Raw genomic sequence first — 57,329 nt, 5'->3', positions numbered from 1 at the left:
CTTCGACAGGCTCAGCATGACGTTTGCTTCGACAGGCTCAGCATGACGTTTGCTTCGACAGGCTCAGCATGACGTTTGCTTCGACAGGCTCAGCATGACGATCTCAGAGAGCCGTGGGAGAGGCTGGTCACTACTCGTGCACAGGCCGGCATGAACTTCGGGGCACAACACGAGGGTGCCATGGTTGCTCACGGCACCAAGTGGGAGTAGGCTTTAGCCGGTATGCGTTGGCGTGGGATGCCTGGGCCCTTGTATTCTAGCTCGAGTACCATCGCACCTCCCGCCTGGACGTAGCCGATGGTGATCGAGTGCCGGCCCGCGCGAAGTGTGATGCTCCCGGTCGCAGTGCGAGCTGGGTGCAGACCGTCGTTGTTGACCAACAGGCGATCGCCGAACCATAGCACGCCACCGTCGTCCGATGTTAGGTAGAAGGTGTACACGCCGTCTTCGGGCACTGTCAGGTACCCATCGAACGAGAGAAAGAAGTCATGGTCGCGCTTGGCAAAGCTGAGGTCTACGTCCGGTACGATGCCGTGCGCGAGCGGGGTCTCGCTGCTCACTGAGGGAACACTGGTCCACTGCCCTTCATAGTAGGAGACCTGAAGGCCCGGTGCGTCCCGCGCCCCGGCGTCCGGATCCCGAAGCGTCTCCTTGCGGAAGGTCCTAACAGCCGTAGGCGACACCCGTCCTGACGGTGTGTCTGTCACTGCCGCAACGGTCGTGGTTTCCGTAATGACGATCGGCTCGCGGTATCTCGAGGCGTCGGGGAGAACGGAATCACTCTGGAGCGAGTAGCGGATCGTCCCACCGTGAACGCTAGGTTCTATCTCGACTGCGATCGAGTCCGTGAACACCTCGTCGTCCGTGAGGAAACGCGGCGGCTCTAGGTAGTACTTAACTCCCATCCGGTCCAGGCGATGGTAGTGGGCTCCCATTCGAGTGGTGAAGTCTTGCCAGTCCTTCAACTCCTTCGGCGACCAGAACACCTCCGCCAATGCACTCAGGCGAGGGTACACGCGCTCGTCCACTGCCTCTTGGGGAGCGTGCTCTGTCCAAATGTTGCCCTCGCCGCCCAATACATGCTTCGCCTCCTCGGGGGTTAGATCCGGCGGGATAGGTTCGAAGGAGTAAGCCTGTTGGAGGCTGGTCCTGTCATGTCCGTAGTCCAGGTAGCAGTGGGTGGTGGGCGAAACGATCACGTCGTGGCCTGCCTTCGCGGCGGCCACCGCGCCTTCCATGCCTCGCCACGATTGTACGGTGGCGTTGGGTGCGAGGCCGCCTTCCAGGATCTCGTCCCAGCCTATCAACTTACGGTTCAGCCCAGCCAGCATTCGCTCGGCGCGGCGGATGAAGTAGCTTTGCAGCTCGTGCTCGTCCTTCAGCCCCTCATTGCGCATACGCTCCTGGCACTTAGGGCACTTCTGCCACCGAGTTTTCGGCACCTCGTCCCCTCCGATGTGCACGTAGGGAGCAGGGAAGATCTGCACCACCTCTCTCAGCACGTTCTCCAAGAATTCAAACACCTGGTCGTTGCCCGCGCAATAGACATCTGCGAACACACCCCACTGTGTCGGTACCACGAATGGACCGCCCGTGCACGACAGTTCCGGGTAACACGCCAACGCAGCCATCGAGTGGCCGGGCATCTCGATCTCCGGCACTACCATGACATGTCGCTGCGCGGCATACTCGACAATCTCCCGCACCTCGCGCTGGGTGTAGAAGCCCTCGTGTCGGTTCGCACCGTCTCCCCGCCATGCGCCTATTCGAGTGAGCTCGGGATACCGCTCGATCTCGATGCGCCAGCCCTGGTCTTCGGTCAGGTGCCAATGGAATACGTTCAGCTTGTGTAGCGCGAGTAGGTCTATGTATCGCTTGACGTAGTCCTTCGTCATGAAGTGGCGACAGCAGTCGAGGAGGCTGCCACGCCATTGGAAACGCGGCTTGTCCCAGATTCGGCTGCACGGCAGCGTGCGACCGTCGGATGCGAGCAGCATCTGTCGAATGGTCTGCGTGCCCCAAAACAGCCCCGTGGCGGACGGTGCGCGAAGGAGAACGCGGTCGGGCTCAATGATCATCTCGTAGCCCTCGTCGCCGAGAGAGGGATCGGCACCATGCGTGGTGAGCAAAATGTTGCGCGCAGGCGGTTCGGTGTCCGAAGTCGCCCGGAGGGACACCTTCGCGCCTGCGGAGGCTAGGTACTCCTGAAGCCGCTTGGCAACGTTCAGCAGATCACCGTCTCCGGGACTGAAGAACAGCGTTACCCCATCGGCCAGCGGGAAGGTTCCTCCAGAGGACTCCAGGCGCACGGGTTTCGGCACGATCATGAGGGGGTCTACCTCCGGGAGTGCCTCAGCAGAGCATGAGGCGAGGATGGCGACGACGATTGGTAGCATACGGATACGGTTCGTTTCTGAGCCGCTGTTACCTGCTTCCTGTCTCGGTCCGCTGCTGGCTTCGGGGCAAGTGCGAAGGTCGCCTGCGGGCAACCGCAGGCGACCTCAACCTCAGCTCACACTCGGAGTGCAGCCGTCAGGCTACTTCCAGAGTAGAGCGTTCACCATCTCGACGAGCAGGCACCCGACGGGCTCCTCATCGCTGTCAATCAGGTAGTCGCGGAACCACAGCACGTTGTAGTTACCGTCGGTATCCTTGGCGAGGAACCTCGGGAAGTCCACGGCGCAGTGGGCGACGACCGTCTCGAACTGGACGAGTGCTTCGAGGTCATCCTGAATGTCCAGTGCCTCGTACAGGGCATCTCGGCACTCCTCGCTGATCTTCGGCTTTTGGGTTGCCCCGACCGCGACCGTCGAGAAGTACTCGATCAAGCACTTGATTTGCTCACGATCCGAGACCTTGATCTCGAACTCGATGACGGCGTACTGCGGTGGACCAGGCCGACCCTGGTCGTCCAGCACCACGTACACCACCGTGAGCTCGTATCGAGTCTGCGGAGGCGAGAACAGAAGCGCTCGGTTGCCCAGACACGGTCCGTCCGGCGGAAGCTGGAACGCCACGTTGCAGATCGGGTCGTCGATCTTCTGGTTGTTCGCGAACTTCAGACCGGTGTCGAAGTTCGTGTTCAGACCAGAGCCGGGTCCCGTAACGAAGGCGGTGCACTTCCACGACGGCGTGACCTTCTTGATACGCACGGCCTGGATGATCAACCGGTCGTTGATGTCCACACCGTTAGCAATCAAGATGTCCCGGAGCGTGATATCGTCAATGTTGAGTACCTGCGGCCGGAACACACGGACGGGCAGACCCGTGAACGGGTCATCCACATAAGGACCGCAGGTGATGTTCAGGATTCCAGCCTCGGCCGTCTGCACGCTGTGCGTGGCGGTGCCGGTGCTGCCGTTGTAGTTGTCGGTTCCGCTGTAGACAGCGGTCAACGCCTTGACGCCTGCCGAGTCGAACGTGTGCACGTACTCGGCAACGCCTGCGACCACCGGAACCGGGGCGCCGACGTCGGTGCCGTCCACGTTGAACTGCACCGTGCCGCCGTCCGGTGTCGGAGTGACCGTCGCCTTAAGCGTTACTGGCTGTCCGACCAGCGATGGATTCGGTGTCGAGGTCAGAACGGTCGTAGTGTCGGCTTTGTTGACCTGAAGCGTGGTCTCACCAGCGCTGGCCTCGTACCCTGCGGTACCACTGTACTCGGCCCGAATGACACGCGGGCCTGGGGTCGCATAGGTCTGTTGCAGCGTCGCCTTGCCGGCCACCACGCTCACCGGGGCGCCGACGTTGCTGCCATCCACCTTGAACTGCACGGTACCACCGTCAGGCGTCGGGCTGATGGTCGCCGTGAAGGTCACCTGCTGGCCCACCTGCGCCGGGTTCGGTGCCGCAACAACCGTCGTGGTGGTCGGTGTTTTCTGAACCGTGTGGTCGGTCGAGCCGGCGCTAGTATCGAAGTTGGATGTGCCGCTGTACTCGGCACTGACGACTTGCACGCCAACGGCCGGGAATGCGTAGGTCGTCTGCGCCTGGCCGCCAACCACACTGACCGGCCCACCGATGTTGACGCCGTTCACCTTGAACTGCACCGTTCCGCCGTCCGGCGTCGGGCTCACCGTAGCGGTGATCTGCACGTTCTGGCCGACTTGGGACGGGTTCGGTGAGGTAGAGACCACGGTGCCTGTCGCGGTCTTGTTGACCAAGAGGCTGGTAGTCCCGGTGCTCGCGGCGTAGTTCGTCGTTCCGCTGTACTCGGCAGTGATCGTGCGGTTGCCGGCATTGTTGAACTGCTGCGTCAACTGCGCCTGGCCGCCAACCACACTGACCGGGGCACCAATGTTGACGCCGTTGTCCTTGAACTGAACGGTGCCGCCGTCCGGCGTCGGCGTGATGGTTGCCGTGAGCGTCGAGGTGCTCCCGCGATCGATCGGGTTCGGGTTCGCGACCACTGACGTGCTGGTAGGCGTCTTGTTGACCACCAGCGTAGTCTGACCCGTACTCGGGTTGTAATTGGCGGTCCCGCTGTACTCGGCGGTGATGGTTCGATTGCCCGCAGTGTTGAACGTCCCGACCGTCTGCGCCTGTCCGCTCACGACTGCTACGGGCGCCCCGATGTTGACACCGTTTTCCTTGAACTGAACGGTGCCGCCGTCGGGTGTCGGCGTGATGGTTGCGGTCAGCGTGGAGTTGCTTCCGCGATCCACCGGGTTCGGGTTGGCGCTGACCGCGGTACTGGTGTTAGCCTTGTTGACGACCAGCGTGGTACTGCCGGTGCTCGGGTTGAAGTTCGAGGTCCCGCTGAACACGGCTTCGATGTTTCGGCTTCCGGCGGTGGTGTACGTCTTGTTGGTAGATGCCTGGCCGCCTACCACCGGGACGGGTGCCCCGAGGTCGGCTCCGTCTTCCTTGAACTGCACGGTCCCGCCATCAGGTGTCGGTGACACGGTCGCCGTGAAGGTGACATTCTGTCCGACTACGGAGGGGTTAGGCACGGCGACGACGCTAGTCGTCGTGTCCGTCGGCCCGCCGCCTCCTGTGACCTGGATGTAGTTGTCGGTGATGTCTACCGACGCGCCTACATAGTCCAGGATGCGTGTGGAGAGGCCGGTTCCAGTGTCGCGACCGTCGAATCCCCAGTTGAGAATCTCGCCTGGCGTCGCACCCGGCGCTATGGTGAACGTAAAGAGCGTCTTATTGAAGTTATATGAAGCCGTTCGCGTGCCCTGTACCCCGATCAGTGCATAGCAGACTTTGTTCGCGACGAACGGGTAATCGGTGTTGCTCGGGTCTACGGCGTTGTCATACGCCTCGCCGTAGTCCGGCTGCCAGAAGATCCTGACCGGATACCATGACGGCGGCGTGAAGACGGAGTTCACGTCTGTCGCCCATCGGTTGGCATCTGCGTCGCTCATCACCGTCTTGCCATCCAAGATGAGCGTGATTTGCATGACGCCCCACTTCTCGGTCTGCCCGGTCTGATCGTCCGCCATGAAGTAGTACTTGATGGCGATCTGATCTCCGGGGTCGCAGAGCAGGGCTCCGGCATTGGATGTGCCTTTGGTTAGGTTCTCGAACCACAATCGCGCGACATATCCCGCATGACCAGACGACGCGAGAAGCGTCGCTCCGACCGTGGCCAGCGCCACTAAGGTCGTGCGGAGACCGCGCGTGCTAAGCGCAAAATTCACGATGGTCCTCCCTTCTATCGCAACGGCGCGGCCCCATGGTGCCGCATCTAGCACTCGATAGAAACACTAAGATAAATTCCCAAGCGAATGTGACAGGGCTCGGGCAACGCCAACATTATACAATAGATGTGGCCGTCAAACAGTCCGAAATCCAGGAGTTATCGGTTCTCTACCGTATTGTCGCCAGACCCCAGTATCCGTTCGGCGGACTTTCGCACGTTCCTGCTCCCGTCCAGGCGCAAACGGCCACGCAAATCGGGCCTACGATTGCGACTGTGAGCCGGCCACCCAAATCCTGGTTCATTCACAGGCAGACGGCTTGCCCAGGAGGTCCCGTCATGCCCGGTCGCGCGGTGACCCGAGCCAGGGGTTTGGAGTAGGATTCGTAAAGGGGGTACAGGATGGTGGACCGGCAGGACTTGCCGAATCGTGAAAGCTTGGCATTTGTCGAGGAACGTTACAACGATTACCTTCGCGACCCGTCCTCGGTGAGCGAGGCCTGGCGTGCCTACTTTGCGCATCTGACCAATGGTGCCGGCGCCCCGCCTAGGGGGCCATCGTTCAAGCCTCGCAGCATCTTCAACCCCGCTGGCGCTGCTGTCGGGGTCGAAGTGCCCTGTCCGGATGACGCCGCCGCATTCCAACTCCGCGTGGACAAACTCGTCCGCAACTTCCGGGTCCGTGGCCACATCCTAGCGCAGATCAATCCTCTAGGGACACGCTCGGAGCGAGTACCCGAAATCGAACCGGAGTATTACGGCCTCACCGAGGCGGACATGGACCGTCCTTGCTCCGTCGAGACGATCCGCACGTCGGAGATGCTCACGCTCCGGCAGGTGTTGGACCGACTGCACGACACCTATTGCCGTTCCATCGGTGTGCAGTTTATGCACATAGACAACCTCCAGGTTCGCGAGTGGCTCCAATCGCGAATGGAGTCCACGGGCAACCGGCTCGAGCTATCGAGAGAGGAGCAGATTCGCATCCTCACCCGGCTCTCCGACGCCGTGATCTTCGAGGAGTTCATCCAGAAGAAGTACCTCGGCGCAAAGAGTTTCTCGCTGGAAGGCACGGAGACGCTGATCCCGCTGCTGGACTTGGCCATAGAAAAGGCCGCGGAGCAAGGCATCGTCGAGATCATGATGGGCATGGCCCACCGCGGTCGTCTGAACGTCTTGGCGAACATCTTGGGCAAGGCGCCTCAAGATATCTTCCGCGAGTTCGAGGACGTGGATGCTCAGCTCTACGTGGGCCGCGGCGACGTGAAGTACCACAAGGGATACTCGGGCCGTTGGCGTGCTGCGAACGGGCGTGATGTTCTCCTTTCCCTTTGCTTCAACCCAAGTCATCTGGAGTTCGTGAACCCGGTCGCCGTGGGCCGTATGAGGGCGAAGATGGACCGCACGAACGACCATGCCCGCGAAAAGGGCATGGTGCTGCTGGTTCACGGCGATGCGGCGTTCGCCGGTGAGGGCATCGTACAAGAGACACTCAACCTGAGCGAGCTCGCTGGGTATACGGTGGGCGGCGTCCTTCACATCATAGTGAACAATCAGATCGGTTTCACGACTGGCCCCGAGCAAGGCCGCTCTTCGTACTATGCGACGGATGTCGCCAAGATGCTGCAAAGCCCCATCTTTCACGTGAACGGCGAAGATCCAGAGGCCGTCGCTCAAGTGGTGCGACTTGCGATGGACTTCCGCAGGGAGTTCCGCAGGGATGTGGTGATCGACATGTACGGCTACCGGAGGCTGGGACACAACGAAGGTGACGAGCCTTCCTTCACACAACCCCTGCTATACGACGCCATCGCCAAACGCAAGTCGGTACGCGAGGGCTACCTGGAGCACCTGCTCGCCCTCGGCGAGGTGACACGCGAAGAAGCCGACCGCATAGTCGCCAAGAGCCGAGAACGATTGGAATCGCATCTATCGGTGGCTCGCAGCGACGACTACCTCTTCCGCGATGAGCCGTTCACCGGGATTTGGAAGGGCTATGTCGGCGGTCGCGATTCCGACGTTCCGGACGCCGACACGGCAGTTCCGGCTGAACGGCTATCACAGGTCCTGAAGTCGCTAACACGGTTGCCCGCCGGGTTTACACCCCACCCGAAGATCGCGCGTCGATTGGAACTTCAGAGGCAGATGGCGGAGGGAAAGAAGCCGCTCGACTGGGCTACTGCCGAGGCGTTGGCCTTCGCCACCCTCGCGCTCGAAGGAACCCGAATCCGGATGTCCGGACAGGATTCCGAGCGTGGCACGTTCAGCCAGAGGCATGCCGTACTCCACGACGTGAAGACGGGCGAAACCTACATGCCTCTCGCACACCTCTCCAAAGACCAGGCACCGGTCGAAATCCACAATAGCCCGCTCTCCGAGGCCGGTGTTCTCGGCTTCGAGTACGGGTATAGCCTCAGCTATCCCGAGGCTCTGGTTATCTGGGAGGCACAGTTCGGAGACTTCGTCAACGCGGCACAGGTGATGGTGGACCAGTTCGTCGCTTCGGCGGAGAACAAGTGGAGGAGATTGAGCGGACTCACGCTGCTGCTGCCGCACGGACAGGAAGGACAAGGGCCCGAGCATTCGAGCGCACGGCTGGAGAGGTTCCTTCAGCTCGCGGCCGAAGACAACATACAGGTAGTTCAGCCAAGCACTCCCGCGCAGTATTTCCACCTACTACGACGCCAGGTTCTGCGGCCCATTCGAAAGCCGCTAGTAGTGATGACCCCCAAGAGCCTGCTTCGGCATCCCAAGGTAGCGTCTTCGCTGGAGGATTGTGCGTCCGGCACTTTCCGCCGGGTGCTCCCGGAGCCGGTCACGGGCGGCAGCGCCAAGCCGCCCCGAGTTCTTCTGTGTAGCGGTAAGGTGTACTACGAACTTGCCGAGCTGCGAGAGACGCACGCTCGCGACGACGTGGTGATCATCCGGCTGGAGCAGTTCTATCCACTGCCGGACGAACAGCTCTATGAGGTGCTCAGTGCTTTCGAGGACGGTACGTCTGTCTTCTGGGTTCAAGAGGAGCCGGAGAACCAGGGTGCTTGGCGATTCCTGAGGGCCGCTCTGGGAGACAGATTGTGCGGCAGGTTGCCCTTCGGCTGCGTCAGCAGACCCGCCTCGGCAAGCCCTGCGACCGGTTCGGGGAGCAGCCACAAGCTGGAACAGAGTATGGTGCTGGTGGAGGCGCTGGGCGATGAGTAGTATGGGGACCCCCGAGGCCTGTCATGCTGAGCCTGTCGAAGCATGACGTCGGGGCCTCGAGTCGTGGTACTCCATGAAGGGAACACGCGGCTTGCGCAGTCATGCTTCGACAGGCTCAGCATGACGATTGTGGCATGGCGGTTGTGGCTGGCGGTTGGGGCGTGGCGGTTGTGGCATGATTGTTGGAGGCGGGCGTGCTCTGCCCGGCTGGTGCCACAATCGAGTCCTGGCAACAACCCAAAGGAGTCGATATGTCGGTTGAACTAGTGGTTCCGGAGGTCGGCGAGTCGATCACCGAGGTGACAATCGCCAAGTGGTTGCGAGCCGAAGGCGAGATGGTGCAGAAGGACGAGGCAGTAGTCGAGCTCGAAACGGACAAGGCCACGCTGGAGTTGCCCGCGCCGGTGTCGGGTCGCGTGGCAAAGCACGCGAAGGCCCCCGGCGAGACCGCCGCCGTGGGAGAGACCATCGGTGTAATAGAAGAAGCGGCCGTTGAGGTGGGCGACGGCAAGCCGAAGAAAGGCGGCAAGCAGCCGAAGGCACCCGAGCCCATCGCATCCGTGGTCGAGGAGAAGAAGCCGGAGCCATCCAAGCCAACCCCCGTGGCTCCCACGCAAGAGCTTGCCGGCCGGCTCGAGGAAGTCGTGCCGATGACGCCTATCCGTCGCAGGATTGCTGAGCGGCTCGTCGAGTCCCAGCACACGGCCGCACTTCTCACTACCTTCAACGAGGTGGACATGTCGGCGGTGATGGCCCTTCGCGCGCGCTATCGGGAGACCTTCGAAAAGAAGCATGGCGTGCGCCTCGGCATCATGTCCTTCTTCGTGAAGGGCGCCATCGAGGCGCTGAAGCTGTTCCCGCAGCTCAACGCGGAGATCCGCGGGACCGACATCGTGTACAAGAACTACTACGACATCGGCATTGCGGTGAGCAGTGGCAAGGGGCTGGTCGTGCCGGTCATCCGCGGCGCGGAGAGGCTCAGCTTTGCGGAGACGGAGAAGGTGATCGAGGACTTCGCGCTGCGCGCGCGCGAGAACCGCATCGAGCTGGAGGAGCTGGAGGGCGGCACCTTCACCATCAGCAACGGCGGCGTGTTCGGCTCGCTCATGTCCACGCCGATTGTCAACCCTCCGCAAGTGGGTGTGCTTGGAATGCACGCGATCCAGGACCGACCGGTCGCACGCGATGGCCAAGTGGTGATCCGCCCGATGATGTACGTCGCACTGACGTACGACCACCGAATCGTGGACGGCCGCGAAGCGGTGACCTTTCTGCGCCGTATCAAAGAGTGCGTAGAGGACCCGACCCGCATCCTAGTCGAGGTCTGACCGCGCTGTCTTTGTCTCGGCAATGAACCAATCTGGCGTGACGGCAGAGTTACGTCTGCGAGTCGAGGTTCTGCAGGAGCAAGTTGAGGTCGCGGAGGTCCACCGCGCCGTCGCCGTTCAGGTCATAGCGCAGGTCGCCTTTGCCGATCTGCTTCACCAGCGCGTCAACGTCGAGCTGGTCCAGCTTACCGTCGCCGTTCAGGTCCAGACGCTGTCGCAGTTCCTTGTCGCCGACCACTGGCTTCCCCACGTCCACGGTGGGCGACAGTTCGGCAGCGAACACGCCCGCCACCCCGCCAGCTCCGAGGTTCCGCGCGCCACTGAGGAACGCGCACACCTTCCCGGTCGCGTCCGTCACCGGGGATGCACACTTGCCGCCCGCGCGCACACCCGCCGGAGTCGCGGACACGCATCGGGTGGTCTTGTCGGCACGGGAGTAGCAAAAGACGTTCGCAGCCCGAGCCCCGCCGGTCCCTGGCAGCGCTGATGAGGACGACAGGAAGAACACACGGTTGCCGTCCCCCGATATCGCCACGCTGTTAGGTTCTACGCCCTCGGGCATAGTGGTGAACCGCTCGGTCTTCTTGGAACGAAGGTCCCGAACGAACACATCCGGCGCCTTGTTGGAGTCTCCGCTGACCAGTGCGTCGTCTGCGCTGACAAAGGCGACAACGGAGCCGTCGTCCGAGATGGCAGCGGCGTTGCAGTCCTTTCTCGCGGGCTTTCCGTCTGCACCGAGGGACACCATCTCGATGCTCCTGCGCTCTCGGTCATAGCGGTAGGCTTGGCGAAGACCGTTGCCCGGCGCCCCATGCAGGTCCTTCGCGTCGCTGAGGAACAGAACGTATCTGCCGTCGGGAGTGATCCCGGCTACTACACTGGACGCCCCGCCGGGAGCGCCGCTTTCTGCCAACGAGATGGCCGAGACGCTGCTCGAGGACCGATCTAGCAGCCACACCTGCGTTCGCCCAGGAGGGTCCTGTGACGTGGAAGGAGCAGTCATGGCAACGAACCTCGCATCTGCGCTCACTGCGATCTCTCCGGAGCACGGACCCATGGGCCCAGGCTCATTGAGCGCGATGGGTGTCGTGGTCTTGGCGGCGCGATCGTACAGAAACACCTCGCCGGATGCCGTTACGATCGCGATGTGGCGACCGTCTGGGTCCAGCGCCAGCCCCTTCACGTCGGGTCCCAGGCTCGGTGAAGTAGCCGCCACCAGGCGGCCGTCGGCACGAGTGTAAACGTATACGCCGGCAGCCCCCTTCGCTTCTGCACCCAGGTTGACCGCTTTCGACGCGAATGCGACAATGCTGCCATCCCGGCTGATCGCCACAGCCGTAACCGGCGCACTCAACGGCTTACCGTCCGAGGTTCGCGACACGAGCGTAACACTGTTCGCGTCTGCCCAGCCGACAGCGGCTCCGACGAAAACAGCCACGGCAGAAGCCACTCGATACAGTCCGATGAACCGCTTCATAGCCCATCTCCTCTCTCTCAAAGGCGAATCCGCAACACCTACAGAGGATACTAGAGAACGAGCGGCGGGCGCACGTGGGTTGCCGGGTCTGAGACAGCGAGTGCTTCGGCAAGGGACCGCGAGACCTATGCCCTCGCTATCGCCCGCGAAGGATCGGCACAGCAACGTTGATCATCGGCAGCGACACCGTCGCCACGTTGCTGCCCGCGCCGCAGTTGCTGATTCGATAGGTGAAAGAGTCTCCTCGCAGCGTGTTAGATCGGTAAGTGAACGAGCCATCGGGATGGAGCTCGAACTCTGCAGCGTACCGGGGTGCAGACACGAGCTCCACGCTCTGACCGTAACCCTTCATGACGGTGTCGTTCTTCAGCACCCCATTGTCGGCCGAGACGATGAGAGTAGACCCGAGCGAGATGAAGTACCTGTCGTCGCGGGCGACCGGTTCCTCGTAGGGTACGAAGTTCAGAAGGAGGTCGTCCCCCAGCCCTAGGGTGACCGGGATCACCAAGTTACCCGTCGGCCCAGAGGGCACGCAACCCGCGAATCTCACGTCGTGACTGACGCGGTCTTCCAGGCGCACCGCGAAGGCATGGCCAGCCGCCAGCCCTAGACGCTGGATGGTTGCGACTGTGGGGCTCTGGGCCTGCAACCTGAGCGAGCTAGGCCCGAGATACGTCACGTCCAGGTGCGGGCCGGCGACCACTTCCACGCTCCACACCGACGAGTTCCACTCGGGTGTGTTCTGGAGCATGCCCCCGAGTACCAGGCCGTTGAACGCAACCCTCTCGATGCCCGGCACCAACGGGAGCCCTTCCGAGTCGAAGGCATCGCGCCACGATGCACCGGAGTAGAACTCGGCCGCTCGCCTCGCCCCTTCGTCCGTCCCGTCGGTGATGGCATAGAAGGCTCTCCACCGAAGCTCGGGCGGCACCGCTTCGCCCTGAAGCAGGTTCACTCTGAGCACGTTTCGGCTCGTCTCCTGTGTCATGAGGGTGCCGTTGTGCGAATAGTTGCTGGCAAACTCCCCGAGTGTGATGGTCGGCGCAGCTCCCGTGAAGTCCTGCATCTCGCCGTGGAGCGGGATGATGCAGATACCGGTCCCGGGCATCGTGGATGAGGGCGGGTAGAAGTTGTGGATGTACCGAACGTCCGCCAATGGTATCGGGTCGGGGCGTGCAATCACGCCATCGTACAGGGTGAGAACTGCGCCCGACAAGTCACGCACTTGCGAAACCATGCCCTTGTTCAGCACGAAGGGCATGTATGCGTCCGCGCTCGAAGGGCCAGTGCCGTTGCGCGATATGGTCCTCTCGTCCCGCAGCACGCGTCGGAAGAACGATACCTTGGCAGTGCTCGTGAAGGGTCCCCCAGTGACGACGCCATTCGTAACAAGCGCATTGAAACGTGGGTCGAGCGGGCGTGTGTCATAGTTGCCGATGTCCGAGAGGTCCCACGGACTCTGCACGATCTCCAGCACGTCCGGCGTTTCGGACCGAGTGGTCGCGAGAACCGATCCCCCCGAGACGAGACGGAAGTCGAACCCGGGCAGATCGGCTTGTGTCGTACCCCCTCGGTAGTTGATGAGGGGCCGGTAGAATCGGTCCATGATGCGGGTCGGGTGTACGCCGACGTAATCGAACACAGCCGGCCCGCTGCCGACCCTGCGCGAGCCTAATATGCCGGAGCTGTAGTAATCCGTATTGACCAGTAGATGCTTGCGGTTCCAGAACCACCGCGCAAGCCCCGTCTCCGTATGGGAGGGCATGTCCGGCACACCTTGCAGCAGCGCCAGTGATATGGTCGAGAGGTAGATGCCCGCAGCGGTGAGCTTGTTCAGATTGACATACTCCGAGATGATCTCATAGCTTCGCGAGCGAGTCTCGAGAGGCTCGATAGGTAGAGCTCCGTCCTCTTCGTCCCCGTCCCAAGTATCCATGTAGTGACGGTGCTCGATGTAGTTCTCTAGGATCGCACGGGCAGTCTTTGCGTCGTCAGGGAAGCGATTGAGCGTTGCACCCTTGATCATGCCGAGCAGTCCCTTAGCTGCCCACTCGATGTACTGACAGGAATGTCCCCTCGCCACGCCCCAGACGCTATCTATGTTCGAGAGGCCGCATAGCGCGTACGTTCCCAACACGGCCTGCTGCCACGCCTGGTAGCGTTCTCTCTGCGTACTGCTGAACGCCTCGCCACCTGCGGCCAGCATAGAGTCGTAGAAGGAGAGCGCGTAGAGGTTGTGCCAGTACTCCTGCATCCCCCAGTTGAACACCGTCTGGTCGTCGGGCTTCTTCTCGTACCGGTGTTTGAAGTCCGGTGTCATCGTTGCGTCAATCCCGCCGGTGTCGAACAGGTCGAGATGCAGTTTCAGAGCATTCGTGTAGTGGCGCGGGTACCAATAGTCGCCGCGGATGCGGTGTAGCCAATAGGCAATGGCTGGTGCCCAGATATACTTCTCGGAGTGCCCGTTCAGGTTGTAGCCGCTCCAATAGATGAATGGGGCTTGGTTGTAGATCTTGCTGCGCGTAACGATGTCCAGGGGAAGATACAGGTAGCAGACTGCCACCGCCTCCATGATGGACGTTGAGAAGAGCGGGTGCTCGTAGGTGTTGCTCCCGTCGAAGGTGACGTACCAGGTAATGCCTACCTGCGGCGGAGTTGCCATCAGGTTTTCGCAGATTCGCTGCGCGCGAACGATTTCCGTCGGGGTCGCACGGCCGTACAGGTGCTTGACGGCTATGGCCATCGCATAATGCGCGCTCGGCATCGTTAGTGGCCGGTATGTACCGGAGTACAGTGCGATGTCCCATATCTGCGGTCGCACGCCTGGGCCGGGAGTTGCTGTCGTGTCGATCGTGAGGCGCCAATACCGTCCGGTGATCCCCTGGGAGCGCCAGAAGCGAACCACCGCATAGTGGTTAGTATCCGCCTGTCCGACGAACCGCTCGTGTGTCACTGGAGCCCACGTGGAGCCGTCTTCCGAGCATTCGAGTGTGACGTCCCAGAGCCCATCAGCAGTGAAACCGAGGTAGGCGAGGCCCAGAAGTATCGCTTTGCTCTGCTGGATATCGAGGGTGTATTCCCAGTGCGACTCCCCTTCGCCCCCCTGCCAAGCCGTGTTCGACGGGCGGCTCGCATACTGGAAGTCGTCTACCGAGTCATGGGCATAAGACACACTGCTGCCCGGGAAAGTCGTGGACGCCCACCCCGCAGCCTGGCGAGAGGCGATGGTGGGGATCGTCTCGTAGCACCAGCCATTCAACTCGTCCCACCGGGTCTCGAAGTAGCGGAACGTGCTGTCGATCTCGTCCAGGAACCGAACTTCCGCGGGCGATTGGCCCGAGCTTGCCAAAGCTAGCAACAGCGACGAAAGGCCGACAAACGAATTGCGCAGCAAACAGCTCATCGAGTCATCATCCTACGTACAACGCAAGCGAGCCGCAAAGCCCGTCATGGCGGCCATAGCCGCAATCACGTCGCGAGGTGCGCGAGCCGCAGTCTCCGATCGCTCCCTCGAGGGACTACCGGTCGACACGCTGCCAAAGCGGGCAAGTGCCGTGCCTAATCAAGTCCATTCTACGCGGAATCCCGCCGTTGTGCAACGCATTTGTGCTGAGATTCTTCACTTATCTTCCCGATTCGGCCAGTCCGTCCAGCAGAGCCCATCGAAGACCTCGGGATGAGACCTGAACCTCGAGTGCTCCAAGCGCAGCCATGGCTCGCTCTAGGATGAGTGCTCCAGCGTGGATGGCGACTTCTCGACCAGCTTCGAGCCCCGGTATCGTGGCTCGCTCGTCGGCGCTCATGTCGCACAGCATCTTTCGAAGCCGTTGCACGTGCTCCAGGGCGAGGACCCAGCCATGGACCGCGTCAGGGTCGAACCCGACACCCCGCGAAATGGAGGCCAGGTTGACCCCGGTCGAACCTACAGTCGCGATCGGGGATGCCTGGCCAGGAGGCTCGGAAGCGAAGAGCACATCCGCAGCCTCGCCAGCAGCATGTACCAGGCGCCCGGGGCAGGGGCCGGAGCCCAGAAGGCCGGCCGCGAGCATTGAGGCGCCAATCGGGTAGCTGTACTCCGCCGAGACACTGCAGATCTCGGTGCTGGCACCACCGATGTCGACCACTGCGCCCATCGGTCCGGCAAGCAGAGGGTCGCGAGACACGGAGAGGTAGCTCAGGCGACCCTCCTCGCGTGGTTGAAGAACCCGCACCTCCAGGCCGATGCGTGCCAGGCGATCGAGCATCTCGTGGGAGTTCGAAGCGATGCGCAGCGCCATCGTCCCCACCGCCGACACAATCTCCGGCTCCAACACAAGTGCCTCCTGTAGGAGCGTCGTGCATGCCTGTGTCGTGCGCTCCATCGCCGCCTCGGAAAGAGCGTCCGTCTCGGCCAAGCCTTCTCCCAGGTGTGTCACCACGCACCGCTCGACCACGCGGTGCCACTGGCCCCCGCGGAACTCCGCTACCAGGAGCAGCACCGAGCTAGACCCGATGTCGAAGACTGCACGTCGTGTACCTTCCTGCGGCATGGCTCTAGTGTAACGCCTTCTCGCAGGGACGATATGCCAGGGAGGGGAATCGAACGGGTATGAACAGGTTGAAGGGAAAGGTTGCGGTGGTCACCGGAGCCGGATCGGGCATCGGTCGCGCCATCGCGGAGCGGTTCGTCGCAGAAGGCGCGCAGGTATTCATCGCCGAGATCGACCCGGAAACGGGCAAGCAGGCTGCGGCGGAACTGGGTAGCCGAGTGCGTTTCGTGCGCACCGACGTGACCCAGCGTGCGAGCGTGTACGAGATGGCCGAAGCGGTGCGCGCTGAGTTCGGGGTTCTGCACGTTCTGGTGAACAACGCAGGCACGAACTTCTTCTGCGACCCGTTGAATGCAGACGATGCCACGTGGCAGGCGTGCATAGACCTAGACATGAAGGGTGCGTGGATCTGCGTCCAAGCTCTCGTGCCTCTCATGACGGAGGGGGGCAGTATCCTCAACATCGCCTCGACCCAGCCGCTGCGTACCCTCCCCGGCACATTCCCATACGGGGCCGCGAAGGGAGGGTTGCTGGGAATGACTGCGGGCTGGGCGTGCGACTTCGGCCCTCTCGGGATTCGCGTCAACGCGGTCCTGCCCGGCTTCATCGTAACCCCGCTTACCTATCGTACCGAGACGAACCCCGAGGCGGTGTTCGAACGTCAGATCCGGGCACAGACGGTCAAGCGACTGGGGACTCCCGAGGACGTTGCCTGGCTTGCGGTCTATTTGGCCTCCGATGAGAGCGAGTTTATGTCAGGAGCGCAGATCATCCTGGACGGAGGGCGAAACGTGATGAACGCCGGGGTCCTACCACCAGACGCTTAAGCTGCACATCGGTGGAATAGCCTGCAACGCGCTCCGACAATCCTATAGTACGGAGGACCGCAGAAGGTACTCTAGCGCCAGAAGGGGGGCGATACTTAGCTATGCAAATCGTCGATTCGGCTGTCGAGCATTATATGCGCTCGCTGGCTCCCAGCCGCCATCCAGTGCTTCGAGAGATGGAAGCATATGCTGCAGAGAAGAACTTCCCGATCATCGGCCCGCTGTGCGGTCGCCTTCTCTATCAGTACGCGATGATGGTGGGGGCAAAGCAGGTGTTCGAGATGGGGTCGGGCTACGGCTACTCCGCCTTCTGGTTCGCGATGGCGGTGGGTCCCGATGGCCGGGTGGTGCATACGGATAATAGCGAAGAGAACAGCCGAAAAGCAAAGGAGTTCCTCGGGGCCGCGGGCCTTGCCGACCGTGTGGTGTTCGAGGTGGGAGATGCACTGGAGACGGTCCGCAGGTACGACGGTCCCTTCGACGTGATACTGATTGATGTGGACAAGCAGGGATATCCAGAGGCGTTGCGGCTGGCCAAAGAGAGGGTTCGTGTCGGGGGGCTGATCATTACGGACAACGTGCTGTGGTCCGGAGCGGTGGCCCATCCACCATCCGACAAGGCAACGGAGGCAATCCTCGAGTACAACCGGGCGGCCTACGACGACCCCGAGCTGTTGACCACCATCCTGTCGGTGCGAGATGGTCTTGCCGTTTCGCTTAGGCTTGGCAACGGCGCGGAATCGCGGCTCTAGTCGCCGATCCGTCTGGAGACTTCGTTCGTCATTGGTGTTGGCTTGACTTGCAGCCGACGGCAAGGTAGCATCTGTCGGGCGGACAAAAGACGCCCGCTACCGCGCATGGACGGCACTCGGTAGCACCGGAGGGAGACGTAGTGAAAGCGTATCGCATCCTCTCAGTAGCGCTGCTCTGCACGCTTGCAGCTGGGGTCCTCGCGCAGGCTCCGTTCACCATCATTCGACCGGCCGAAGGGGCCAGAGTCCGTGAGGTCGTGAAGGTTCACCTGCCCAAGAACAGCGTCCCGCCAGGCGGTTATCTGTCCATCTGGGTGGACGATGGCAAGGAGAAGCGCTTCTTGGAGGCTACGCTGCCCGATGTCAAGGGGGACGTGTACGAGTATCTGCTCGACACCAAGAAGCTGCGTCTGCCGGACGGGCCGTGCACCATCGAGGTCGTGTTGTACGGTCCTTCGGGTGTCATGGACAGCAGCAAAGTCAACGTCACCATCGCCAATCAACAGGAGATCACGGTGCCCAAGGCAGGGGCGGTGCTGAAGTACCGGTATCGCCCGAATACGTCGTGGGTGTACGACGTCAAGGCGACGCTCTCGATGCTCTCCATTTCGCTAGAGGAGGAGCAGCGGGGCGCCACGGCAGCAGAGCAGATTGTTCTCGAAGACCGATTCCCGCTCGAATACAGCATCTACAACGTCTATCCCAACGGTAATGGACTGTTGAGGGCTCGTCCCTTGCTCGACGAGTCGGGGACCATTGTTTTCCAGCGACCTGGTGGCGGCTTCGACGTGGTGACGGACGACCAACTCAACTCCGTGTTCCTGGAGCTCAACCCGTTCGGTCGCCGCGTGTACATGTCGAGCCCGGGCTACGCCGATCCTTTGGGCACCTCGGGCAGTAGTGCTGGACATCTCGTGCTTCTGCCCCTGCCGATCCTTCCGGCCGAGCCTCAGGAACAAGGTGGCACTTGGTCTGCACGAACCGAGATCCCGGGTGACTACCACGGTAACCGAAACACCGTCGCGACCGTGGCGGAGATACCGACAAAGGCAACGCTCGTTGGGTTCGAGTGGGAGCAGAATCGGCCCTGCGCTCACATCCGCTACGAGTTCGCAGTCGGAAAGCTGACGGACCAGAAGGCTGTAACAATCAAAGGCACTGCCGTTCCGGATGCTCAGGTGTCCGTGGTGCAGGACGTGTGGTTCGCGATGGACATCGGCACGGTAGTCAAGAGCGACCTGGTGATGACGGTTCAGGGCACGACCAGTGCGGGCATGACCGGCGGCGAGGCTCCGGCGGGACCACGCGGAACACGTGGCGGAACGCGGGGAACGCGAGGCCCGACCGTAGGCATCGGTCCTCGTGGCGAGGACGAGGACTACGGTCCGCCTGGGCCGGGACCCGGGATGATCGGTCCCGCCGCGATGGGGCCCGGCGGAGCAGGTGGTGCGGAGATGACCGGCGGCGGACTGGCTGGGATGGGCGACGGCAGACTGCGCGTGCGGATGCGCGTGCAGATGGTGCTCAGGAACTAGTCCAGTGACGGACGCTGAACCGGGCGCGGGTTCGGGGCAAGCGCCGTCCGAAGAAGCTCTGCCGGATCCCGAGGAGAAGCGCGGTACCATTGTCGAGCACCTCGACGAGTTGCGAACGCGCATCATCAACTCATTGATCGCTGTCGCTCTGGGCTGGGTCATAGGCTACGCGGTGGAGCCGTTCGTGTATGAGGCGCTGGCGGCACCCCTGTTGGAGTATGCCAAGCACGGTAAGGGCGTCGAAATCGTCTTCAGCAACTTCGCAGCGCCCTTCTTCCTGCGTTTCCAACTCGGCCTGGTGATGGGTCTGGTGCTGGTTGCCCCGTTTCTGGCACTGCAAGTCTGGGGTTTCGTTGCGCCGGGTCTCACGCGCGGCGAGCGGCGGATCGTTCGGACAATAGCCCCGATATCGGTAGTGTTGTTCTTCTTGGGCGTTGCGCTGGCGTGGTACGTGCTGCCGGCGGCGTTCAAGTTCTTCCTTCGCTTCCTGGAGGACTTCGCTGACGCGAAGCTGTATCAAGACCCGAAGGCCTACGTGTTCTTCGTCGTGAAGATGTTCATTGCGTTCGGTGCCGGGTTCCAGCTGCCGGTCCTCTTGGTTGGGCTGGCGCGGCTCGGCGTCATCACGGAGGAGATCGTGTGGCGCTACTGGAGGCATGCCCTGGTGGGCATCGCCTTCGCCTCGATGATTCTCACACCGAGCGGCGACGCGTTCTCGATGATGGTGTTGTTTATCCCGTTAAGCCTGCTCTACTTCGGAAGCGGTGGTGTGATCCGCCTGCTATCCGTAAGGGATCGCAGGCGCGCCGCCCGCGCGGCCCTAACGGCTCAGCAGTGACCGTAACCGAGTTCCTAGAGATGTTGCGGTCCGAACCGTCGGTCGCTTCCTGCATTCAGCACTGTGTGCAGATCCCGGCCCGGAAGGCGAGGACTCTGCCAATTCCGGACAGCCTGGCGGAGCCTGTACGCAAAGCCATCGAGAGACAAGGAATTGAGCAGCTTTATTCCCACCAGCGTCGCGCGTGGGACTTAGCCTCGGAGGGTAGGGACGTTGTCGTAGTGACGGGTACGGCGAGCGGCAAGACCCTCTGCTACAACTTGCCGGTGCTGGACCGGCTGGTACGAGAGCAGGGTGCGCGCGCCCTGTACCTATTCCCGACCAAGGCGCTCGCGCAGGACCAGTTGGGGAAACTGCACGCCATGTTGCACAGTACGGGAGTGCGAGCCGCGACCTATGACGGTGACACACCGAAGGAGCAGCGCAGCACCATTCGCTCCAACGCAGGCATCATCCTCACGAATCCGGACATGCTGCACATCGGCATCTTGCCGAACTACCAAGTCTGGCTCAAGTTCCTTCGGGGACTCCGGTTCGTGGTGCTCGATGAAATGCACGTGTACCGCGGCATATTCGGCTCGCACGTCGCTAACATTCTACGTCGGCTGTTTCGGCTGTGCGTTAGTCTAGGTGTCCCTTCACCTCAAGTAGTGGCATGCTCTGCAACCATCGGCAATCCAGGTGAGCTAGCCGAGGCGCTTCTTGGACGGGAGTGCGAGGTGATCGCCGAAGACGGGTCGCCTACAGGCCCCAAGAGCTTCGTTATCTGGAATCCGCAGGTGATCGGCTCTTCGGGCGAGCGCAGGTCACCGAACTTGGATGCTGCGAGGCTCATCGCCTACCTCGTAGAGCACGGGATCCGCAGCATCGGATTCGCTAGAGCCCGCGTGACCACGGAGCTGCTGCTGCGCTACGCCCGCAGCCACCTCGCCGAGGATGCACCCAAGCTGGTAGGCATGTTGGAGTCGTATCGGGGGGGCTACACTGCCGAGGAGCGGCGCGACATCGAGCGTAGGCTGTTCGGCGGCGAGCTGCTCGGGGTTGTCGCCACCAACGCGCTCGAGCTAGGGATTGACGTGGGAGGGCTGGATGCGGCTGTCATCAACGGGTATCCGGGCAGCGTGTCGAGCGTTTGGCAACAGGCCGGTCGCGCGGGCAGGGGGACGGAGCCGTCCGCTGTCTTCTTCGTGGCACACAATGACCCCCTAGAACAGCACCTGGTCCGTGAGCCATCGGCACTTCTGGATGCAAGGCATGAGCAAGCCAACATCAACCCTGGCAATCGCTATGTGCTGGAGCATCAACTTCGTTGTGCGGTCTTCGAGCGCCCGATGGACGAGTCGGAGGTCGCGATGTTCGGCCCGAACGCAAAGGCGGTGCTGAACGGACTGGTGGAGAATGGATCGCTGGAGTACCGTGCTGGGAGGTATTTCTGCCCTGACCTGCACACGCCCGCTGCCGACGTGGACATCCGTAGTGCCTCGGGCGCAGTCTACGAGATCGTCGATGCCGACACGTATCGCAGGCTCGGCACCGTGGAGGAGAATCGGGCGTTCCAGGTTGCACACGAAGGCGCGACCTACTTGCATCGGGGAGAGCAGTACCTCATCGAGTCGCTCGATATCGAGACCCGGACGGCCATGGCGAAGCGCACCGAACTCTCCTATTACACGGAAGCGCGCACCGAGACCGTGATAGACTTCTTGGTGAAGGTCGCTGAACGCAAGATGCCACAGGGTGTGGCCGCCTTCGGAAGCGTTCGGGTGACGCAAGTCGTGACAGGCTACTCCATGCGCGCGTTGCTGACCGAGCACTTCCTCGGTTTCGAACCTTTGGATCTCCCCGAGCGGTCATACGAAACGCTGGCAGTCTGGCTGACGCTCCGACCGCCGGGGGATGATGAGAAGGAGCGGATCCAGTTCGGCATGGGATTGCACGCGCTGGAACACACCTTGGCCACCGCTCTTCCGGTGTTGGTGGGATGCGACCCGGGGGATACCGGCTCCACCTGGACCATGGGGCACCACAGCAGCGGACTGCCTACGGTGATTCTGTTCGACGATGTCCCCGGAGGCGTGGGCATCTGCGAGACGGGGTTCCGACGGCTCCCGCAGTGGCTGGACCTGGCGCTTCGGGTGGTCGAAGGCTGTCCGTGCTGGGATGGGTGTCCTGCATGCCTACTGACGCCATGGTGCGGAAACCGGAACGCGGATTTGGACAAGCGGGCAGGCATCGCGCTTCTCGAATCGCTTCAGCTTTCGCGCTCGGGCGCAAGCTATAATCCGAGTCGGTGAGAAGGCGTCGTTCGAGGCTCAAGCGGGGCTGGTGGGTGTCGTCCGTTCTGTTCGTGGCGGCTGTACTTGTCGGCTGGCTGGTGTGGTGGGTGCCGGCGCAGCGCCTACAGACGCCGCTCGATGTGCGCTTCGTAGATGCTCCCGCCGGTGACGGCCGGTGAACGTCGGACTGGTCGGCTTCCCGTTGGTTGGCAAAACCACGCTTTTTCGGGCTGTTTCCGCGGGCCACGACTCCGGAGATTTGGCTGCGGTCGCGGTGCCCGATGAACGCTTCGTTCGACTCTGCGACGTCACCGGCAGTAAGAAGCATTCGCCCGCACATGTGTACTTCCACGACAACGTCGGCCGTTTCAGCCCCGGTGAATCGCGAAGCACCGAGCGACACTTTTTCGACGCGGCGCGCAAAGTGGACTGTCTGGTTCACGTCGTGCGTGGATTCCGCAACGACCAGGTCCCGTACCACGCCGAACCAGACCCCTTGCGCGACCATCGTGGGCTGGAGGACGAGCTGGTGCTGGAAGACCTGCAGTTGGTGGAGAACCGGCTGGAGAGGCTTCAGAAGCAGCACGAGACGCACATCTCGGGCTCGCCGGAGTCCAACGAACAGCGTCTTCTGCAGCGGCTGAAGGGTGAGTTGGAGCAAGGTCGGACGCTGCGCAGTCTGGAGTTAGAAGCCGAGGAGCGAAAGCTGATCTCGGGCTTTCAGTTCCTCACGGTCAAACCACTGATCGTCGCGCTGAACGTGGGCGAGGATCAGGCTGCCGCCCGCCCGGAAGACTGCGATGCAGCGCTCACGATAGACGCTGCGCGGCGTGGTGTGCCGGTGGTGTCGCTGTGCGCGACACTGGAAGCCGAGATCGCCGTGCTAGATGAGCAGGACCGACAAGAGTTCCTTAGCGATTTGGGGTTGGGCAGACCTGCCGCGGATCGCCTGATCCGAGCCGCCTACGAAGCGTTGCACGTAATCACCTTCTACACCACCGGTCCCAAGGAGACCAAAGCATGGGCGCTTCCCATGGGCTCGACTGCGCATGATGCTGCCGCGACCATCCATTCGGACATCGCACGGGGCTTTATCCGCGCCGAGGTGGCGCCGGTGGACGTGGTGATCGAGTGTGGCGGATGGGATGCGGCGCACCATGCGGGCAAGACAACGCTGCAGGGTAAGGAGTACGTCGTGCAGGACGGTGACATCATTCACGTGAGGTTCAAGGTATGAGGTTCTCGGTGCTACGAATTGCGTGGGCGGGTGCTTTGGTGGTCCTTCTCGCGCTGTCTGGCTGCATCCCCAAAGAGGCCGGATACGACGAGATGGGACGTCGCATCAAGAAGAGGCCTTCGGCACCGCAAGCTGCGGGGCCTTCGATGGAACGTGCTGCTGAGTCCGCTGCGGAGGGGTCCGCAACCAACGGTGCTCCGCAGGCGAACGGCGAGACAGCCACCCCCATCGAAGCGGTGACCCGTCCGCCCGATCCCGCCGTGGTCAAGCAGTCCTCCCAGTGTGCACAGCACATGTTGGAGCTATACAGCCACATTCCTGAGGCTCAGGCAGTGCTCCAGGCCGCAAAGCCCAAGACCGTAGATGACGTCGTCAAGATTGTGAATGTGGAGCTGGAGAAGCGATTGGGCAAAGAGGCCCTCGCCTGTCCGATCACCGGTCAGCGATATCAGGTCATGGACCAGAAGGCTATGGAGAAGGAGAAGTACGCCGGCATCATCGCAGATGCGAAGCCCCATCCCGACGGCACTCGATTCGTGGTCTCGCTGAAGCTCGGCCAGAACGGACGTCCCGAAGCCGCTATCTCAACCTTTGACGAGGCTAAGCGGGTGTATTCCGAGGCGAGGTATCGGATGCCTGAGCCAGGGACTCCGGCGCGCAAGTGTCTGGACACAATCAACGACCTGGCTCGCGCAATCGGCATGTACGCGCAGAGACATGACCAAAAGGTGCCCGAGGTTGCCGACTCGCTGGCAGCAAAGAAGGACCTGCTCGAGTTCAGGCCGCTTCAGGGCGACGAGTTCTGGGTGTGCCCAATCACGAAGAAGCCGTATTCTATCAACTTCGCAGCGCTGAACGGAGGAGTGCAGGCGCTGCAGAAGCGTCCGCCCAACACGGTCGCACTCATCTACGATTCGGTCCCGCACCCGGACGGCAGTCGGTGCGTGCTCTCCAACGGCAGCCTCGCACGTGTGCGTGCCGAGGAGTTCGCGAGACAGCAGCGTTAGGCATGGGCGGGTTGGATGTCAAGGCCCCCGGGCGCATCTGCCTGTTCGGCGAGCACCAGGACTACCTCGGGCTACCAGTGGTGGCTGCGGCAATCACTCGCTACATCTTCGTGTCGGGCGAGCCGGGATTGGCCCAGGAGCTGGAGATTGAGTTGCCCGACCTGGGCACCACGCGGACGCTGTCGCTAAGTCGAGAGAACACATACGAGAGCGGGCGCGACTACTTGGCCTCGTGCGTGAACGTGCTGCTGAGGCAGGGGGTTCGATGGCAGAGCGGCTACCGGGTGCGCATCAGTGGTGACATCCCTCAGCAGGCCGGCGTGTCGAGCAGCTCGGCGCTCGTGGTGGCATGGATGAAGTTCCTGCTTCGTGCTGCCGGGGATGCGCGGGGATGGAAGCCGGGAGAACTGGCGCGCTTGGGGCACGCGGCGGAGGTGACCGAGTTCTGCGAACCGGGTGGCATGATGGACCATTTCGCCGCGTCCTATGGTGGGGTGATCTGGGTGGATACGCGCCCGCCTTTCGCCTGCAGGCCCCTGAAGGCGGACATCGAAGGCATCATCCTGTGCCATTCGGGGCAGCCGAAGGCGACCATCGAGACACTGGCGACGGCCCGCAAGCACTTTACCGATGCCCTCCAGAAGGCGCGTGCGTTGGCACCGCACCTGGACATCGCATCCACTCCTATCGAGGAGATGCGGCGGCTGACGGACGATCTGAGCATACAAGAGCGCGACCTACTCGAGTGCCAGTGGATCAGCCGCGACCTCACCCCGCGTGGGTTGCAGGCACTCGAAGAGGGAGCTTCACCGGCCATTCTCGGAAGGCTGCTGACCGCTCACCATGAGCAGCTTCGCAGGCTCGGTGTCTCCACGGACCGGATAGATGCCATCCTGGATGCCGCTCTTGCTACGGGCGCGGTGGGCGGCAAGGTGAATGGTTCGGGCGGCGGCGGGTGCTTGTTCGTGCTGGCACCGGGCAGGGAAGAGCCCGTGATGAGGGCCATGCGATCCGCCGGTGGCACGCCGTGGTACGTCGAGGTGGCTCGCATGGACGACGTGCAGCCCGAGTAGGCGGGTGGTGGTTCCGGCGTACCGCCGGTTCTGGTTTCATCGCCGGGGCGGCGAAACCACGGAGGGGGCCTGGCGGCAGGGTGGAGTGGCGAGGTCGCGAAGGGTGGTTGCGCGGGTTCAGGAGGGGAGATGGGCACACTCACGGACAAGCTGACGCGGTCACTGGATGCCGCACTTCACAAGAGCGAGTGGCACAGCCTGGCCGCTGCCCTGCGCGGGCTCAGTGACGCGGATGCCGAGTGGATTCCCGCGCGCTACAAAGGCTTCCCATGGTCCAAAGGCAGCATCCGCGAGATCGTCGTCCACGTCGCCGCCGACATGCTCGTGCAGCACTCCATTGCATTCGGAGACGGTAGCCTGGACTGGGGCCAGGCACTCGCGCTGCCCGAGGTTCGGGAAGGCACGCTGGATGCGGCACGCCGACTGCTGCAGCGTGGTGCCAACGAGTCGCTCCGCACACTCGCAAATCTGAAAGACGACGATCTGGGACGGAGGGTGACTACCTGGGGAGGCAAGAAGATGTCGGCGGAGGGCTTCTTCGACATGCTAATCGAGCACGCGCTTTATCACGCCGGGCAGATTCGATACATCCGTTGCCTCATCGAGGGAGAGCGCGGTTGACGCTAGGAGTCGTGCTCGCCGCCGGACGCTCGTCGCGAATGGGTACTGCCAAGGCGGCCCTCCCCTTCGAGGGCTCCACGGTGGTCCAGGCGGTGGTCTCCAAGTTATACGAAGGCGGCTGTGATGTGGTACGCGTGGTGCTGGGGCACCATGCGGATGTGGTCGCCCCTCTACTGCTTCACTCGCGGGCCGAGATCGTGCTCAACCACGAGCCCGACCGAGGCATGATATCCAGTGTGCGAACGGGTGTCCGCTCGGAGGAGACTGTGGTCGCGAGGTGGCTGGTACATCCTGTGGACATCCCCTTCTTCAGACCCGACACGGTGCGAGAATTGCTCGCGGCCTCGAGGAAGGCACCCGACGACGTGCTGGTCGCGTGTTGCGGTGGAAGGCGAGGACACCCGATACTGATCCCGCGAGGTCCGGCGCTCCGAGTGCTGGAGGCAGCGGAGCGGCTGAGCGACTTGCTGCGGCACGAAGATGTCACGGTCGGGGAGGTTGAGACTGGCGACCCCGGCGTGCTTCGCGACATTGACACGCCGGAGGACGTCGGGCAGCCTCCCGGGACCGTTTCGGGCGACGCTGCGGAGCGGTAGGTACAATCCAACCTTCGAGGGTAGGTGCATCGGATGACCAAAGTCGAGATGAAGCTGGTTGCCGTGGGCGAGCAGGCCCGCAAGCCGTGGCTCTGGAGCCTCAGCCAGCAGTTCGATGTCAAGGTGAATATTCTCAGGGCGCACATTGACCGCGACTCGGGTTGGGTCGAGATCGAGCTAGAAGGCGCTTTGGAGGACGTGCAGCGGGCCACCGCCTGGCTTCACACCACCGGGCTCCACGTGGACCCGGTTCAGCGTTCCGTCTCTGAATGACCCAAGCGCCGCCTTTGCTCCCGCCTTATCCCCCGGAGGACTTCGACGAGTTCTGGGAGGGGGTGCTAGCAGCGCGGACACACAGGCCACCGGCCTACATCCGTGAGCACGACCCCGAGGATGACATTCCGGGGCACCGCATCGAGCGCATTGATTTCAAGGGTGACGCCGGCGGGCTGCTGCACGGTTGGATCGCGATCCCCGATGGTGTGCGACTTCCCGCTCCCGCCTTCCTCTGGTTGCCAGCCTATGGCAACGAGTCGCACGCACCGGACAGATACTCGTGCTACCCAGGCTTCGTGAGCATGTCATTCAACCTGCATGGGTTGCCGGCATTTCACGAGGAGCCGTACGTGCCGGAGAAGGGATACCTGGCTCGAGGTTTGGAGGGACCTGATACCTGGGTGTACCGGACAGTGGTCCTGGATGCGTTGCGCGGCCTAGACATTCTGGCGGTGCAGCCCGAGGTGATCCCGGAGAAGCTTTGCTGCGCCGGCTTGAGTCAGGGCGGGGGCTTGGCGATTATGCTTGCCGCTCTCTCTGACCGGGTGCGAGCGGCGTGTGCCGATCTGCCCTTTCTCGCAGCTATGCCGTGGACCATTCGGAAGGCGGCCTATCGCTACCCCTACAAGGAGATGAAGGACTTCGCCGATGCGCGTGCCCTGGGGATGGAGACCGTTTTGTCCACACTCTCCTACTACGACACGGTGAACATGGCCACACGGGCGAGATGCCCGGTGCAAGTGAGCTATGGCTCGAAAGACCCCGCCTGCCCGCCGAATACGGTACAGGCCATTCATGCAGCCCTGCCGGAGCCCAAGCGGCTCATCGAGTATGAGGGCCTGGGGCACGACTGGCACCCGGAGATGCCGGCAAACAACGTTGCCTGGCTGCGTGCCTGCATCTAGGCCGCCCGCCTCCCTCGGAACCTATTTAGCCATGCTTGACAAAGTACCGGCTTTCTGTTACAATCCATCCCTCTTCGGTGTAGGCTGATCGGACCCCGCCCAGGTTGAGGCGGGGCAGACTCCCGCGCCCTAGCCGAGATGCTTTGGACTGGTTTGTACACCCTCACCGGATAGGAAACTAATCTCAACGAGATTTGGGGGTTTTCAACGGTGAACCGATTTACTAAGACTGCGATTGCCGCCTCGATGTCGTGCGTTGCCGCAGTATCGTTCGGGCAGAACTTGCTCGTGGATCCTTGCTTCGAGACTAGCTCCAATCCGCTTGCTTCCATCGGGTTCCTCGCTGGTGGCTTGCCTGGAACGGTGGGCCAGTGGGGCGTGGAGGCTGCCGACATCGTCTACGGGCTTCAGGGTGACGGCGTATCGCCTTTCGAGGGCAACGCGATGCTGCGTGCGTGGGACGATGGGCTCACTTGGAGCCAGAACTGGCAGTTCGTGGATGTTACGGCCTACTCGACTCTGATTGATGCGGGCCTCGCCGTGGCGACAGGCAGTGCCATCTTCAACGCGCATCTGCCCGTTCCGCCCGGTCCGGCCGAAGTCGCGGTCAACGTGCACTACTCCACAGATCCGAGCGGGGCATGGGGCACCTACAACCTCGCCTTTGGAAGCGGCGCATTCGTGCTGGACAACAATGCGGCGACTTGGGAAATGGTCAGCGCCAGTGGCGTTCTGCCGGTGGGGACCCGCTACGTGCTATTCGAGCTGATGTTCAGGGACGACCCGCTTCGGATGGCGGGAGCAGTTCTGTACGGCTATGCCGACTGCGCGAGCCTCGAGATCGTGCCCGAGCCTGCGACGATGGCTGCGCTGGTGCCCGGTCTGCTTCTCTTCCTGCGCCGAAGGACCAAGAAGTAGCCTCTCTTGCGGCGCCTGCCGCATGCGATGCGAAACGGGGCCTTGCCGTCGGCAAGGCCCCGTTTGGCCAATTGTTGGGTGTAGCGCGACGTTCGAGTGGTTGAGCCGGAATGTGCATCGGCGGGATAGCAAATTCACATGATGGTGACAGTATTATTACTGGTTTAGCCTCGGATCAGTTGCTGGGTATGTAACGTCTTCTGGATTCTGCCCCCTCAGATTAGGCGGAGATCCTCTCCACATCTGGTATCTTTGCAGGTGCCTGGAGCCTCAGAAGGCTGTAGGATGAGAGCGGCTCCAGAAGAGGAGCGTGCAGAAATGAAGCATGTATTTGTTACATTGATTACCGGATGGGGGGGGTAGGACTGATTTTCCTGCCTGCCCTCGCTAGCGCGCAGGAGATCGAACCCACCGAACCCGACCCCCACGAGGTCCCAGCCACACCGTTTTCGCGCCAAGTGCACTGGGACTTCACCGAATCGGGTCCAACGCTAGAGCCCTCATTCGCGACTAGGCAAGGCACAGCCGCGCCTGGCCGGGCCCCCATGTTCGGGAAGATCGAGTTCGTAGACGACTACCAAACCGTTGGCTGTCCGGTTGTCTCCGTCAACGGGAATGCCGCACTCCGGCTTCTGGGCGATAAGCTCAGGTTCCTGCCGGTCGTGGACTTCCGCGGCACCGCGGAGCTGGACTACCTGAACTACCCGAACTTCTTCCTACAGGGAGAGGACAAGTCTGAATGGCTCAATGGCTGGGACCCCGGCGATGTGATCGGCAACCCAACCCTCGACGTCACCCGCTTCCAGGTCGCGAGAGACGGTCACCTGGCCTGCGGCGCCGGGTCCAGGAGTGACTACCCGAGCCCCGGGCACATGAACGCGGGCTACAACCCTCTCCACCCCCACGTGCGCTCCCGCCGCATCCTGGAGATCGTGGAGGACCTTGGACAAAGCCTTCGGCCGTTCATGGCGGGAAGCAGCTATCTTCCGACCGCCTCGGTGCAGAACATCGGACTCACGATGAGCGAGCGCACGCGAACCTGTCTTTTGATGCACCCCAACATGGGGAACATCTGGGACGGGACTTATCCGATCACCTCCGCCAAGTAGTGGCAGCAATCCGACTGGTCCTACGACGAGAAGACGTGGGCGTTGTACATGGACCTCGATGGTAGCGTCCCGTTCGATCCCGAGAACCAGCAGCTTCCGCACCGCTTCGCCCGACGCCACTGGTGGATCACCCAAGTGGAGCCCGCACGCATGGAAGCCTACCGCAACCTCCGCTACCACGAGCTCGGCAAGCTGTCCGACGACATGCTGTGCACGCTGGGCGGAGGCACCGTCAACGCGGGACTTGCGCTCCTCTACCAGGCGCCCTCGTTTCCGGGGCTGAGCGTCACTCCCTGGATCCAGGGAGCCGGCGACCCCGCGTTCGTGCATGATTACCTACACGACGGCATCGCACTGCCCCAACGGCTGCATCCGGCACTCGGCATCACCGGGAGCCGCACCACGTACGTCCCCGCAATCTACGCGATGCAGAATACTAGGTACCAGTCCCCAATTGACGGGGGCACCCTCGGCCCACAAGACCCTACCTACGACCAGCTTCCTACCGGCCTCTCCTCGGACACCCGATGGACCCGGAACCGCTGGTTCGACTACTCGACTCCGTACCGGGACGTTGTGCTGGATCACTACTTCCCGACGTGGCCGCAGTCAGGCATGCCGGAGTTCAAGGTGGGCGGATGGGTGTACCACGACTTCATCGAGCCGTGGCATCAGTCCGACCGGCAGTACGGCTGGGGGCACAAGGATTCAGGCGAGGGCCCCCACATCGCGACCGTCTCTGAGCCCGCCGACGTGGATGTGTGTTGGAACGAGGGCAAGTCCCCGGTGTTCACCCAGTGGCCACAGGCCCTGAAAGCCCCGGCATGGAGCGTTCCGTACGGCTCGTTCTTCGACTACTTCAAGCGGAGACTGGGCGTGGTTTCCGGTCCCGTCGCGGTAGATATCCTGCTCTTTGGAGGGTGGGACACGACGTCGTTCTACGGCCACGAAAGCGTGCTGTATGACGCGCTGAGGGGTCGTACGTAGCATTTCCAGGACCCGCGGGGAGCCGCGTGCTCCCGCGGGTCGAGTTTGCCACTCACCGTGTCAAGGAGAACGAAGATGAGCGTATCCCATGCTATGGTATTCGTGCTGTGCACTGCGTTGGCCCCGCTGAGTACGCTGTCCACTTGTCACGCGCTTGAATGCACACATGTTCAGCTGTTGTCGGGAGGGGTGTTTCCGGGTCGCGGTGTGCTGAGTGACAACGGCAACTACCTCGTGCAGATTGATCCTAGGGGCGGTGTCGTCCTGTCACTGAACGGACAACGGTTGCCGTTGGAGATAGGCGACGTTAGGTTGTACCTTCCCCATGGTGTGAACGACCGCGGTGACTGGCTGGTTCAGGGGATTTGGAAGGACGACGAGTCCTGCCATACCAGGCGGTACGTGAAGAACGGCGAGCTAATTGACGATGGATGGTCGGCCGATTACTGCTGGGGGAGTGGAGGAGGCTATCTTAGCAAGAGCGGTAAGGCGGTGTGGACGAACGGCGAAGCAGGCAGACAGTATGTGGTAGTGGACGGTGTGAACTACTCCAATCAGTGGTCGGACGGGTACTGGGACTACAGCGTGGACGTGCTGTCGGACGGTACTCCGGTGTGGTATGGCAGAGAGCGAGGGCATTCGCAGATCGATCTCTGGATCGGCGGCAATCCCGTTAGCCGCCAGTATGACCTAGGGGAATACGACTGGCGTAATGCGATGGACAGCCAGTACCGTTGGGTGGACGTGAACGACAGAGGAGAGGTCGCATGGGTTGGCGCGAAGGCCCCGAACGATTACAGCAACCATGTCTTCAAAGGTGACGTAGACCTTACCGTGTCCGCGATGGGCTCGCAAGGGACCGGGAGCTTCACCGGAGTGTTCATCAACGAGCCTGGTAGAGTCCTGTGGTCTGGTGGCATCCCTGCCGTCATCGTAGGACTCTGGCTCGACGACTACTACCTGCCGCTGAACAGCGTACTCCAGCCAATGGACACCCCAATTCCCTACGGTCTGAACGACCGCGCCGACGTGCTGTGGCAGCGGGTGCACCAGATAGGCGGCTACATCTACCACTACGTCTACATCAACGACTTCAACCTGACGGCAGACCTCTACGGGGCGACACTGGCTTCATTAACTCTCGCCCCCTCGCGCTCAACAATGCGGGGCAGGTGCTGTGGACGGTGGCTGCCCCCGGTACCGGTTGGTCCATCTACCTCTCCACCCCCGTCCCGGAGCCAGGCGGCTGGGGGCTAGTCGTTGCCGTCGTAGGGACATGGGCGCTCCTTCGGCCGCGCCGCCGGGCTCACCGGAGTGCCGACCCGGGCTCCGGAGCCGTGCACTAAGTTCTCGAACGCCCGGTGCCGCTTCGGCTCCGGCAGTGGCGACATGCGAAACGGGGCCTTGCCGATGGCAAGGCCCCGCGCGTTCGGATACTGCTCTGAGCCTTAGGACTCGCCGCCCGCCTGGCTGAACTGGGGTTCGAAAGGAATGAGCCCGAGCCGTGTCGCCATTCGGAACGCCTGGACCCGGTTGTTGACCTGGAGCTTATCGTAGATGTTGGCCAGGTGAAAATCAACCGTTCGCTTGCTCACGAAAAGCGTGTCCGCAACTTCCTTGCTGGACATGCCTTGCGCGATCAGGCTCAGCACCTCGATCTCCCGCTTCGTCAGCCTTACCGGCCGCTGCGTCTGTTCGCTTCTGTTCGTTGTGGGCATTGCCATAGACCACCCCTCGCTGTGACGTTCGAGTAACGCCGCCCCGCTTTCTCTTTCCACACCCCGGCACTGTTTTGAGACGAGATTTGCACTTGCCTGGCGCATTTACTTTCCCTCCGACTGCCGGTCCGTATCGTTACCAGTGCCGTTGGTCAGACGACACCGACGGGGGACAGGTTCCCGGTAGCCTAGGGACGCCCCATGCACGGTGGTGTGCCAAGCAAGATTGTCGGCTCGACAGCGCTTGTGCCATAGCGGTAGTCCGGGCCCGAATCGGCCAGCAAAAGAATTGCAGCCTGAAGTTCTACCCATGCGAAACACACCGATCCTCTCCTCTGAGTCGGCGGCCCGCGCTGAAGAAAAACAGTAAGATCAGCCGAGACGGGCGATTCGGGGCCGAAGTCCGCCTGCACAGTCCCTCTCGGCCGGGGTGCGGTCGCTACTCGTCGTGCAGCGTCTGGGCTTTGGCGCCTTCGGAAGCTCCGCACACTAGGAACTTTGCTTGTAAGTTAAAACGAGATGAGTAGCCGGTTTGTGTCGTTTCGACGAATGGTTCCGTAGCGTTCTGGTCCACGAGTGCCACGCAGCAGCCCCCAAAGCCGGCTCCGGTCATTCTGACGCCCACACAACCGGGGGCCACTTTAGCGGCTGCCACCATGGCGTCCAGTTCCGGGCAGCTCACCTCGTAGTCATCGCGCAGGGATGCGTGTGAGGCCGCCATGAGCATGCCAACGCGCGCCCGGTCGGAGCACTCCAAAGCCTCGACGAAACGGCCCACCCGCTCGTTTTCGGTGATCACGTGTCTTGCCCGGCGGTATACGACGTCGCCCATGGAGACCTTGTGCCGTTCCAGGAGGCCTTCATCGGCGTCTCGGAGGGCTGGGACCCCCAGGGCGGCTGCAGCCTCCCTGCACTGCTGCCAGCGCTCGTTGTAGGCCGATTCCGTCAGCCCCCGGGCTTTGCCTGTATCGCAAACCACGATGGCGAGGTCGGGCGGAATGCGAACCGGACGGACCTCCAGGCTACGCGTGTCGACTAGGAGGCAGTGACCGTGCTTGCCACAGGCGGACGCGAGTTGGTCCATGATGCCGCAGTTCAGGCCGACGTACTCGTTCTCGGACTGTTGGGCCAGTTGGGCGAGCCGAATGGGGCTCAGGCCGAGGCTGTCCACGGTGTTCCAGAGTGTCGCGAAGGCGACCTCGAAGGCGGCAGAAGAGCTGACCCCAGCTTCGAGGGGTAGGTCGCTGCTGACAAGGACATCGAGAGCCGTCAGTCTGCGGCCTACGGCTCCTTCGAGTGCCCAGGCGATGCCGGCTGCGTAGCGGGCAAACCCGGTGGGATAGCCGGGTGTGAGGCGTGCCATGGAGAACGTGGCTTCTTCATCGAGGGTTTCGGAGTAGAGACGGCAGGTGACCCCCGATGTGGGAGCGGCCACCAGGTAAACGTAACGGTTTATCGCGGCAGGCAGCACGAAACCGTCGTTGTAGTCCGTGTGCTCGCCGATGAGGTTCACCCTGCCGGGCGCCGCAGCGTAATGCGAGGGTTCGTGACCGAATCGGTCTCGAAATGCTTGTCGAAGATGCTGGAGGTCCATTGTCGGTGGTCTCACCATTCGACGCAGGTGCAGGTAGTCCTTGCGCAGACCTTGGGTTCAAAAGCCCGCATTCGTATCGTGAGCTTGCCAACGTAGGAGTGGAACAACCCCAACGACGACGAGGAGAGCAAAACACGCCGCCCGGCTCGGAATCGTCGATCTCTCTCCTAGCGGAGGCTCACGCGCTGATGATGCGAAAGCTCAACAAGAGAGATAAGGGCTTTACCCTTATCGAGATCATGATCGTGGTCCTGATTATCGGCGTTCTGCTGGCGATCGCGGTTCCCAACTTCATGAGAGCCCGCGAGACTTCCAGGGCAAACGCGTGCCAGGCGAACCTGAAGCAGATCGACGCTGCCAAGGAGCAGTGGGCGATGGACAACAACGCCAACAACGGCGATGCCGTGGTGGACGCCGAAGTAGACGGCTACATCAAAGGCGGCGCCCCGACGTGTCCTTCCGGTGGAGCGTACACCTACGGTGCGGTCGGTACCGATCCTACTTGCTCAATTGGCGGCCTGCACGCGTTGTAGCGCGGCTAGTCAACGGATTCGGATGGCAGTGGTAACCCACTGCCATCCGCCAGTTCAAGGCAATCTACGAAGTCTGGAGATCTTACGGCATGAACGGAAGGCGTAGGCAGTCGATATGGTTCCAAGTGACGATGGCCGTTCTGATCGCCTGTATCGTACTGGCGATTGCGGTCCCAGAATATCTCCGCCCCCGCGAAGGTAGGTGTTGTCCCTCGTGCCAGGCGAACCTGAAGCAGATCAATGCTGCCAAAGAGCAGTGGGCGATTGACAACAACGCTCGAGTGGGCGACCCCGTCGTCGAGTCCGAGGTGGACGGTTACATCAAGAGCGACGTTCCGACGTGTCCTTCCGGCGGAACCTACACCTACGGTCCTGTAGGTACGGAGCCTACCTGTTCGATCGGCGGCAGCCTGCACACGTTGTAGCGCGGCTAGTCAACGGATTTGGATGGCAGTGGGTTACCACTGCCATCCGCTCAGTCGGCCTGGTGTCAGCCAGATGGAAGGAGATGAGGGATGAAGAGAATGCACACGGGTTTAACCCTTATCGAGCTGATGATCGTGGTTCTCATCATCAGCATTCTCCTTGCTGTGGCTGTTCCCAACTACGTACGTGCCAGAACCAAGAGCCAGACGACCGTGTGCCTGAGAAACCTGGCAAAGCTCGACATGGCGAAAGAGCACTGGGCCATGGCAAACAAGGCATCGGAAGGGACGCCCGTGACCATGGGCGACCTGGTTTCCGACTTTCTGAAAGCCGAGCCTGTGTGTCCAGCCGGCGGCGACTATGATCCGCGGCCGGTGGGCGCAGAGCCGACTTGCTCTATCGGAGGCGAGCATAGCTTGCCATAGGTGAAGCGATGATCCGAACAAGACGCGGGTTCACTCTAACCGAAGTGCTGTTCGCCGGGTTTCTGGTGACCATCGCCGCGCTTGCGATGGCCGCTGCGCTGCCTTTGGGCCACTTCGCCCGACAGAAGGCGGATCTGACTAATAAGGCCGCCGGTCTGGCGAACCGACAGCTCGAGGAAGTACGTTCGGTGGGATACCCGAACCTCGACCCTTCGACGCTGCAAGGGCTCGGAATCATAGATAGCATCACCCGAGGAGATCATGGCTATCCCTTCACCAACGCGTCGAGCAACCGTGGGGATGCCGTGAGCACTCTACTGCCGAATGGGCAGGCATGGCTTGACCTCTACGATATCGGCCTCGATCTGAAGTCCGTCGTCATCACGGTGCAGTGGACCGAGAAAGGTCGTACCCGCACCGTGCGCATGGCCACGATGATCGGAAACCTGTAGTAATCGGGCAAGTTCGTTTTCTCGGTCCAGACAATCTGAAGGAAGGTAGCTATGGTCCGAATGCGGATTGCGCGGCGTCACGCCGGCGTTGGCGCGTTGGAGGCGCTGCTGTCGCTCTCCATCTTGTCGCTGGTGCTGGTGGCAGGCGTGGGAGTCATGTCTACGACGGTCCGGTCGTGGACCGGCGGAACGCGCCGAGTGGATGCGGAGAACGAGACCGCTTATGCGGTTCGCTACATCGCGAGTCGAATGCAGGAGGCCTGCATGGTCAGCGTGGCCTCGGACGGCATGAGTGTGACGTATTGGATGCCTCAGAAAGACGAAGCCGGCAACTATCTTATGCCGGTCACACCTGAAACTGAGTCGCGATCCTTCTCCGTGTCCGAAGGCACGTTGTACGAAACGGACTCCAGCGGCACGCGAGAGCTGCTGCCCTATGTATCGAGTACCGATCCGGGAATCCCCGGCTCGAACAAGTCCTACGTACCCTTCCAGGCCGGAGCCGGGTCGGTGCCCCGTGTAGTGGTCGTGCACCTGGCGACAGAGCGCTGCGGGGTGAACTGCGACGTTCCCGTGCGGTCTCGATACCGCCAGATCATCTATCTTCGGAATGTGCCGACACCGAACTAGCGAGGCAAGCCCATGAGGAATCGCAAGCAGAACAATCGCGGAGTGGCTTTGGTCACCACGCTCATCTTCCTATCGACGGTGGTTGTGGCTGTCACCAGCTACATGGGTACGACGACTTCGGCGCTTCGGATGGCTCGGCACCGCGAGATGGACCTGCGCCTGCTGAACCTGTGCGAGGCGGGCTTCCAGGCCGAGCTCGTGGCGCTATGGATCCCCTTCAAAGTGTCGCAGCGGTTCGACGCGATGGATGCCGCGTACCCCGGCGCCTCACCGGAGAACCCGCTGGGTGTCATCAGCGGCACCTATGATGGAGTGGGCGCCTACACCGTAGGCATCGTCGGCTATGATGCGCCGGACACGTACAACCGCTTCGTCACGCTCCGTGCGGTCGGTTTTCGCGACCTCAACAACAACGGGCAGTTGGACTCTGGCGAGCCGTACCGAACCGTTGAGACCGTGCAGAGGTTCTCTCTCGACCGTTCGGGCGTTTTCGACTATGCCTACTTCGCCAACAACTACGGCTGGATGACCGGCTTCGGGCAGAACGACCTGATAGTGAACGGCGATATGCGGGCAAACGGTGACTTCACCATATCCGATGGCATTCCGACGGTCAATGGCTCCATCTATGCCTGCGCTAACAATCGCTTAGTCCCACCGGCTCAAGGGCTCGTCAACATCGCGCCGAATCAGTGGTCTAACTCGACCTATGCAAGCAACGGCGACACGAGAAAGCGCCAGGCCTACGACCCTTCGATCCACGGTGCGAAGGGCTCAGAGGAGTATGAGCAGTGGCGCGACCTCATCTACGATGCCGAAGCGTCTATAGTCAACGGGCGATTCAGCGGGTCTGTCCTGGCGGACTCCCGCGGTGTTCGCGACTTCCAGGACGTCGTTCTGGACACGAACCCCACCAAGGAGATGACGCTGCCGGACCTGAACGACCTCAACTACTACATCAGCCTGTCGCAGAACTGGGTGGACCAGAAAGCCACGTTCGGAGACGGCACACCCAATCCGAACTATGGCGACGAGGCATACATCGAAGTTTGGAACTCGTCTCTGAACCGCTACGTTCGCGTTACCACCAATGGCGTGTACAACGGATCGATTGGGCTGATCGGAACCTCCAGCAAGCCCATCAAGATCCATGGCCCCGTCACGATCACGCACGATGCCGTCATCAAAGGGTACGTCCAAGGCCAAGGAACTCTGTATACCGGTCGCAACGTGCATGTCGTAGGCAGCATCATTTACAAGAACCCCCCGTCGTTCGTGGGTAGCTCGCCAGCAAGCATAGACGCCGCGAACGAGAAGAAGGACGTTCTGGCGTTGGCGGCTCGCGGCTCCATCATCATGGGTAATACGAAGAAGTTCGGAACCATCCCGCTTCGTTACATGACGCCGCCCTTCACGAAGGGCCGCTATGACGACTTGGGCAACTGGGTGCCGCCCTTCGATGCGAAGGCTATCGATTCGTACGGCATTCAAAAATACGCACCGCTCTTGGGTCACGCCTACGTGGACTCCGTCTCGTCTAACATCAACCAGTTGGACTGCATCCTCTACACCAACTTCGTCGGCGGCGGCAACATCGGCGGAGGCGGTACAGGCGTCACGTTTAACGGCTCCATCATCTGCAAGGACGAAGCCATGGTGCTGTGGAGCCTTCCGATGAAGATGAACTACGACAACCGCATTCGCGAGCGAGCGTTGACGAACAGTCCGCTGATTGACATCGCGTTGCCCCGCTCACCCTCACTGACTCGTGCCGTGTGGCAGAGCAAGGGTCTGAAGAACTACTGATCGCGAAGAACATAGTAGAGGAGCCGAGTGATGAGACGAATCCTACTGACGATGGTTCTGGTGTTGGCGATGGCCTCTGCCTTCGCGTATCGTATTAACCCGGAAGCCAAACCTGGACCCGAGCCAGGCGTTCGCGAGTTCACGGCTGCGGAGCTCGAGGCGCAGCAGTCGCAGATCGTGGTACTACCCGATCCGACTTATGTCGAGGACACCGGTGAGAAGATAGAGGCGCCGGAGGTCCCCGCTGCCTCAGGCAAGTCCACTACGTTGGATGGTGGGGGCGAGAGCAAGCCCGTAGACGGTGCCCAAGTGCTGCGCTCGGTCAACTCGGAGCTCAAGAAAGGCAACAGCGGTCTGTGGCGTGCCGCTCTAGGGTTCCTGGTGTGCTCATGCGTAGGTTTCGGGGGCATCGCCTACGTTCGGAACTGGGCTGAGAAAAACGCGCCGAACCCCGCCAAGATGAAAGGATCGAGCCCGCGAAGCGCACAGAAGCCGAAGAGGTTCTGAACACCTCAGACTCGGGAATACCCAGTGTGACGCACTTTGCGTGCTAGTAGTCGAGAGTGATAGGGCGGGGAGCCAAAACGGATTCCCCGCCCTAGTCTGATACCGCCCTTGTCGCAAGGAACGGCCGATCGATCCTACGGGCTTCGCGCAGGCGCTTAGCCCTTCAGGCCGTAGAGGCCACTACCCTTAGCACCCATGCGAGTGATACGCGAGTTTGGCTTCTCCGCGGCTGCGGTGATAGCCTGTCGCGCTGCCGACGCCGCGTACTTGCCCGCGTCGGGTCTCATACTCAGCAGGGTGTTCACGATCTCGTTCATGCGCATGGGCTTGCCAGCCTTGGCCAGCACTTCCTCCGCCATGGCCACATAGGACCCCGTGCGCCGAGATCTGCTTGGTCGTGTGCCTTTCCTCGTTGCCGCAGCCGCGACAGTCTTGGCCTTGACAGGTGCCGTAGCCTTCTTAGGCGCTGCAGGCTTTGCAGCGGCCTTCGCGACCGTCCTCTTTCGAGGTGCGGCCTTGGTGGCAGTGGTCCTTGTCTTGCGGCCGGTAGCCGGGCTACGCAGACTAGCGATCATCTTCTCCAGCATCTGAATCGCAGCGCGGTACTCCGCAATCTGCGCTTCAGCTATCTGGATGTGTCTGGACGCTACATCTAGCATGATCATAGTGTAGCACTCCTGCTACGTGCAATGCAAGTGCAATCGCTAGGAGCACGAGAGCCGAATGGCTGAGAACTACTGGTGCCGGATCGCATTAGACGATCAAGTCAGTGCCTGCTTCCGCGCTGAGAACTGTGAACCCAAACGAGCGGAGCTATTCAAAGCAATCTATGATATTGACACGTTCGATTTTGTGGTGCGACGAGAGCAGCGGGACACCGTCGTGTCTTTGCCTTCACAGCCTGAGACAGTGTGGACGACTACCAGTACCCCTGTATCCAGCAGGGAGTCGTAACTCGCACATCGAGTGGACGTAGAACTCGCTGAGTGCGACGAATGTGCTCGCAGCTCGCGTAAGCTGGGCTGATAGCTGCTTCCGAGTAGGATGTGCTGAACACGGGAAGCCGCTGCATTCGAACCTACGTCTCTCCTGCGGGGCCACGATAGACGATTACCTCGCGCCGTGTAGCCTGCAAGAGAGAGTCGAGCGCAGCACCCTGTTCGCTATCTACTTCCTGACTGCCTAGAACCACGAAGATGATCTGAGCATCCACCTCCGTTGCCATGCTCTCGAGGCCTTGCAGTCGTTCGCGTACCCGTTTTGGGATGCATCGGGCCTCCACCCCGAGATGCTTGCACTGCTCTGCGACACTTGTAAGCGTCTTTCTCGCGACTGCTTCCTCGTCGGGCATGGGGGCGGTTAGGGCTAAAGCCCTAGGCACCTCGATCAGATACACTGCCACGATGCCCGTGTTGCGCGATCGCGCAATCGCCGCTGCCAGTGTGAGACCATCCTGATCTGCGTGATCTCCAGAGAGGGAGACCAGAACGGGCTCTACGAGTTCCTTGCGCTTTGGTTCGACTTCGGAAAGCAGGTTGAGCGATGCGCGCGCCTCCTCGATGGAGCTTGAGACCGGTAGCTGACTGCGCACTCCGGGTACCTTCGACAGTGCTTGACGTACGTGGTCGGGGGCGTTGGCCAGGATGAAGCGCGCCTCGCCGCTCTCGATGTACCGAAGCATGTGAAGGAATGTCTCCGTCCCTTCGGGCGTAATACGCTCGATCTGACTGAGATCGATGATCACCCCTGCAGGGTGTCGCTTCAGAACCAATGCTACTGCGGTGCGAATGGTCTTCCAGTGATCTTGGGTTAGGTCTCCGGAGAGGAAGATGACGTCCTCGGTCCAGTCCACGATCATTGCAGGTGGTACCTCACGTTCGTAATGACAACGCGCTTGCGCTGTGACAGTGCGAGTTTGATCGGTACCGCTGCGTTGTTGTGTAGTGCTCGGTGCCACCACTTCGCAGGTACCGCTTCCGGCACGATAACCGTGACCCAGGTTTCGGGGTTTTCATTCAGTGTCTCGTCCACGTACTCGATAATAGGGTCCACGAGAGAGCGGTACTGAGATTCGAGGACCACGAGTGGAATGCCGAAGTTGTATCGTTCCCAGTCCCTCTTCAGCTCTTGGGTCTTCGCCGGATTGATTGACACGTGAAGCGCACGGCAGTCGAGACCGATGGAGCGTGCGTAGTTGAGGGCGGTTATCGTCCCTATGTGTACTCTCGGAACGAGCACGATGGCCGTGGTCAATCTCTGCGACGGGACGGCGAAGTCTTGGAGTTGGAGTTGCTGCGTATGCCTCTCGTAGTGGCGGTGGATTCGAATGAACACCCACATCATGCCCGCGCCGATAACAGGAATCATCCACGCGCCTTCGGTGAACTTGCTCACGATGAACACAATTCCCACTACCGTTGTCGCGACGGCTCCTAGCAGGTTCATCGTCATCTTGGGCAGGTTGCCGCCGAGCTTCCGCCAGTGTGCGACCATGCCGAATTGCGAAAGGGAGAACGTGATGAACACGCCTCCGGCATACAGGGGGAGCAAGCGGATGGTCTCACCGCCGAAAGCATAGATCAGGCCGATCGAGACCGCTGTCAGCAGCACGATTCCCCAGTGGAAGACCAGCCTGTCGCCCACGTTCATCAGTTGGCGGGGCAGAAAGTCGTCTCTGGCAATGAAACTGCACAGCCGTGGAAAGTCGGCGAAAGCGGTGTTCGCAGCAAGAATCAAAATCACCACAGTTGCGGCCTGGATGACATAGTAGAACCACGTTTTACCTACGAGGCCCCGAGCAATCATCGAGAGGACTGTTTCGTATCCCGGTGTGCCCTCGTGGAGCGGGATCACATGTAGCTTGTTCGCGAGGAAGCTGGTTCCAACGAAGAGGGTGATGGAGATCACCGCGAGCATCCGCAGGGTCCTTGCGGCGTTGATCGGCTCCGGGGGACGGAACGCGGGAACACCGTTCGCGATGGCCTCTACGCCCGTAAGGGCGGTACATCCCGCTGAGTACGCCTTCAAGAGCATGAAGAACCCAATAGGAACTATGGTAGTAGCGGCCACGTGCTGCGTTTCGACCGTGTTCATCGGCTGGATGCTGCCAGTCACGACTCTCCATATGCCGAGACCTACCAGCGAGAGCATGCTTAGGACGAAAAGGTAGGTCGGAATGGCAAAGAATACGCCGCTCTCCCGAAGGCCTCGGAGGTTCACGATGGCAATCCCTAGAATCATAGCGCTGGCAAGGTGAGAACGCAGGGGCTGGAGCTCCGGGAATGCCGAGATCATGGCGGCGACCGCAGCAGCTTCCGATACGGAAACGGTCAACACGTAGCCGATTAGCAGCGCGGCACCGGCGACTCTGCCCGCACCCGACCCGAGGTTTTCCGACGCCACGATGTAGGACCCGCCTCCATTGGGATAGGCGAGCACCGTCTGCGTGTACGAAGCAGCCACCACCGCTAGCAGAACCGCGATACCGAAGGAGATGGGAACCACCAGCGGAAGATGATTGATCGAGGCAGCAAGCAGGACCAGCATGATCGCCTCGGTCGCGTACGCGACAGACGAGAGCGCGTCGGCGGCGAACGTCGGCAGAGCGAATATGACACTTAGGCGCTCATGCCTAGCTCGCTTCGACGGAATCGGCGGGCCCTGAACAAGGCGAACCAGGCCGCGAATGAGATTAGGCATATGCTGATCGCATCGGGTGTTACCGCCCTACCTAGGATGAAGCAAACACCCCGAGGCCTGCAGTGTAGGTGGCCTTCACGCTTAGGTCCGGTTTCAGCAGCACGAAGTCTGCCCTTCGGCCGGGGGCCAAGACACCCATCTCTTCCTCCAATCCCAACGATGCGGCAGGAGCAGTGCAACACAGATTCACCGCCCGCTCCAGCCCCACCTCTCGCGCGGCATTGCGAAGTGCGTCGTCCAGCGCTATGGTGGAGCCTGCGAGCGTACCATCAGACAGCCTGGCCGCGCCACTCGCCACTGTGGCAGGTAGGCCCCATAGGTCGAACCGATATCCGTCTTGCATTCCAACGCCCGTCGTTCCATCCGATACGGCAATCACCCCACGGGAGCCTTTCGCCTCGCACAGGAGACGGCATGCTACAGGGTGGACATGGATATCGTCCCAGATCAGTTCTGCCGCTAGCTCCGATCGAGTGAGTGCCGCTCCGGCTACTCCAGGCTCCCGGTGGTGAAGCCCGCGCATCGCATTGAAGCAGTGCGTGGCGCGGCTCGCCCCAGCATCGATGGCGGCGCTGACTTGATCGTAGGTCGCCGCGCTGTGCCCCACGGAGACGCGTATGCCAGCATCAACGAGCCTGCGACACGTGTCCAAAGCTCCTGGGAGTTCGGGTGCCAAGGTCACGATCCTCAGTTCACCCATCAACTCCCCGAGCGCGGCTTCCATCTCGACGAAGTTCGGTGCACAGAGGTGATCGGCGTTCTGAGCGCCTTTGTACTGGGGGTTCAGGAACGGCCCCTCCAGGTGGCAACCGAGGACCAAAGCTCCTTCGCTGGGCCTCTTGCGAACGGTAGCGGCCGCCCGTACTGCGGCTGTGATAGACGGCCATGGCGCGGTCAGTGGTGTCACCAGAAAAGCCGTTACACCCCGAGAGGGCAGGAGCGCGGCGTGACGGCGAATGGTCTCTTCATTCCCGTCCATCTGATCGAGACCGAACCCGCCGTGTACGTGCGTGTCCACCAGGCCCGGCGCAACGAGAAGGTCGCGGGCGTCCACGTCCAGTGGTCCAGGCACCTCTCCGGGTTTGGGGGCGCGCACGGAAGCGATTCGGCCTTCTCGTATCTCGAGTACCGTTGCCGATGCGTCCATCACACTTCCCAGCAAGCGGCTCGCGAACACGCGGTATGGGTCTATGCTCTCAGGCAAAACGCACCTCCAGCCGCCCTTGTGAGTTTGCCGGAAAGCTCCAGTAGCGTCAAATCGGCTGCAACGTCTGGTAGCGGCCTGCCCACGATGCGTGCTATCTCGTCCAGCTTCTTCGGCACCGTCTCCAGCAGCGTAAGAAGCCGCTCCTGCTCTGCCGAGACAGCGGGCACTGCATCTTCTTCTGAGGGGATCACCTCTCGACCAAGGTCTTCGACGACGTGCATGGGCGACGTGACAAGGGTTGCCCCTAGTCGCAGCAGATCATGATTGCCTGCGAAGGACGGAGCGTGGTAGGGGCCGGGTACCACGAGGACCTGACGCGAGTCCTCGTTGGCGAAGTTGGCCGTCGCGAGGGCATGGCTATCGCGGGGGCACTCGATGACCACGACCGCTTCGCAGAGCGCAGCGATGAAGCGATTGCGCCTGGGGTAGGTGCCTGCCATTGGACGTGTGCCGAAGGGGAACTGCGACAGGATCGCGCCCCTCTCCACCACGGCTCGGTACATGCGCGCATGGTCCTCCGGATAGCACATATCTAGGCCGCATGGCAGAACGACCATGCAGCGGCCCCCGGCGTCCAGAGCGGCACGTATGGACATAGCCTCGATGCCATAGCTCCCACCTGTGACAATGACTACTCCCATGCGTCCCAGCTCCCGCGCGAAGAACTCGGCCGCGGAAAGGCCATAGGGCGTCGCACTTCGGGTGCCGATGATGGCAACCGTGAGTGCCTCCGGCTCGGGTAGGACGCCGCGTACATAGAATGCTGTGGGCACACCCTTCGCGTGTCGCAGCAACTCCGGATAATCTGCCTGCACCTCGCGACACACACTCACATCGGGGTCGGCCAGCAGATCCCGCTCTCGGTCATCCAGAGAGTCCCACGAGCGCAACCGTCGCTTTTCGCCCTCCGAGCACCCTGCTTGCTCCCAAGCTCGCTCGCCTGCCGCAAAGACAGCGCTCGGCGAGCCATGAGTGTCTAGTAAGGACCGTGCGCGCAGCAGCGCGATGTCCGCCCGGATCCAGCGATGCCACTCCAGGTCGGCTTCGGTTGGAGCCCGTCGCAGATCGAAGAGGTTAGCCGCCGCCACCCTCGTGTGAGCGCCCGCCACGGCCCCCTCCGCCACCTAGGTCGTCCGTGCCGCGGGATTTGGGGATGCCGGGCTGGAGAGAGTTGTCAATCGTCACGTCCCACGTTCTCGATAGCACGTTGCCCATCCAGTCCCGTGCTCTGATCTCGAAGGTGTGTCTGCCATCTGCCAGTGGACGAACCAACTCTTCGGATTTCATTTGATAAAGCACGATACCCTTGAGGGGGTCGAAGAGTGGGGTGTCACCACTGGGCTTCAGCGCCTCTCCGTCGAGCAGCAACTCCACACTGCCTTCCACGATGCCGGAACCCAGATCTTCCAAGCCGACCTGGACATAAAGCGGAGGCCGACCCGAGATCATGTCTCCAGGGGCCGGTATGAGATGAAGCACTGCCGGCGGAGTCAGGTCTACAGCGTCCTTTGCGCTGAAGGCGAATAGCTGCCCGTACTCTGTTAGTACCAAGAGGGTATCGCTCGCAACCGTGGGCTCCGAGGAGATGCTGGACCAGGTGGGCGTGCGGGTAGTGCCACCGCTAGACACGCGCAGCCCAGGCGGCGGCTTCAACAGATAGGTCCACAGCGTCTCTCCGGAGCCGCTATCGAGGCCGTATACTAGACCCCGACGAAGCGGCAGTACGAGTGTATCACCCGCAATGGTGGGGGATGCCTCGAGCGGATAGGGCATGGTCACCGGCTTCTGCCATGTCTGTCTGCCGCTCATGTCGAATGCGAAGACCTTGCCTTCCTCGGTCGCGGAGTACACGTGCCGCCCGTCGGATGCCGGCGACAACGCTGCAGGGCTACCAAGCTGTTTGGCCCACCTCGACCGACCATTGGCAGGGTTCAGCGCGACGAGCGAATTGCCGGAGTTCACGAACATGTATTCGCCCGAGACTGCGAGGTGGGCTCCACGTGATAGGCCGGTGAGTCGCTGGCGATATCGCACCTTTCCGGTCGGAGGCGTGATCCCGTGGATTACGCCGTCTTCCGAGAGTGCGATCACGTTACCCTCGGCCACGCACACTGGCCCTTGGACTGCACCTCCTGCTTTGTAGGGCTCGGTCCACACTGGGCTGCCCGACTTGCCGTCTAATGCGAACACTCGCCCGTCACTCGTGCCGATGTATACGACGCCGTTCGCGTAGGTGGGTGGTGTCGTGATGGACACGCGCGCGTTGAACTGCCACACCAGCCGCCCAGTCTCCACGGAGAGGACGTAAAGAGAAGCGTCCGACGCCGCACAGAACACCAATCCATCACCGACGGCGGGCGAGAGCCGGAAGCTGGCGGGGATCTTCTGCCCGGCAGGGTATCCCCACACGACTGCCCCGTCCGCGAGTCGCAGCGCAGTCACCTGACCCCCGAGCCCGACGTAGACGATACCTCCGGCTACGGCAGGCGAGGAGAGCGACTTGGCCCCCGATTCGCCGAGCCATTGCCACTTGAGCGCCGCCGGCACGGTTAAGGCGTCTGCCGCCCCCGAGTGCTCCGGCCCGCCTCGGTGCATGGGCGACTCGGCAGCCGCAAAGACAGTGAAGAGAATGGGGAGTGCAGCGATTGCGAGCGTCTTTGTTCTCATGTTCAGCCGACCTCTCTTTGAACTCCTGTGCCGCGTCGGGCCAGTAAGTATAGATGCTCGTCCGACCGCGTGTCAAAACACGAGCGGGCTCTTTCCAAATACGGTTGCCCGCCACCTCGTCGTTCATTTTCGGTGTCACTAGAGCGGGCGACCTGCGCGGAATCGACTCGACGTTCCGTTGGACGGGACAAGTCCTGAGACCTTCGCGAATTACCTGTTGCCGCGCGGTCGGTTTCGGTGTATACTAGAGTTGACGTCTATCGGCGTCGGACCGTATTTGTGACGGATTCGTGTTTGGATTGACCGGTCCGCCACTCGAAGAGGCTCCATGAAGGAGCGTCGGAGGGGGCCGGAATGAAATGGGTGGTAAACCGTTGAACCGTTTGGTTGGCTTGTGCCTGGGTGGGCTCGCCGTGCTGATTCCAGTCAGCGCGCACGCCTATTTGGCTGACCTGTACTTCCGGAATCTCGAGACGGGCGTTCGCAGCTTCGTGACGCCGGTCCGGCCAGGAGACCGGGTCGCAATCAGCTTCGATTTCTCCACCTCCCCGGACGAGAACCTGGCATGGACGGAGCTATCCGGGTTCATCAACTTCCAGGGGTCCAGTGTGGTGACCTGGGCGGTCGCGCAGCAGATCGTCCAGTATATCCGTGACTTTCACGACATTCCGAGCCTGCCCTACTCGACGTTCGTGTATGGGCCGGGCGAGGTACGAAATGACAAGAACGATCCAGGGCGGCAGAGTGCCACGTTTATCACATCCGCAGGGCTCTACTGGCGGATGAATATTGACCCGAACGAGTTCCAGGCGAAGCACGGATTCAACCGGATTGCCGAGTTCACGGTGCCTCTCGACGCGCAAGTGGGAGAGACGCTGGAGTTCGGCCGCCGAAACTTGCTGGGCACGAACGATGTCTCGTCTCGGATCATCGACTCGGTGAATCGTCGTGATGGTCTTCAGTTCAATCGCATCATCATCGTGCCGGAGCCTGCAGCTGTCATCGGCTTGTTCATCGGCGTATGGGCCGTCGCTGCGCTAGGTAGACGAAAGCGAGAATAGGGTTCTCCAAGCTTGCAGCATCCACGTCCTTGCTGCTCACGGCCCCGGCCATTCGGCCGGGGCCGATGCCTTTGGACCTGTTGTCGCCGCGGGGTTGTGCCAGAATCGGTCGGGCTCCGTGCGCGGCTGCCCACAGAACAAGGAGGGTGAGCATGAAGGTTTCCATTATCGGCGGTGGTGGGCGCGTGGGTTCGAATGCCGCCTTCGCACTGCAGCAGGGGGGCATCGTCCGCGAGATCGTGATTGTGGATGCAGCGCAGGACATGGCGGAGGGCGAGGCTCTCGATCTGCGTCACGGCGCATCGCTTTCTGCACCGCAGATAATTCGGGCTGGGGGATACGACGCGGTGGCAGGCTCTGATTGCGTGGTGATCACTGCGGGGTTGCGACGCAAGCCCGACGAAACTCGGCTCGATCTGATTAGCCGAAATGTAGAACTTTTCAACGGAATCTTGGACAGTTTGATGTCGGTGAAGTTGGCTCAGGGGGCGTGCATTCTGGTCGTGTCAAACCCGGTTGACATCCTTACGCAGCTCGCATTCGCGAAGACCAAAATGGGGCGATCGAAGGTGTTCGGACTGGGAACGGTGCTGGACACATGCAGGTTTCGGTCTTTCCTCGGAGAGTTCTTCAACGTTGCTGCAACGGACGTGAAGGCGCTGATCCTGGGCGAGCACGGCGACTCCATGGTGCCGATTTGGAGCAGCGCGACAATCAACGGCGTCGCACTGAGCAGCTTTCCGGGCTACTCGCCGGAGAAGATGAACGATATCTTCGAGATGACGAAGACCAGCGGTGCCGAGGTGATCCGTCAGAAGGGCGGCGCGGGCTGGGCCGTGGGTGTGTCCATCCGTGAGGTGGTGGAGGCGGTAGCTCTGGACAAGCGCGCGCTGCTGCCTATCTCGGTGTATCAAGAAGGCGCACTGGGGATCCGAGACGTCTGCCTGTCGCTTCCCACGATTGTGGACTGCAGTGGTGCGGCGTCGGTCATCGAGCCTTCGGTGAGCGACAGCGAGCGCGAGCTGTTGCTGAAATCCGCGGAGTCCCTGCGCGACGTGCTGGACAAGGTGCTGTAGCTCTCGGGATCTCCACCGTAGGGATACCCGGTTACTGGCACTACTCCCCGGCTGCGCAACCTCCTCATGCTGAGCTTGTGGAAGCATGCCATGGCCTGTCCCACCTGTTTCACACGTAGGTACTACCCAGCGGCCACCGGTCACATGCTTCGACAGGCTCAGCATGACGAGAGACTTAGGTGTTACCGATAGTACACGCCCTATCCCTGACCACTCGTAGTGGTGAGGGCGGTGTCGCTGCCAGGTTCCTCCTATCCCTGACCACTCGTATTGGTGAGGGCGGTGTCGCTGCCGGGTTTCCTCCTATCCCTGACCACTCGTAGTGGTGAGGGCGGTGTCGCTGCCGGGTCTGACCTACGCCTGTAGGTCCATCGTTCCCGCGAGGTAAGACTCGTACGCCGCGAGGTCGAAGTGACCGTGGCCCGAAAGGTTGAACGCGATCACCCACGGCTCGCCCGCTTCCTTCGCGCGCAGCGCGTGAAGGATGGCGGAATGCACCGCGTGCGCAGATTCTGGTGCCGGGATGGTCCCCTCGCACCGCGCGAAGGTGATAGCGCTCTGGAACACCTCGCCCTGGTGGTAAGCCTCCGCCTCGATCACGCCCTCCGCTAGCAGATGGCTGACTAGTGGTGCGGAACCGTGGTAGCGCAGGCCTCCCGCGTGAACCGGAGGTGGTATGAACTTGTGTCCGAGCGTGTGCATCATGATCAGCGGCGTGGTCTCGGCGGTGTCCCCAAAGTCGTACTCCCGCCTTCCCCCTGTTAGTGTGGGGCATGCGGAAGGCTCCACGGCAATGATGCGCGTCCTGGTTCTGTTCGACTTGATCTTGTCGTGAGCAAACGGGATCGCGAAGCCGCCGAAGTTGCTGCCTCCACCATGACACGCTATCACGTAATCTGGGTATTCGCCCGCGATCTCCATCTGCTTCTTCGCTTCTAAGCCTATCACCGTCTGGTGCAGAAGCACATGGTTGAGAACGCTTCCTAGCGAGTAGTTCGTGTCATCGCGCTTTGCTGCATCTTCTACGGCTTCCGAAATCGCGATGCCCAGTGAGCCCGGTGAGTCCGGATGCTCGGCGAGAATGCTGCGACCGGCGTTCGTCAGTTCGGACGGACTGGCTACTATCTCCGCGCCGTACGTCTTCATCATGATACGACGATATGGCTTCTGATCATAGCTGACACGTACCATGTACACCATGCACTCGAGCCCCATCAGGCGGCAGGCACATGATAGCGCGGAGCCCCACTGGCCCGCTCCCGTTTCGGTTGCCAGTCTCTTGATGCCGGCTTCGCGGTTGTAGTATGCCTGCACCAACGCGGTGTTCAGCTTGTGGCTCCCCACGGGGCTGTGATGTTCCGACTTGTAGTAGATGTGCGCGGGGGTGTCGAGCGCCTCTTCCAAAGCACGCGCGCGAAACAGCGGAGTGGGACGGTACAGCCGATAGATGTCCCGCACCTCGTCCGGGATCTCGATCCATCTTTCCGGCGACATCTCCTGTTGGATGAGTGCCATCGGGAAGATCGCAGCCAGGTCCTGCGGCCCGATGGGTTGTTTGGTGCCCGGATGCAGCGGCGGCGGCATCGGAGTCGGTAGGTCGGGCAAGATGTTGTAGAAGTGCGAAGGGATCTCGGATTCTGGAAGCGTGATCTTGGTGTCGGTCATCGTTCGGCTGTCCTCGGTTCTGGTTCTCGCGCGGCCCGTCTCGGACCCACAGACGATATTGTCGGTGATTCTTGCACACGCAGGACCACCGTCGGGCCCCGAAGGCGGTCCAGGATCGGGGAAGGGCCGGGACGGCGCGCAGTCGTATTGACGAAGAGTAGGCACTTCGGAAGGAGTGAACATGGACATTGCGTGCAGGCGTGAGGGTGATCGCTGGGTCTTCAGTCGAGCCGGTGAGGCGTGGGGCGATGTGCCTGCAGCTCCGTCGGGGCTGAAATCCGAGGACCGATTTGATCAAGTTCAGCCCGGAATCTTTCACTGGACACGCACCTGGCGAATGAAATACTCCGGTCCGGCACGGTTGACGATGGACTTCCACGCCGGCTATCACGCCGAGTACTCGATGATACCGGGCGTCTCGTATGGCGGCAATCTCTGGGGCAGTGGCAAGGAGCCCAAGGGCTTCAAACTGGACGGAGAACCGTGGGCTTTCGCTTGCCACCGCACCTCGGTGCCGGGATGCACGTACTCAGAGGGCCCGGGTCGCTCCGTCGCGCTTTTTGGAGCGGGCACGAAGGGCGGTTTTTCATGCTCCCTCATTCCGGAGGCCGACCGGACCATCCATCGCTTGGTGTGGCCGGAGGAAGAGACGCCGCAAACCTATACCGCTCGCGATACCTATGGACCGCCGTACCGGGACACGCTCGTACTGACGGAAGGTCAGACCGTTACCGCCTCGGCCTACCTAGTGTTCGCCGACGCCTCGAAACCGAAGACGGCTTGGAGGACCGCACTCGACATTGCATGGGACCTGAACCATCACGAGGTCGCACCGTGGTTCCCGCCTTCGGATCTATGGCGATTGGGCGTTCAGTTTGCCAAAGAGAGCCTGTGGGCCGAGGAAGACCCGTTTCGTGGATTCAGCATCGGGCTCGTCTGGACAGAGGATGGCTGGCGCCAACGCGCGACGCGCAAGTACGAAATCGGTTGGGCGGGGCAGAACGGCTCGCTGGCCAACTCGCTCCTGTGGGACTACCTGCAGAATGGTGACGAAGGCTCGCGGGACAAAGCGCTGTCGTGCCTGGATGCCTGGGCGGAGCACGGTAGGCTCGGCGGTGGGTTGTTCTTGCATCTCTTCGACTTCGTGTTGGGTGGGTGTAAGAGCCCGCCGGAAGTGGACGCCTGCAACCTGGGCGATGCCGCGCTGGAGTTCCTCGAGGCTTCTGCACTGTGCGAGAGGTGTGACATCGCTCGGCCCACCTATCGGCAAGTGGGTCTGGATATATGCGAGTTCATCCTGCGACAGATGGCGCCTTCTGGTAGGATCGGAAGGTCGTGGGCACAGGACGGCACACTCACTCATGCCGATGGCACCATTGGTGCATTCTGTATCCCTCCGCTCCTTCGCGCGTATGAGCTAACAGGCGAGTCGCGCTATCTCGATGCGGGACAGAGGGCATACGAGTATTATATCGGCGGCTTGCTTCAGCACGGTTTCACCACTGCCGGAGCTTTGGACACCGATTGCATAGACAAGGAATCCGCACTCCCACTGATGGATGCGGGCGTGTGGCTGCATCGCCTGACAGGAAAGGCCACCTATCTCGAGTGGGCGGAGGATGCGGCGTACTACCTGGCATCCTGGCAGTGGCATCATACCGTTCCATTCGGCGAAGACACGACACTCGGCAAGTTAGGGTACGACACGTTCGGTGGCACCTCGGTGTCTGCGCAGCACCACCATCAGGACCCGTTCGCGTTGTCCTTCGTGCCGTCGTGGTTGGAACTGGCGCGCCTCACCGACTATGAGCGGTGGCGCCAACGCGCGAGGTCCGCTTGGGCGAACGGCACCATCGGTATCTCGGACGGCGACCTCGTGATCCGGGGCAAGCTGCGGCCGGTAGGTAGCCAGGACGAAGGTTTCTTCCACACCCGCTGGCTGGAGTTCGGTGACGTGTGTGACTGGCTGGTCTCTTGGCCCACCGCCTTCCGCCTGTGCACCCTCCGCCGCTTGCCCGACTGGTCGGAGCTGCCGGGTTAGCCCGTGGCAATGTCCCACAGGCGGCCGATGCACACGATCCACTCCCGCATAGTCTTCTCTGCCACTTCGGGATCGGTCAGCGGTTCGTCCACGTGGGCGACGTGCCTTCCACGAAATGTGTTGACGGCTCCCAGTTGCTCATATAGGCCGGCAAACCGGGCATCGGAAAATACCCGGCACACGTCGGCCCATACCCCGGCAATGCGGAGGGCGTCTCGCGCTGCGAACTCAAGGCAGAACAATAGTGTGCCTATACGGTTGCAGTTGGCCCTATGGACGACGATGCGCTGTAGGTTTCGCTGATTTTTCTGGAGAACCGCCGTCAGAGCACTCGGCAGGCCCTGCACATACGGGTCGAAGTAGCAGTGCTGGTCAGCAGAAGACTGCGGAACGCGGGGTCCGAGATACCGGACTAAGATTTCACCGCAAAGCTGTTCCAGGGGATAAAGGAGAGGCTGGAATGCGCTTCCGAATTGAGGGTAGTTCTTGGTGCGGTCGTATTCCAGTTGACTAACAGCCTGAACCACGTAAGCCCGGAGCGAATCCGGCAACTCGATCAGACCGGCAGCCGTTACCATCTTCGCGGCCCGCTGCTCCTTCACCTCATTGGGCGTTAGCTCTAGCGGCAACTCCGCCTGTCTGGTATTCACCGATTCTAGCAACGATTTCAGCCGTGGAGCACAAGTTCGAGCGAGCCCCTCGATCGACAACTCGGTTTGAGCCTCCAACAGCGCCATCGGCACGAACAGGTAGTGCCATTTGTGGTTCTTGGTGGAGGCCGCCCGGCACCACTCTATGGCAGCCGCGGCCTTGAACGGAACGGCGCTGTCCTCCTGACCCTTCGTCTCTACTAGGTAGTAATCGCCGGATTGGCCGCGCACGATAAAATCGGGCCAGTACAGCCTCGGCCGGCCCGATGGGGCAAGGTAATCGAGCGTCAGTTTCTGCGGCCCGGCGTTTCGTGCGAAGGCAGCAACGTCGGCTGAGTTGTCGCAGAAATTCGCGAAGTGAGCCTCCAGGGCCGTATCGCACGGCACAAGGTTGAACATCGTCTTTTCACCCGTGACGCATGGGCGTGTGGGAGTGTGAGAGGCTTGGTAGGGCCGCCAGTTCGACATCCGGAGTAGCGTCTGCCCCCGCTTGCGTTCGTTCTTTCGAACCGTGTGTTTCAGGATGAGCGGAACGAACGTCGCTCGAATATACTCGTGCACGTCCGTGTCCGACATCCGGTGGTCAATGGAACCGTCGTACACCGACACCTCGCGCTCGAACAGCACCTTCTCGATGAACTTCTGCACTAGCGGCGCCAGTACACCGTGTGCGCATTGAAGCCCGCAAACTCGTTCCAGTTCCTTCACGAACACGCTGATCGCCGTGTAGCCCGAGGCGAGCAGACCGCGATCAACCTCAAACGATGCAACGAGTTCATCCGTGAAGAGCGCCCTCTCCTCGAAAGTCACGGTGCCCGAGGTGGCAGTTCCGACCGGCAAAGGCTGAAACCCTTGCGCGCGGAACTGCGCCTCCACATCTCCGATCGTCAAGTCTTGCAGTACAGCGGTCGTCTGAATGGCGTCTGATACTAGTGGGATCTCGATCTCGAGGTCTTGTACCGGCTTCTTCGGGTCAACAAAGATCGATACCGTCGTGGGCTGAATCTGACCCAGATCCACGACGTCCGGGAACAAACCTTCCGATTCCAACTCGTCCTGGTACAGCTTCGTGAAGGCCTTGTGCTCGACCACCGTCACACGTTCCACCGGCGCCGTCGTTCCAGGGAAGGTCATTCGGCGAAGGCCCCTGCCGAGCGTCTGCTCTGCCAGGATGTTGGACTCGGCGGAGTAGGGACGGAGCGGCACGATGGTGGTCACGTTGCGAACGTCCCAGCCCTCGCGCAGCATCATGACCGACACCACGCAGCGATACGGACTGTCCTCTTTGTCCAAGTCGCGCGATAACTGTCGCAGCAGCCTAAGGTCCTCGTCCGAAATCTGCCTCTCGTTCGGCACGAACTCCCTGACTGCATTCCTACCGCGGCCTCGCGTCTTGATCGTTCCCTTCAGATTCGTGTGTAGGTTGATCACTCTGTTCTTTAGAAGCGGGTATTCGTCCGAGTTTAGGGCAGTGGCGACTTCGTCTGCCGCCCGCGTGTCCTCGGTCATAACGAACAGAATAGGCTTTCGCGTCTTCTCCCACTCCATGTATGCCCTTTCGTATTGCGCATACCCCAGTCTCAAGTGTGTGTGGTAGCGTTGCGCCGCACTCTGCCCAGTTACCTCTCTAATGGCATCGGACTTCCCGATCACGGGGGCTTTCACGATACCGGCATCCACCGCTTCTCCGAGTGGGAAGTCGCAAACGATGTGTCGAAACAACGTGCCGTCGTTGTGTTTCGGCGTGGCCGTGAAGTCGAGTTGCATACAGATGCCTGCGTTACCACGATCGCGGCTCTGACGATGCAAAGTCAGTACCGCTTCGTTCCACGCCGATTCGGGGTCGTGAAGGTGATGTGCCTCGTCGTTGAGCACCATGATCGCTGGGTGGCTCGAGATGCGCTTGCGGAGTCCCTCGCCCACTCGGAGAGCCTGAGCACGCCTGACCGATGGACCTGCCCACGATGGCGAGTCGTCTGCTGCGGTTCCGTTCTCCCTTTCGTATAAGCGGTGGATGTTCGTCAAGTACAACGCTCCTCTGCACGCGGAGCCGCCAGGCGCATCCTGCAGTACCACCTCCAGGTCGAAATCGTCCTTCCACTCGGGTGGAAGCAGCGGGTCGTCGTAAAAGATGCGTGCGGACTCGAAATCCTCTTTGAGCCGCTCGAACACGATCAGGTTCGGCGCAATCGCGACGAAGTGCCGCGGCATGGTCGAACCAGTTTCAAATAGACTATGAAAGTAACTCCACACTATGGCGAGGCTCATCACCTTGGTCTTGCCTCCGCCCGTCGCGATCTTGCAACAGTAGCGCGCCCATTGGTCTTGTTCCGGCAGCACCGAGTCGGTGAGCAAGGCATCGTCTTCTTCCAATAGTGACGATATCATGTCCGAGAGGCACCGGTACTGCGCCACCTCGTACAACCAGATGATTGCTTCGATTCCTTCGCGCTGGCACCAGTGATAGCGAAAGTTGCCCGGGTGGGCCGTGTCGAACCAGTGGTACAGAAGCGTCTTCGTCGTGTCGCTGGCACCCACGTAACCGTTGTGCCGCCACATGTCGAGCTCGTGGCGAAGGCGTGGGACGAGCAGACACTTGCTGGGTCGCCGGCCGACCTGCACGATTGCGGGCCCACCCTCTACCTGATTCGGAACACGATGCTTCGTAGGTGGCTCCCACGGCTCGAACAGCGGTCGTAGCGCATCGGGATTGAACATCTCGGTCATGCGTCCACCTCGATCACCGTCGTCGTGTCCACTCCGAACACGTCTATCACCTTCACGCAGATCCGTTTCCTGCCTCTGTTGGGGTAGGTGTAGTAGCAGTCGCTCTCGGTCTTTAGCGAGCGGTCCTTGCGGGTGCGGTAGTCCTGCCAGTGGTGCTCGAACGGTTTGTCGTCCCGGTGCTCGAAGTCCACCGCCCAAAAGTCTATGAAGTCGAAAGGTGAGCGCACCGCCCGTTCTCGCAGCACCTCCAGCTCCCTCTCCGGCACCTCTGCCAGTGATGGAATGAAGTTGGTCAGGCGAACGTCTACCGCGTGTTTGCCGCTCTTCGGGTGTTTGTGAACGAGCGCTTCCGCCTCCACCGCGCCGGCATCGAAGAACTGCACTTCATTTCGGTTGGCTTCCATGATCTCGCGCGGGATGTATTTCAGTGATATGTCTACCCCCGAATCCTTCACTACTCCGGCGATGCGCAGACGAAGGTTCATCTCGAACTCCCATGCCAGGCACACCACGCGCCTACCGCCCGCGAACTTCGCGGCTTCCGCCACCGCGCGCACTTTGTCTGCGGTCATGATGCTGTCTATGCTGTCCACGTACACGTAAGCGCCGCCTTTGGTGCCGTGGAGAAGGGGCGAGGGAGAGCTGTCTAGCGGGGCGGCGCGGAAGAACTTGAGCACGGTGGCGCGGTGCTGCTCGTCCGCGCCCTGCAGACGCTCCATCTGCCACCACTGCCGCTCGTAGCGGCCCAGGTTGTACACGTCGAAGGAGCGGTAGGGCTTTCCCGCCGCGTGCAACTCCCTCTGCACTCCGATCAGCCGCTTGCGGGTCGTGTGGATGGCGTATCTCCCTAGGTCGCATCCGATCCACCGTCGGCCTAGCTTCTCCGCCACCGCCATCGTTGTGCCGGAGCCGCAGAAGAAGTCCGCGACGAGGTCGCCCTCGCGGGTAGCCCAGCTAATCACGCGGGCCAGGAGACCCTCCGGCTTTTGCGTCGGGAACCCGATTCCTAGCTCGTCCTGGCTACAGTGTCGCAGAGGCCGGACATCGCTATCGGCCCACAGCACGTCTACCTTCTGGCGCTTCGCCCAGCCTCCGTTAGCGGCTCGTTCTAGGAAGTACTTGATATACACCTGTCCGCCACCCGAGCGGTACACCCGGCCTTCCGTTTCCAGGCGCGCGACGCTCTCATCTGTGTAGTCGCCGCGGGGAGCCAGCGTGAAGTAGCACTTGCGCTCTTCGTCCCACTGGGCTCCCTTGGGAGTCCCTGTCGAAGTGGTCTCGATCGGGACCAGCATCTCGGGCGCCTCTC

At 61.5% G+C, this 57,329-nt stretch carries 45 protein-coding genes (1 of these 45 cut by a window edge); 29 read left to right on the top strand and 16 right to left on the bottom strand.

Features of this window, described 5'->3' with window-relative positions:
- Window positions 1-188: 188 nt before the first annotated feature.
- Both HRF45_02050 and HRF45_02045 read right to left on the bottom strand, forming a co-directional pair.
- Window positions 189-2,327, bottom strand: a complete 2,139-nt coding sequence (locus HRF45_02050; GenBank protein MEP0765312.1) for a family 20 glycosylhydrolase — start codon at window positions 2,325-2,327, stop codon at window positions 189-191.
- Between the two features lie 210 nt (window positions 2,328-2,537).
- The gene (locus HRF45_02045) at window positions 2,538-5,648 is read right to left on the bottom strand and encodes an Ig-like domain repeat protein (protein MEP0765311.1); all 3,111 of its coding nucleotides are present in this window, start codon (window positions 5,646-5,648) and stop codon (window positions 2,538-2,540) included.
- Window positions 5,649-6,049: 401 nt separating this feature from the next.
- Between HRF45_02045 and HRF45_02040 the strand changes: the two genes are divergently transcribed.
- Both HRF45_02040 and sucB read left to right on the top strand, forming a co-directional pair.
- Complete coding sequence (locus tag HRF45_02040) at window positions 6,050-8,845, top strand: 2-oxoglutarate dehydrogenase E1 component (GenBank protein ID MEP0765310.1); 2,796 nt, start codon at window positions 6,050-6,052, stop codon at window positions 8,843-8,845.
- 251 nt (window positions 8,846-9,096) lie between these two features.
- The gene (gene sucB, locus HRF45_02035; protein ID MEP0765309.1) at window positions 9,097-10,173 is read left to right on the top strand and encodes a dihydrolipoyllysine-residue succinyltransferase; all 1,077 of its coding nucleotides are present in this window, start codon (window positions 9,097-9,099) and stop codon (window positions 10,171-10,173) included.
- A gap of 49 nt (window positions 10,174-10,222) precedes the next feature.
- On the opposite strand, the gene HRF45_02030 is transcribed toward sucB, so the two are convergent.
- From HRF45_02030 to HRF45_02020, 3 genes are all read right to left on the bottom strand, one after another.
- Window positions 10,223-11,650 carry a hypothetical protein gene (locus HRF45_02030; protein MEP0765308.1) on the bottom strand — a complete coding sequence of 476 codons (1,428 nt, stop codon included), beginning with the start codon at window positions 11,648-11,650 and terminating at the stop codon, window positions 10,223-10,225.
- A 136-nt stretch (window positions 11,651-11,786) separates the two neighbouring features.
- Entirely contained in the window at window positions 11,787-15,053 is a 3,267-nt protein-coding gene (locus HRF45_02025; protein MEP0765307.1) for a hypothetical protein, read from the bottom strand.
- 220 nt (window positions 15,054-15,273) lie between these two features.
- Window positions 15,274-16,179 (bottom strand): hypothetical protein, encoded by a 906-nt coding sequence (locus HRF45_02020; GenBank protein ID MEP0765306.1) that lies wholly within the window; start codon window positions 16,177-16,179, stop codon window positions 15,274-15,276.
- Window positions 16,180-16,238: 59 nt separating this feature from the next.
- On the opposite strand from HRF45_02020, the gene HRF45_02015 reads away from it, so the two are divergent.
- The 17 genes from HRF45_02015 (at window position 16,239) to HRF45_01935 (ending at window position 32,393) form a co-directional block, all read left to right on the top strand.
- A complete protein-coding gene (locus HRF45_02015) occupies window positions 16,239-17,006 on the top strand; it encodes a glucose 1-dehydrogenase (protein ID MEP0765305.1) in 768 nt (255 codons plus the stop codon).
- Between the two features lie 101 nt (window positions 17,007-17,107).
- A complete protein-coding gene (locus tag HRF45_02010) occupies window positions 17,108-17,758 on the top strand; it encodes an O-methyltransferase (GenBank protein MEP0765304.1) in 651 nt (216 codons plus the stop codon).
- Window positions 17,759-17,898: 140 nt separating this feature from the next.
- Window positions 17,899-19,293: a hypothetical protein gene (locus HRF45_02005; protein MEP0765303.1), complete on the top strand. Its 1,395-nt coding sequence runs from the start codon at window positions 17,899-17,901 to the stop codon at window positions 19,291-19,293.
- 4 nt (window positions 19,294-19,297) lie between these two features.
- Window positions 19,298-20,131 carry a twin-arginine translocase subunit TatC gene (tatC, locus tag HRF45_02000; protein ID MEP0765302.1) on the top strand — a complete coding sequence of 278 codons (834 nt, stop codon included), beginning with the start codon at window positions 19,298-19,300 and terminating at the stop codon, window positions 20,129-20,131.
- A gap of 20 nt (window positions 20,132-20,151) precedes the next feature.
- Window positions 20,152-22,425: a DEAD/DEAH box helicase gene (locus HRF45_01995; protein MEP0765301.1), complete on the top strand. Its 2,274-nt coding sequence runs from the start codon at window positions 20,152-20,154 to the stop codon at window positions 22,423-22,425.
- The gene (locus tag HRF45_01990; protein ID MEP0765300.1) at window positions 22,422-22,586 is read left to right on the top strand and encodes a hypothetical protein; all 165 of its coding nucleotides are present in this window, start codon (window positions 22,422-22,424) and stop codon (window positions 22,584-22,586) included. Before HRF45_01995 ends, HRF45_01990 begins: the two co-directional genes overlap by 4 nt.
- Window positions 22,583-23,644: a redox-regulated ATPase YchF gene (ychF, locus tag HRF45_01985; GenBank protein MEP0765299.1), complete on the top strand. Its 1,062-nt coding sequence runs from the start codon at window positions 22,583-22,585 to the stop codon at window positions 23,642-23,644. The genes HRF45_01990 and ychF overlap by 4 nt, the downstream gene beginning before the upstream one ends.
- Before the next feature lie 8 nt (window positions 23,645-23,652).
- Complete coding sequence (locus HRF45_01980) at window positions 23,653-24,651, top strand: hypothetical protein (GenBank protein MEP0765298.1); 999 nt, start codon at window positions 23,653-23,655, stop codon at window positions 24,649-24,651.
- Between the two features lie 2 nt (window positions 24,652-24,653).
- Complete coding sequence (locus HRF45_01975; GenBank protein ID MEP0765297.1) at window positions 24,654-25,724, top strand: GHMP kinase; 1,071 nt, start codon at window positions 24,654-24,656, stop codon at window positions 25,722-25,724.
- Window positions 25,725-25,853: 129 nt separating this feature from the next.
- Window positions 25,854-26,345: a DinB family protein gene (locus HRF45_01970; GenBank protein MEP0765296.1), complete on the top strand. Its 492-nt coding sequence runs from the start codon at window positions 25,854-25,856 to the stop codon at window positions 26,343-26,345.
- The gene (locus HRF45_01965; GenBank protein MEP0765295.1) at window positions 26,342-26,941 is read left to right on the top strand and encodes a nucleotidyltransferase family protein; all 600 of its coding nucleotides are present in this window, start codon (window positions 26,342-26,344) and stop codon (window positions 26,939-26,941) included. The genes HRF45_01970 and HRF45_01965 overlap by 4 nt, the downstream gene beginning before the upstream one ends.
- A 33-nt stretch (window positions 26,942-26,974) precedes the next feature.
- Window positions 26,975-27,214: a FeS-binding protein gene (locus tag HRF45_01960; GenBank protein ID MEP0765294.1), complete on the top strand. Its 240-nt coding sequence runs from the start codon at window positions 26,975-26,977 to the stop codon at window positions 27,212-27,214.
- Window positions 27,211-28,122: an acetylxylan esterase gene (locus HRF45_01955; protein MEP0765293.1), complete on the top strand. Its 912-nt coding sequence runs from the start codon at window positions 27,211-27,213 to the stop codon at window positions 28,120-28,122. Before HRF45_01960 ends, HRF45_01955 begins: the two co-directional genes overlap by 4 nt.
- Window positions 28,123-28,332: 210 nt before the next feature.
- A complete protein-coding gene (locus tag HRF45_01950) occupies window positions 28,333-29,040 on the top strand; it encodes a hypothetical protein (protein MEP0765292.1) in 708 nt (235 codons plus the stop codon).
- Between the two features lie 350 nt (window positions 29,041-29,390).
- The gene (locus tag HRF45_01945) at window positions 29,391-30,149 is read left to right on the top strand and encodes a hypothetical protein (protein MEP0765291.1); all 759 of its coding nucleotides are present in this window, start codon (window positions 29,391-29,393) and stop codon (window positions 30,147-30,149) included.
- Window positions 30,150-30,191: 42 nt separating this feature from the next.
- Entirely contained in the window at window positions 30,192-31,136 is a 945-nt protein-coding gene (locus tag HRF45_01940; GenBank protein ID MEP0765290.1) for a hypothetical protein, read from the top strand.
- 75 nt (window positions 31,137-31,211) lie between these two features.
- Window positions 31,212-32,393, top strand: coding sequence for a hypothetical protein (locus HRF45_01935; GenBank protein ID MEP0765289.1), 1,182 nt, complete (start codon window positions 31,212-31,214; stop codon window positions 32,391-32,393).
- A gap of 191 nt (window positions 32,394-32,584) precedes the next feature.
- On the opposite strand, the gene HRF45_01930 is transcribed toward HRF45_01935, so the two are convergent.
- Both HRF45_01930 and galK read right to left on the bottom strand, forming a co-directional pair.
- Complete coding sequence (locus tag HRF45_01930; protein ID MEP0765288.1) at window positions 32,585-32,860, bottom strand: response regulator transcription factor; 276 nt, start codon at window positions 32,858-32,860, stop codon at window positions 32,585-32,587.
- 433 nt (window positions 32,861-33,293) lie between these two features.
- Entirely contained in the window at window positions 33,294-34,448 is a 1,155-nt protein-coding gene (galK, locus tag HRF45_01925; protein ID MEP0765287.1) for a galactokinase, read from the bottom strand.
- Between the two features lie 191 nt (window positions 34,449-34,639).
- On the opposite strand from galK, the gene HRF45_01920 reads away from it, so the two are divergent.
- From HRF45_01920 to HRF45_01890, 7 genes are all read left to right on the top strand, one after another.
- Window positions 34,640-34,981 (top strand): prepilin-type N-terminal cleavage/methylation domain-containing protein, encoded by a 342-nt coding sequence (locus tag HRF45_01920; GenBank protein MEP0765286.1) that lies wholly within the window; start codon window positions 34,640-34,642, stop codon window positions 34,979-34,981.
- An 89-nt stretch (window positions 34,982-35,070) separates the two neighbouring features.
- Complete coding sequence (locus tag HRF45_01915) at window positions 35,071-35,406, top strand: hypothetical protein (protein MEP0765285.1); 336 nt, start codon at window positions 35,071-35,073, stop codon at window positions 35,404-35,406.
- Window positions 35,407-35,496: 90 nt separating this feature from the next.
- Window positions 35,497-35,832 (top strand): prepilin-type N-terminal cleavage/methylation domain-containing protein, encoded by a 336-nt coding sequence (locus tag HRF45_01910; GenBank protein ID MEP0765284.1) that lies wholly within the window; start codon window positions 35,497-35,499, stop codon window positions 35,830-35,832.
- Window positions 35,833-35,840: 8 nt separating this feature from the next.
- Entirely contained in the window at window positions 35,841-36,284 is a 444-nt protein-coding gene (locus HRF45_01905) for a hypothetical protein (GenBank protein MEP0765283.1), read from the top strand.
- A gap of 51 nt (window positions 36,285-36,335) precedes the next feature.
- On the top strand, window positions 36,336-36,914 hold the full coding sequence (locus HRF45_01900) for a hypothetical protein (protein ID MEP0765282.1): 579 nt from the start codon (window positions 36,336-36,338) through the stop codon (window positions 36,912-36,914).
- Window positions 36,915-36,926: 12 nt separating this feature from the next.
- On the top strand, window positions 36,927-38,720 hold the full coding sequence (locus HRF45_01895) for a hypothetical protein (GenBank protein MEP0765281.1): 1,794 nt from the start codon (window positions 36,927-36,929) through the stop codon (window positions 38,718-38,720).
- A 30-nt stretch (window positions 38,721-38,750) separates the two neighbouring features.
- A complete protein-coding gene (locus HRF45_01890; GenBank protein ID MEP0765280.1) occupies window positions 38,751-39,227 on the top strand; it encodes a hypothetical protein in 477 nt (158 codons plus the stop codon).
- A 155-nt stretch (window positions 39,228-39,382) separates the two neighbouring features.
- On the opposite strand, the gene HRF45_01885 is transcribed toward HRF45_01890, so the two are convergent.
- The 6 genes from HRF45_01885 to HRF45_01860 form a co-directional block, all read right to left on the bottom strand.
- Window positions 39,383-39,892 (bottom strand): hypothetical protein, encoded by a 510-nt coding sequence (locus HRF45_01885; GenBank protein ID MEP0765279.1) that lies wholly within the window; start codon window positions 39,890-39,892, stop codon window positions 39,383-39,385.
- 413 nt (window positions 39,893-40,305) lie between these two features.
- Window positions 40,306-41,085, bottom strand: coding sequence for an STAS domain-containing protein (locus HRF45_01880; GenBank protein MEP0765278.1), 780 nt, complete (start codon window positions 41,083-41,085; stop codon window positions 40,306-40,308).
- Window positions 41,082-42,926 (bottom strand): APC family permease, encoded by a 1,845-nt coding sequence (locus HRF45_01875; protein MEP0765277.1) that lies wholly within the window; start codon window positions 42,924-42,926, stop codon window positions 41,082-41,084. Before HRF45_01875 ends, HRF45_01880 begins: the two co-directional genes overlap by 4 nt.
- 31 nt (window positions 42,927-42,957) lie before the next feature.
- Complete coding sequence (gene nagA, locus HRF45_01870; GenBank protein ID MEP0765276.1) at window positions 42,958-44,130, bottom strand: N-acetylglucosamine-6-phosphate deacetylase; 1,173 nt, start codon at window positions 44,128-44,130, stop codon at window positions 42,958-42,960.
- Window positions 44,115-45,242 (bottom strand): DNA-protecting protein DprA, encoded by a 1,128-nt coding sequence (locus HRF45_01865; GenBank protein ID MEP0765275.1) that lies wholly within the window; start codon window positions 45,240-45,242, stop codon window positions 44,115-44,117. The genes nagA and HRF45_01865 overlap by 16 nt, the downstream gene beginning before the upstream one ends.
- On the bottom strand, window positions 45,208-46,800 hold the full coding sequence (locus tag HRF45_01860) for a PQQ-binding-like beta-propeller repeat protein (GenBank protein MEP0765274.1): 1,593 nt from the start codon (window positions 46,798-46,800) through the stop codon (window positions 45,208-45,210). Before HRF45_01860 ends, HRF45_01865 begins: the two co-directional genes overlap by 35 nt.
- Before the next feature lie 374 nt (window positions 46,801-47,174).
- On the opposite strand from HRF45_01860, the gene HRF45_01855 reads away from it, so the two are divergent.
- Both HRF45_01855 and HRF45_01850 read left to right on the top strand, forming a co-directional pair.
- The gene (locus tag HRF45_01855; GenBank protein MEP0765273.1) at window positions 47,175-47,861 is read left to right on the top strand and encodes a PEP-CTERM sorting domain-containing protein; all 687 of its coding nucleotides are present in this window, start codon (window positions 47,175-47,177) and stop codon (window positions 47,859-47,861) included.
- A gap of 152 nt (window positions 47,862-48,013) precedes the next feature.
- Window positions 48,014-48,937, top strand: a complete 924-nt coding sequence (locus tag HRF45_01850) for a lactate/malate dehydrogenase family protein (protein MEP0765272.1) — start codon at window positions 48,014-48,016, stop codon at window positions 48,935-48,937.
- 354 nt (window positions 48,938-49,291) lie between these two features.
- Here the strand turns inward: HRF45_01850 and HRF45_01845 are convergent, their stop codons facing one another.
- On the bottom strand, window positions 49,292-50,602 hold the full coding sequence (locus HRF45_01845; protein ID MEP0765271.1) for a TrpB-like pyridoxal phosphate-dependent enzyme: 1,311 nt from the start codon (window positions 50,600-50,602) through the stop codon (window positions 49,292-49,294).
- Between the two features lie 181 nt (window positions 50,603-50,783).
- On the opposite strand from HRF45_01845, the gene HRF45_01840 reads away from it, so the two are divergent.
- Complete coding sequence (locus HRF45_01840) at window positions 50,784-52,643, top strand: hypothetical protein (protein ID MEP0765270.1); 1,860 nt, start codon at window positions 50,784-50,786, stop codon at window positions 52,641-52,643.
- Here the strand turns inward: HRF45_01840 and HRF45_01835 are convergent.
- Both HRF45_01835 and HRF45_01830 read right to left on the bottom strand, forming a co-directional pair.
- The gene (locus HRF45_01835) at window positions 52,640-56,020 is read right to left on the bottom strand and encodes a DEAD/DEAH box helicase family protein (protein MEP0765269.1); all 3,381 of its coding nucleotides are present in this window, start codon (window positions 56,018-56,020) and stop codon (window positions 52,640-52,642) included. The genes HRF45_01840 and HRF45_01835 overlap by 4 nt on opposite strands.
- Window positions 56,017-57,329, bottom strand: the 3' portion of a protein-coding gene (locus tag HRF45_01830; protein MEP0765268.1) for a site-specific DNA-methyltransferase. The gene runs 721 nt beyond the window's last position; the window shows 1,313 of its 2,034 coding nt (coding positions 722-2,034); its start codon lies off the right edge, out of view; its stop codon occupies window positions 56,017-56,019. The genes HRF45_01835 and HRF45_01830 overlap by 4 nt, the downstream gene beginning before the upstream one ends.

Source organism: Fimbriimonadia bacterium (genome assembly GCA_039961735.1).
Classification (GTDB): Bacteria; Armatimonadota; Fimbriimonadia; order Fimbriimonadales; family JABRVX01; genus JABRVX01.
This window is presented reverse-complemented; position numbering and strand designations above follow the sequence as displayed.

Coding starts and splice junctions, on each gene's coding strand:
- HRF45_01995 (MEP0765301.1), top strand. CDS start 20,152: ATGTTGCGGTCCGAACCGTCGGTCGCTTCCTGCATTCAGCACTGTGTG.
- HRF45_01960 (MEP0765294.1), top strand. CDS start 26,975: ATGACCAAAGTCGAGATGAAGCTGGTTGCCGTGGGCGAGCAGGCCCGC.
- HRF45_01955 (MEP0765293.1), top strand. CDS start 27,211: ATGACCCAAGCGCCGCCTTTGCTCCCGCCTTATCCCCCGGAGGACTTC.
- HRF45_01835 (MEP0765269.1), bottom strand. CDS start 56,020: ATGACCGAGATGTTCAATCCCGATGCGCTACGACCGCTGTTCGAGCCG.
- sucB (MEP0765309.1), top strand. CDS start 9,097: ATGTCGGTTGAACTAGTGGTTCCGGAGGTCGGCGAGTCGATCACCGAG.
- HRF45_02030 (MEP0765308.1), bottom strand. CDS start 11,650: ATGAAGCGGTTCATCGGACTGTATCGAGTGGCTTCTGCCGTGGCTGTT.
- galK (MEP0765287.1), bottom strand. CDS start 34,448: ATGGACCTCCAGCATCTTCGACAAGCATTTCGAGACCGATTCGGTCAC.
- HRF45_02040 (MEP0765310.1), top strand. CDS start 6,050: ATGGTGGACCGGCAGGACTTGCCGAATCGTGAAAGCTTGGCATTTGTC.
- HRF45_01920 (MEP0765286.1), top strand. CDS start 34,640: ATGCGAAAGCTCAACAAGAGAGATAAGGGCTTTACCCTTATCGAGATC.
- HRF45_02025 (MEP0765307.1), bottom strand. CDS start 15,053: ATGAGCTGTTTGCTGCGCAATTCGTTTGTCGGCCTTTCGTCGCTGTTG.
- HRF45_02015 (MEP0765305.1), top strand. CDS start 16,239: ATGAACAGGTTGAAGGGAAAGGTTGCGGTGGTCACCGGAGCCGGATCG.
- HRF45_01905 (MEP0765283.1), top strand. CDS start 35,841: ATGATCCGAACAAGACGCGGGTTCACTCTAACCGAAGTGCTGTTCGCC.
- HRF45_02020 (MEP0765306.1), bottom strand. CDS start 16,179: ATGCCGCAGGAAGGTACACGACGTGCAGTCTTCGACATCGGGTCTAGC.
- HRF45_01930 (MEP0765288.1), bottom strand. CDS start 32,860: ATGGCAATGCCCACAACGAACAGAAGCGAACAGACGCAGCGGCCGGTA.
- HRF45_01915 (MEP0765285.1), top strand. CDS start 35,071: ATGAACGGAAGGCGTAGGCAGTCGATATGGTTCCAAGTGACGATGGCC.
- HRF45_01850 (MEP0765272.1), top strand. CDS start 48,014: ATGAAGGTTTCCATTATCGGCGGTGGTGGGCGCGTGGGTTCGAATGCC.
- HRF45_01970 (MEP0765296.1), top strand. CDS start 25,854: ATGGGCACACTCACGGACAAGCTGACGCGGTCACTGGATGCCGCACTT.
- HRF45_01910 (MEP0765284.1), top strand. CDS start 35,497: ATGAAGAGAATGCACACGGGTTTAACCCTTATCGAGCTGATGATCGTG.
- HRF45_01935 (MEP0765289.1), top strand. CDS start 31,212: ATGAGCGTATCCCATGCTATGGTATTCGTGCTGTGCACTGCGTTGGCC.
- HRF45_02010 (MEP0765304.1), top strand. CDS start 17,108: ATGCAAATCGTCGATTCGGCTGTCGAGCATTATATGCGCTCGCTGGCT.
- HRF45_02050 (MEP0765312.1), bottom strand. CDS start 2,327: ATGATCGTGCCGAAACCCGTGCGCCTGGAGTCCTCTGGAGGAACCTTC.
- HRF45_01875 (MEP0765277.1), bottom strand. CDS start 42,926: ATGCCTAATCTCATTCGCGGCCTGGTTCGCCTTGTTCAGGGCCCGCCG.
- HRF45_01975 (MEP0765297.1), top strand. CDS start 24,654: ATGGGCGGGTTGGATGTCAAGGCCCCCGGGCGCATCTGCCTGTTCGGC.
- HRF45_01890 (MEP0765280.1), top strand. CDS start 38,751: ATGAGACGAATCCTACTGACGATGGTTCTGGTGTTGGCGATGGCCTCT.
- HRF45_01840 (MEP0765270.1), top strand. CDS start 50,784: ATGGACATTGCGTGCAGGCGTGAGGGTGATCGCTGGGTCTTCAGTCGA.
- HRF45_01900 (MEP0765282.1), top strand. CDS start 36,336: ATGGTCCGAATGCGGATTGCGCGGCGTCACGCCGGCGTTGGCGCGTTG.
- HRF45_01880 (MEP0765278.1), bottom strand. CDS start 41,085: ATGATCGTGGACTGGACCGAGGACGTCATCTTCCTCTCCGGAGACCTA.
- HRF45_01945 (MEP0765291.1), top strand. CDS start 29,391: ATGGGGGGGGTAGGACTGATTTTCCTGCCTGCCCTCGCTAGCGCGCAG.
- HRF45_01860 (MEP0765274.1), bottom strand. CDS start 46,800: ATGAGAACAAAGACGCTCGCAATCGCTGCACTCCCCATTCTCTTCACT.
- HRF45_01885 (MEP0765279.1), bottom strand. CDS start 39,892: ATGATCATGCTAGATGTAGCGTCCAGACACATCCAGATAGCTGAAGCG.
- HRF45_01845 (MEP0765271.1), bottom strand. CDS start 50,602: ATGACCGACACCAAGATCACGCTTCCAGAATCCGAGATCCCTTCGCAC.
- HRF45_01895 (MEP0765281.1), top strand. CDS start 36,927: ATGAGGAATCGCAAGCAGAACAATCGCGGAGTGGCTTTGGTCACCACG.